This window comes from Novosphingobium sp., from assembly GCF_037133355.1.
Taxonomy (GTDB): Bacteria; Pseudomonadota; Alphaproteobacteria; order Sphingomonadales; family Sphingomonadaceae; genus Novosphingobium.
In genome coordinates this window covers 276,903-332,369 of sequence record NZ_JBAXOI010000001.1, presented here as the reverse complement: position 1 = coordinate 332,369, position 55,467 = coordinate 276,903, and the positions used below count along the sequence as shown (strand labels likewise).

Below are 55,467 nucleotides of genomic sequence, written 5' to 3'. Positions count from 1 at the left end.
GCGGGCAGTCCGGGCCGACTGCCTAAAGAACGAAATCGCTGGCGGTCAGCGTATGGATGCCCAGCAGCTTGATACAGAAGTCGGCCACCGCGTCACCGTTGGTCGAGCCGTAGATGTACGTATTGCCGCCCGAGACGTCATAGCGCAGCTCGCGCCCGGTTTCGATATGAAAGCGATTGTGATTGATAAACACGAAGGCCTGGTCGCCAGGCTTGTTGTAGGCCGTGGCCGTGCTCACCGCATCGACCAGGCTGAGATCGATCTTGTCCCCGGGCGTGAAGTCGACAATCACGTCGGCACCGGTCGAGGTCTTGCTGGAAAAGTCGCCGTCGTCGAACACGAAGCGGTCGTTGCCGGTCCCGCCGGTCATCGTATCCAGCCCTTTGCCGCCGATCAGCTGGTCGATACCCGCGCCGCCGTCGAGGGTGTCGTTACCGTCCAGCCCGGTGAGGATATTGTTGGCGCCGTTGCCGGTCAGCGAGTTGGCCAGCGCGTTTCCGGTGCCGTTGAGCGCGGCCGATCCGGTAAGCAGCAGGTTCTCGACAAAGGCCCCCAGCGTGAAGCTCACACTTGCCTTGACGAGATCAATCCCCTCGCCGGTCAGTTCGATCACCTTGTCCCCGGTCGAATCGACAATGTAGGTGTCATCGCCCGCACCGCCATACATGGTGTCATTGCCGGCCCCGCCGTCGAGCGTGTCGTTGCCGCCGAGCCCCTTCAGGATATCGATCCCGGTCAGACCGCTGATGATGTCAGCCAGTGCGGTGCCGGTCAGTGTATCGCCATTGGTGGTGCCATTGAGGACTGCCATGATCCGCCTCCCTGCAAGATCAGGATGCCTTGCGCCGTCTACATTAACCGGGGTGCAACAGATATCCTTACGCCGCCCTAACCTCTACTACCTGCGACAGGGAGACGCGGCTTCGCGGCGGGCCGATGCCGACCCTCAGCAGCGATCTGGTACGGACGGCGGGACTCGAACCCGCACGAGCTGAGCTCAAGGGATTTTAAGTCCCCTGCGTCTACCATTCCGCCACGTCCGCATGACTGGGCTGCCTCAGGGCGGCACCTGAGTGCCGCGATGGCATATCGGCGGGCGCACGGCAACGGCCGGGACAAGCCCGGCGATGGAGCGAAGACCGTGCCGGACGTGCCTACTCGGCGTTCAGCCGCAGGCGCATGTCCTTGCCGGGCTTGAAGTAGGGCACGCGCTTGCCCGGTACTTCGACCGAGTCCCCGGTACGCGGGTTGCGACCCTTGCGGGCCTCGCGTTCACGCGTGGAAAACGCGCCGAAGCCGCGAAGTTCCACCCGGCCGCCTTCAGCGAGACGCTTGGCGATCTCGTCGAAAAAGACGTCGACCACGCGCTCGATTTCTTCGCTGCGCATGCCCGGGCTCTGTTTGGCAAGCACCTGCAACAATTCGGATCGGATCATCCGTTCAACCCCCCCTAACTTTCCGGCCGGGGGCCGCGGATGCCCTTTGGGCTTGCTCCGCAGCGCCGACCTGCTCCATCCGGTAGAGTCCCCGGGACACTGGAGCGAAGGTAGTTTGCCAGAGCAATTTCCCGGGGGCAACCTATCAATCGTTGTATGGCAAGGCATTAGAGCCTTTCTGGCGGGATCAGACCGCTTCACCCTCGCCCAGCAGGCGCATCGGGTCGAGATGGAGCCGCCGCATGCGCGCCCTGATCTCTGGCCATTCGTGCGCAAGGAAAGCCTCGCGTTCGCGCGCGCGCAGGGTCTCTGCCGCGCCGTGCGCGACGAACATGCCCACCCCGCGCTGGACCAGGACCAGCCCTTCGGCCTGGAATTGCTGGTAGGCCTTGGCCACGGTCAGCGGGTTGGCCGCCTCCGCTGCGGCGTAGGCCCTGACCGAGGGCAGCATCGCGCCTTCCGCGAAAGTGCCGTCGAGAATAGCCGCCGCGATCTGATCGCGCAGCTTGAGGTAGACGGGGCGGCCCGCGGATGCCGGGATGGAGGTCATGGGTGATGCAGTGCCATAATACAGCGGGTCACGCAATCAGGCGCAACAAAGTTTCGCGATGCGTCGTTGGTGCACAATCCTCCAACACGCACGGCGCACGGTGCGCACGAAACCACTCTTACCTCTGATTCCCTTGGTGAAACTTCGACAAGAACCTTTCCAAGGCGTCGTAAGACGCTAATCATGGCGCAAAATCGGGTGCATAAGTCCAGGGGAGCACATACCAGCCATGACTGATCCGCTTGGGGCCGCCGCCGACGCCCTGCCGCAGCACGCCGCCCGCGATGCCAGCTGGTTCGGCCATCCGGCGCAGCTGGCCCGGCTCTTCACCACCGAAGCGATGGAGCGGTTCGGTTATTATGGCATGCGGGCGCTGCTCACGCTCTATCTCGCGCAGCACTTCCTGTTCAGCGACACCACGACAACCGGCCTCTACGGCGGCTTTACAGCGCTGGTCTATCTCACTCCGCTGGTCGGCGGGCTCATGGCGGACCGGTTCCTCGGTTCGAAGCGATCGGTCAAGTTTGGCGCCATCCTGATGAGCCTGGGCTACGTCGTGCTCTGCTTTTCTAGCACCGGCGGCGCGGCAAAGCCCTTCGCGAACATCGAGGGTCAGCGCTACGAAGTAACCCTCAGCGGCAGCGGCGAGGCGCGCAAGCAATACATCACCGATCAGGGCGCCACGCTGCGGATCAAGGGCAACGAGGACAAATCGGTCTCGCTGGTGCGCGAGGACGGCAGCGAGGCACGCCACATCGCGCCAGGCGGCTTCGAGCCTGGCGGCGAGCGCAACCCGCTCTACACCTTCCTGCTCATCGTCGGCCTGGCCTTCGTCACCGTGGGTAACGGCTTCTTCAAGCCCAATATCTCGACCATCGTCGGCGAACTCTATGAGCAGGGTGACCGGCGGCGCGATGCGGGTTTCACGATTTTCTACATGGGCATCAACCTCGGCTCGCTGTTCTCACAGATTCTCTGCCCGCTGCTCGCGGTGGGCATGGGCTCCTGGGGGGGGCTCGGCTGGTGGGCAGGCTTCGCACTCGCCGCAGCCGGTATGGCGGTCTCGTGGCTGCTGTTCCAGTTTGACGGCGGCAAGCTCGACGGCTTTGGCGAACGCCCGGCCGGGGCAAACCCCTCGCGCGATCTTCTCGTCTATGCCGGCGCAATCGCCGCAATCCCGCTTGCCTATCTGCTCTTTGCGAATCTGATGGGCTATGTGAAGCCGCCAGCAGGCAGCGGTCTTCTCGGCTACATCGCCAGCCTGCCGATCATGGGCAAGATCATGTTCGGCACCTTCATCGTGGCCGTGCCCGGGATCCTGGCCTGGTCGTTCTTCAATGGCGACAAGCGCGAGTTCGAGATGATGGTGGCTGCCATGGTGCTGATCACCTTCAACACGGTGTTCTGGTCGCTGTTCGAGCAGGCCGGCTCGTCGCTCACCCTGTTCGCCGACCGCAACACCGACATGAGCGTGTTCGGCCTGTTCTCGATCACCGCCGGGCAGACCCAGTTCTTCAACGCGCTGTTCATCGTCGCGCTCGCGCCCTTGTTCTCAATGCTGTGGGGAGCGCTTGCCAGGCGCGGGCTGGAGCCGGGCATTCCGGTGAAGTTCGGTATTGCGCTGGTCGGCGTGGGGCTGGGCTTTCTGTTCCTGGTCTGGGGCGCCCAGTTTGCCGACGCGAATTACAAGGTCGGCCTGTGGTGGCTCGCCGGGCTCTACCTGATCCATTCAATGTCCGAGCTGTGCATTTCGCCCGTCGGCCTCTCGATGGTCACCAAGCTTTCGATCGGGCGGATTGTCGGGCTGATGATGGGCACCTGGTTCCTCTCCATCGCCTTTGCGCAGTACGTTGCGGGTATCATCGCCGGCAACGCCAGCGTGGAGACGGTGGGAGGCGAAGTGACCAATCTGCGAGTCAGCCTCGAAACATACACCAGCACGTTCACGACGATCAGTCTGTGGGCGATAGGGATCGGTGTGGTCCTGCTGCTGCTCTCGGTGCCGATGAAGCGGTTGATGCACGGCGTTAAGTAACGCGCGGGGCATTTATATCCAAAATGGAGTGAAATGCGCAGCGGAGGCTTGTGCTCCGGGCCTTTCGCCGCTCGTGCAGGGCGGTTCGGCGCGTATCACCTTGTGAAATGCCGATAATCATCGACGGCAGCCAGCATTGCTTGGTAACCCCTCTGTTAAGGTTACGTCGTTAACAAAGCATCCGGGTGGCGGTGCATCACCGGATGCCTACGAGCAGTGTCGATCGCTTTGGCAGCATAAAGCCGGAGCGATGCTGTGGGGGAAGGACCGTAACAATGGATGCTGCCACTTTCTGGCTTGCACTCAGCATGGCCGCGTTTCTGGGAACGCATTTGCTGCTCTCGCATCCGCTTCGCGCAGGGCTCGTCCGCCGATTCGGCGATGGCGGGTTTCTGGGCGTCTATTCGCTCGTCGCCCTCATCACGTTCAGCTGGATGGTGATCGCGTTTGGCCGGGCATCGCCGAGTCCGCAATTGTGGGATGGCCAGGCACCCCTGCCATGGGCGCTGGCCTCGCTGCTCACGCTCGTCGCCACAGCGCTGTTTCTCGGTTCGTTCGCTGGCAACCCGGCGCTGGCCGGAATCGATATCTCAGGCCTCTCGACGCGTCTGCCGCACGGTCCGTTCAAGGTCACCCGCCACCCGATGATGTCGTCCTTCACCCTCTGGGGCGCGGCGCATATTCTCGCTGCCCCCAGTGTGCGGACGATCATCCTCGCCGGGGGCATCATGGCGCTGGCGGTCTTCGGATCGATGGGCCAGGATGCCAAGAAGCTGGCGCTTCATGGCCAGGACTGGCGGGTATGGATGAAACGCACCTCGTTCCTGCCGAACCCGGCCGCGTTCGGGCATCTCGGGTTCTACTGGATCGGCGCGCTGCCGGTATGGCTGCTGCTCACCTGGCTGCACCTCAAGTTCGCGCTGGTACCCGCTGGGCTCTGGATCTGGATCGAGCACCTCTGAACGAGGAGCGCGCAGGGCCTGGGGTCAGGCCCGCGCTTCCTGCACGCCCGCGCTGTTGTGGCGCAGCGCTTTCAGCACAGTATCGACGATCTGCGGAGCATTGAGCCCGGCGGTATCATACTGCTTGTCGGGCCCATCATGGTCCTGAAACACGTCGGGCAAGCGCATGGTACGGATGCGCAGCCCAGCGTCGGTCAGTCCCTCGTCGCTCGCCAAGGTCAGGACATGCGCGCCAAGCCCGCCGATCGAGCCTTCCTCGATGGTCACCACCACGTCGTGCGAAGCCATGAGCCGGCGAATCAACGCCTCGTCGAGGGGCTTGGCAAAGCGCAGGTCAGCGACTGTGGTTGACAGCCCCTTGGCATCTAGCAGGTCGGCGGCCTTCAGCGCCTCGGCCAGCCGCGTGCCGAGCGACAGGAGTGCCACCTTGGTGCCTTCGCGCACCAAGCGGCCCTTGCCGATCTCCAGGCGCTCCGGAACGGCAGGCAGGGGCACACCCACGCCATTGCCGCGCGGATAGCGGAAGGCGATCGGTCCGCTGTCGTGGCAAGCGGCGGTGTGGACCATGTGGACCAGTTCGGCCTCGTCGGCCGCCGCCATCACCACCATATTGGGCAGCGTGGCGAGATAGGTCACGTCGAACGAACCGGCATGGGTCGCGCCATCCGCGCCAACCAGCCCGGCGCGGTCGATTGCAAAGCGCACCGGCAGGTTCTGGATGGCGACATCGTGCACCACCTGATCGTAAGCGCGCTGCAGGAAGGTTGAATAGATCGCGCAGAACGGGCGCATGCCCTGCGCGGCAAGGCCGGCGGCGAAGGTGACGGCATGCTGCTCTGCAATGCCGACATCGAACAGGCGATCCGGATAGGCCTTGGCAAACTTGTCGAGCCCGGTGCCCGAAGGCATCGCCGCGGTGATCGCGCAAACCGTGCTGTCGCGCGCGGCCTCGGCCAGCAGCGCCTGGGCGAAGACGCCGGTATAGCTCGGCGGACCGGCGGCGCTCTTGGCCTGCTCGCCGGTGATCACATCGAACTTCTGCACACCGTGGTACTTGTCCGCCGCGTTCTCGGCCGGCGCATAGCCCTTGCCCTTTTGCGTGACGACATGGACAAGGCACGGCCCTTCGGCGGCATCGCGCACGTTTTCCAGCACCGGGATCAGCTGGTCGAGGCTGTGGCCGTCGATCGGGCCGACGTAATAGAAGCCCAGCTCCTCGAACAGGGTGCCGCCCATCGCCATGCCGCGGGCGAACTCGTCGGTCTTGCGCGCGGCCTTGTGCAGCGGCTCAGGCAGGCGACGCGAGATCGCCTTGAACATTTCGCGCAGCTCAAGGAACGGGCGCGAGGACACGAGCCGCGCGAGATAGGCCGAAAGTCCGCCAACCGGCGGCGCGATCGACATGTCGTTGTCGTTGAGGATCACGACGAGTCGGTTGCCGGCCTCGGCCGCATTGTTCATCGCCTCATAGGCCATGCCCGCGCTCATCGCGCCGTCGCCGATCACCGCAATGGCCTTGCCCGGCTGGCCCTTCAGCTTGTTGGCCACGGCAAAGCCGATCGCGGCGGAAATCGAAGTCGAGGAATGCGCCGTTCCGAACGGATCGTATTCGCTCTCGCTGCGCTTGGTGAAGCCTGAAAGCCCGCCGCCCTGGCGCAAGCTGCTCATGCGGCTGCGCCGACCAGTGAGGATCTTGTGCGGATAGGCCTGGTGGCCCACGTCCCAGATCAGCCTGTCGCGCGGCGTATCGAACACATAGTGCACAGCCGTGGTAAGCTCGACCACGCCGAGCCCGGAGCCCAGATGTCCGCCGGTCTGGCCGACGGTGGCGATCATCTCGTCGCGCAGCTCGTCAGCGAGCTGGCGCAGCTGGGAGGGTTGAAGCTTGCGAAGGTCGTCAGGCGTATCGACCGTATCGAGCAGCGGCGTAACCGGTTTGGACATCCCCCCGCCTTACACCCTTGAAACGGCGCTGTCGAACCCGTCTTGGCAGGAAAATCGCGATGCGACGCCAGCCCGGCATCGATCCTCAGGCGCTGACGGCCCCTTCGGCCCCGCAGGCGCCGCAGCGGCCCCTGATTTCCACAACCGGGCGCACCGCAGCAAAGCCCGCACGGTGCGCGGCATCACGCAGCGCGCCGGTCAGGGCGTCGTCGTCGAGGTGGGTCGCCTCGCCGCAGGCATCGCAGATCAGGAAGATGCAATCATGGTGGCAGCCGGGATGGCTGTTCGCCACGTAGGCATTGGCGCTTTCCACCCTGCGCGCGAGGTTCGTGCGCACAAACAGGTCGAGAATGCGGTAAACACTGTTCGCCGCGACGCGCTTGCCCCGGCGTGAGCCCACGCTTTCCGCGATGTCATAGGCCGACGCCGGCTTTTCATGCGCCGCCAGCGCCTCGAACACGTCGCTGCGCATGTCGGTCCATTGCTCGCCGGCCGCCTGCAGCGCGCCGCGCGCCGCGTCGACCAGCATGTCGCCCGCAAAATCGTGATGCTTGTGATGCCCCGCCATGATTCGCGAAATACGCCGTCACGCGCCCAAGTGCAATTCGGCGGCGGGCACCGGCCTTATCCCCGGGTGAAGTCCGGCTTCCACAGCCCCGGAAACACCCGCTTGAGCGCTGCCACCTTGGGCGCGTCCCACCGGCGGATATAGCCGTGGTCGGGGTTCTTCAGCGCGAAGTCCTGATGATAGTCCTCCGCCGCGAAGAACCCGCGATTGGGCTCTACCGCAGTGACGATCGGCTGCTTCCACAAGTTGAGCTTCTTGAGCTGCGCGAGATAGCCGGTGGTCACCCGGGTCTGCTCGGCGCTCTGCGGCACAATCGCATTGCGGTACTGGGTGCCGTTGTCGGGATTCTGCCGGTTCAGCTGGGTGGGATCGCTCGCGACGCCGAAAAACACCTGGAGCAGCTGGTCATAGCGCACCACAGCGGGGTCGTAGGTGATGCGCACCGCTTCGGCATGGCCGGTCGTTCCGGAGCTCACGGTCTCGTAGTGCGCGTCGGCGCGCTTGCCGCCCTCGAAGCCTGAAACCACACTGGAGACGCCTTGTACGTGGCTGAACACGGCTTCCAGGCCCCAGAAGCAGCCGCCGGCGAACACCGCGGTCTTGAGGCCCTTGGTCTCGTTTGCCTTTATCGCGGCCTCGGGCGCGGAGACCACTGCTTCGGCCTGAGCGGGCTGGAGGCACCCGCCGAGCAGCCCGGCAGCCAGTGCGGCAAGGACGATGCGGGTCCGGATCATCAAAGCGTCACAGCGTTGGCGACAGGCGCGCGGGCCTGTGCCGGCTGAACACCGAACGTCAGCATCATCACCCCCGTGCCGAGCGCAAAGCCGAGCACCAGCGAGCGAACAAAATCCTTGCCGAAAAGCGTCATCTCAAATCTTCCAGTCTTGCCTGCGCCGAGCCGCGCCGCCTTTCGGCACCGGCTCTGCCGCCCGATCCGTAGCCCCGGTTTGGTCCGGGGCACACGGGATCACCGCAGAGCCATTCGCTTGTTCCGGCCAGATGGTTACGTTGCGCCGAAAAACAAGGTGCGCGCGATTGCGGAAACACACGTTCCGCCCCGCGCGAGCGCCGGTTCGATTGACCTTCAGCGCCGCCCGCGCGAAGAAGGCCGCGCCATCAGGGAGAGGAGAAACCCATGCTGCGTTCCACGCCGGGCTGCATCGCCCTTGCCGCCCTTGCGATCGCGGCCGCGCCGCTCGCCGCGCGCGACAAGTCGGCCCTGCCGAAGGAACTGCCGCCGGTGTTCGAGGCGGTGGTCAACTGCCGCGCACTCACTTCCGACAGCGAACGACTCGCCTGCTACGACCGCAGCGTCGCCGCGCTCGCCGCAGCCCGCGACAAGGAGGACATCGTCGTCGCCGACCGCACCACGATCCGCGAGACAAAGAAGGGCTTGTTCGGCTTCACGCTGCCCAAGCTCAGGTTGTTCGGCGGGGCGGAAGGCAAGGAGGAGGAGATCAAGGAGATCGAGAGCACGATTTCAGCCGTGCGCGATTCCGCCGATGGCCTTGCCGTGTTCACGCTGGCCGACGGCGCGCGATGGAAGCAGACCGACGGCGGCGCCACTTTCGCACGCCCCGGCCTTTCGATCCACATCAAGCGCGGAGCGCTCGGCAGCTACCTCGCCTCGGTCGACAAGGGGGCCTTCGTCCGGGTGGTGCGGCTCTCGCAGTAACCCTGCCGGGTCGATTCGGCCCAGTTCAGTTCGAAGTGACGGTCGCCTTGCTGGTCATGGCCTCGTAGGTATCGCGCGCGTTCTGGTTGCCCTGACGCTCCATCGAGGCCCACTGCGAAGTGGTGTGGCAGATGAAGGTCTTGCGCACCAGCGATCCGGTTTCCTCGGTGCGCCGGCATCGGATGTAATCGGGATCGTTCGCTGACCGGCCCTTGTTGAAGGCGCGGATCTCGGACTGCGACATCGCCGTGGGGTCCTTGTCGAGCGCGGGAAGGTCGGTGGCGGGCAAGACCGGCGCGGCAGCTGCGGCAGCAAGGGCAAACAGGAATGACGCGGGCATGCGCGGTTGGTCCCCATGGAAATTGAGTATCAGGTGAAACTAGCGTGTCGCACCAATCCCCGCAAGGCGCGTCCCTTCAACCGAGTGCTGCGTCGGTCGCCTTGAAATAGGCGGTGATCGCGCGGCATTCCGCCTCGCTCAGATGCGGGTTCCACGCATCGATGATCAAGACCGCGCGCCGGGCATCGCTGTCGTTCCATGCCTCGTGCTCGATCGTGTCGTCAAAGGCGAAGGCCTTGCCCTCCATCCATTCGCGCGTTTCGCCGCCAACGCGAAATCCGCAGCCGGGCGGGACATCAAGCGCAAGGTGGACGATCGCGCGGGTATTGGTGACCCCGGTATGCGCCGGAATGCGGCTATGCGGGCGCAGCATCGAGAAGAACGCGTTGGGCGCGCGGCCCGGAATGCGCGCCAGTGGCAGGCTTTCGAGCACCCTGGCGGTCTCCGGGCAGCGGTCGATCACCGCGGCATTGGGCACGCCGTATTCCCAGAGGAAGCAGGCCGACCAGTCGAGCGAGCCGTCAAGCGGAGTCCATTTGTTGTCCGGGCTCCCGGGTTCCATCCGCACATAGGGCCGGATCGCCTCGCCCGGCTCTGCAAGCAGGGCTTCGAGCTCGCCGCGAATCACGCCTGCGGCGGCTTCCAGCGTTACAAACCAGGGGAAATGCCGCGAATCGAAGAATTCATCGGAGGGCAGGAAGGGATAGTGCAGCCCGGCGCACTCGTTCACGTAGAGACGCCGCTCGCCCAGCGCGATCCCGGTGAATGCTCCAATGCGGCGCCGCTCGGTCTCGTCCAGCGTATCCCCCGCCCCGGCAACGGCCGCACGCGTCGCGGCCGCCAGCCGTGCACGCAGGCCGGCGCAAAAGGTCTCTCCGGCCGCAAGCTCAGCGAGCACCGCATCGGGGAGCCCGGGAAACTGCTGCGCGAGTTGGCGGACCCCATTCCACGCGATCAGCGCCTTGGTCTCCTCGCCCTCACGCTGGAGCAATTGGGCCATGCGTAGCTGCGCGGTAAAGTCGAGCCGGTCGAGATCGAGCGCGCGCTCCAGAGCCTCCCGTTCGCCCGCTGCATCGCCACCCATCCGGCAGGCAAGCGCCAGGTTGATCCACAGCGAGAGCGCACCCGGGTCGGCATTCGCCGCCTCACGCGCGGCGAGGATCGCGGCGGGCGCGTCGCCGACCCGGAGCGCAGCCATGGCGCGCGCATTGGCGGCCTGCGCTCTGGCCCGGTCAACCGAGGGGGATAGCGGCGGTTGTGTCATGGCGCGCAATGTCTACAGCCCCGCGCGGGATCGGCAAGCGGCGTTGCAGCTTCTGGGAGCCCGTCCTAAAGCTGGCATGATGGCGCCCCCGCACTTCGATCCTGCAAATGCCGAATGGCTCGCGCACCGCCTTGTTGAAGGCACCGATACGGTCCGCTTTGCCCACGTCCCGCGCGGGGTGCATGGCGCGATGGCTTTCCTCACCGACGACGGTTTCACCGCGCACTTCGGCCAGATGCCGCCGCAAGTCGATTTGCCCGCCGCGCAGCTTCTTGGCCAGTTCGGCAAGCGTCCGCTTGGCCTGCTGTTCCACTCGGCTTTCTGCGGCTCCACCTTGCTGACGCGCGCCTTGGCCGAGCCGGGCTTGGCCATGGGGCTGTCGGAGCCTGTGATCCTCAACGATGTCGTCGGCATGCGCAGCCGCGGCGCGCCGCCTGCTGCGGTCGCCCGCGCCGCCGACCTCGCGCTGCGCTTGCTCGCGCGGCCGTTCGCGCCGGGCGAAGGCGTGGTCGTCAAACCCTCCAACCTTCTGAATCCGCTTGCCGAATTACTCCTCGCTCTTGCCCCCGATGCGCGGGCGCTTTTCCTCTATGCTCCGCTCGAGACTTTCCTGGTCTCGGTGGTGCGCAAGGGCCTACCCTGCCGCCTGTGGGTGCGCGAATTGATGGCGGATTACCTTCAGGCAGGCGTGATCGCGCCGCTTGGCCTCGGGCCGGAGGAGATATTCCGGCAAAGCGACCTGCAAGTAGCCGCCGTCGGTTGGCTGGCGCAGCACCGCCTGTTTGCCGCTCTCGCGCAAAGGCTCGGCCCCGCCCGGCTGCGCACGCTCACCTCAGAGCAGCTGACGGGTGACCCGGCGCGCGCCATAGCCGCAGCTGCGGCTCATTACGGCCTTGCGCTTGGCCCCTCCGCCGTCAACCGCATCACCGCCGGCCCTTCCTTCACCCGCCATTCCAAATCAGGCACGGCCTTTACGCCGGAACAGCGCCGCGCCGAATATGCTGCGGCGCGCGGCGCGCATGACGAGGAAATCGGGATGGTCATAGCCTGGGCGGCGCAAGTGGCGGGGCAGGCTGGCATTGCGATGGATGCGCCGAATCCCCTGCTTCAGCCGGCGTAGCCAAGCTCTTCAATCCACGGCTGCAGGATCGGCATGACCGGTTCAAGATACGCGGCGTAGGGCTCCCACTGCCGCGTGCCATCAAACAGCCCGCGCCGCACCTGCCGTGCGCTGGCGGTCGAAACACCGCGCGCGCGCGCCGTGCGGTCGAACCGGCGCAGGTCCTCATGCCAATCCAGCCCCGCGAAAGCGCAAATGCCGCGCGTGGTTGTGTCAAAGTCCTGCACCATGCGGTGATAGGGCACCTCGTGCACGGCCAGCGGCAGCTTCGCCAGCGCCGCATCGGTCAGCCGCATCAACGCATCGTAATGCCGCGCCGCGCCTTCGAGCGTAGTGAAGTCCATGGCCGCATTGCTCAGTGCGAAGCTGGTGCGAAAGCAGCTCCACACCACATCGCGCGGATCACGCCGCACCAGCAGCACGCGCGCCTCCGGGAACAGCCGGGCGATCAGCGGAAGGCGGATGGCCTTCAGCGGGTCCATGTCGACCAGCGTCGCACCCGCGGGATCGCGGCCGAGTGCCTGCCCGACGCGCTGCCAATAGGCCGAGCGATAGGGCGCCAGGGCTGCATCCTCCAGCCTGGCAAAGCGTGAAAGGCCCCCGGGCTCGGCCAGAAACGCCAGCTCGGTCTCGCGCAGGGTTGGCATTTCCTCGATGGCAGCGGTGCCGGGCAGCGAGGCGAGGACGTTTTCGAGCAAGGTGTTGCCACTGCGCGGATAGCCGAGCACGAAGAGATGCTGCGGTGATCCCGGCTGCGGCGAGGCCGGGGGCCAGCTGCGGACGTCCATTTCCGCAAGACCGGCTGTAACCTCGTCGATGAATGCGCTGTGCGGTGGCCTCCCGGCAAACGTGGCGGCATGGACCGCGGCAAAGTCGGCCTTGGCGCGGACGTAGGCAGCGTGGGCTGCGGCAGGATCGCGCAGCCGGTTGCAGGCGTCGCCGAGCACATGCAGCAGCTCCATTCGCTCGGGTGTCGATGTATCCATGCGAGTTAGTGCCGGCTCGACCAGGTCGCGCGCCGCCTGGGCCTCCCCCGCTTCAAGCTCGATTGTCGCCAGCGCGGCAAGCGCAGCGGTCTGCCCGGGATCGGCTGCGAGCGCGGCACGGGCATGGCGGCGGCCAGCTTCGGCTTCTCCATCCCGCGCAGCCAGCGCCGCCAGTCCGGCATGCGCCGCCGCATTGGCGGGCGCGCGCTTCAGCACTTCGCCATAGCAGAGCTTTGCCTCGTCCATGACTCCGCCTGCAGCCATGACGTAAGCACGCTCAAGCCAAGCCTCGGCATAGCCCGGTGCGGCGGCGATCGCGGCATCGCATCGCAATGCGGCATCGCGCAGGCGGCCGGCGGCGCGGTGCAGCCCGGCAAGGCCCACCATTGCCTCGACCTCGCGCGGGTTCATCTGCAGCGCCCGCTCGAACAGCGCCGCTGCTCCGCCATGATCGCCAGACACCGCACGGTACCAGCCCAGCGTAGTGCAGTCCGCCGCGGTGCCACGGCCCGCACCAAGCGCAGCCGCAGCCGCGTGGGCGGCAGTTTCAAGGTCCTGTACCATGGCCGCCAGCCATCGGGTCCACCGAAGCCTCCGTCAAGACTTCGGTCAGGCGCACAAAAAAGGGGCGAGCATTGCTGCCCGCCCCTGGTTTGGTGTTTCGATCCGGTGGGATCAGAACTTGACGCGAGCACCGATCGCGAAACGGCGGCCCAGCGCGTCGTACGACGACGGATAGGTGTTGCCGCTGACGTAGCTGGTCGAACCGATCGTGTTGCCGACGATCGGCGGCTTCGTGTTGAACAGGTTCTGCACCGTGAGGGTGAGGGTGAACTGCTCGATGTTGAAGCGGGTCGTGATGTCCAGATAGTCGAACGCGGCGATCTTGCCGAAGTCCACGGTCTTGCCGCTGAGCGCACCGCTGTCGGCCGGGATCACACCGGCAAAAGCCTTGCCGCTGCTGGGGATGTCGAGGGGCTCCTGCTTGGCGCTCGACTGGTGGCGCCACAGGAAGGACAAGTCCACGTTCTTGAGGCTGAACGTGTTCTGCACCGACCAGGTGTGACGCGGCTGGATCGAGCCGGTGAACGAGCAGTTCACCGAGTAGTAGCCAACGCATTCACGATCGACCGACGTCGGGGTCGCCTTGAACTTCGAGTGGAACGTGAAGTTCGCAACCGCGTTGATCGACCACTTCACCGCACCAATCGGGCGCTGATAGTTGAGGATCACGTCGATACCGTCGGTGAACAGCTTGCCCTGGTTGGTGAGACCGCCGAACAGGCCCTTCGTCGTCGCCGGGCTGCCGTCGAGGCCACCCGTCGAGGGATCGCGGCGAATGATCGTGCACGCCGGGTCAGTGGCGCTGGCGGCGGAGATGTTGCCGAAGCAGGCGGCCACAAGGTCGCCCGGAAGCGGCGTGCCGATCTGATCGGTGACCTTGATGTTGTAGTAGTCAACCGAGGCCGAGAAGCCCGACAGGAACGGCAGCCTCTGGATCACAGCGCCGACCGTGTAGGTCGTGGCCTTTTCCGGGTTGAGATTGATGTTGCCGCCCGTGGTGATGTTGGCCTGCGCTGCGGTCGGATCGAGGATCTGGCCGATCGAGTTGGCGGGCGCACCCTGTGCAAGGCAGATTGCCTTGAGGTTGGCGTTGGTCAGCGGCGCCGCACCGGCGCAGGGGTCCTTCGCCAGGTTGGTCAGGCCCACGGTGTTGGGCGTGAACAGCTCGGCGATGTTGGGCGCACGCACGGCGCGCGAGTAGTTGCCGCGCAGCTTGACCTGATCAGCAGGCTCCCAGCTGCCGCCGAACTTGTAGGTCCAGGCCTCGGTGGTCTTGCCGCCGCGGACGCTGTACTTCGAGTAGCGCACGCCGCCTTCGACGGTCAGGCTCTTGAAGAAGGGCTTGTCCGAAATCAGCGGCGCGACGAGTTCGCCGTAGCCTTCCCAAACGCTGTAGGCGCCGTCGATGTCGGGGGCTGCGCCGCCCGCACCGCCAAGCTCGCCCGGGGTCTTCGACAGGGTGTCGGAGACCTGGGCAGCCTTGTACTTGCGATATTCCGAACCGAGCGCGAAGCCGATCGGCTCGCTCGCGGTCGGAACGGTCAGGCCGAAGTCACCTGAGAGCAGGCCGCGAACCTGCAGCAGCGAGGTGTTGTTCGCTGTGGTCGACGGCGACAGGGTGTAGGCCGCCTGCTGGGGCGTGATCGAACCGGCGGGGCCGAACAGGTTGATCGGCACGCAGCCGTCGTTGCCGCTGAGGCACGAGTTCTTGTCGGTCGCGAGCAGCGCATCCTGCACGCGCGACTTGAGCACATAGCCGGTGATCGTCTGCAGACGGTCGCTCTCGCCGTAGCTGGCGCGCACGTCCCAGTTCACCGTCTTCGTCAGCGCGCCGCGGAAGCCGAGCGAATAGTCGAAGATGTTGGTGGTGTACTGCGAGTTTCGGGTGCCGGTCTCGACGAAGCGGCGGCGCACCACGGTGTTGAAGGTGCGGTAGTTGGGATCGGTCGGATCGGTGGCGGCACGGGCCGCGACGCATTCCGCATCGGTCAGGCCGTTGGCGGCGCAGAACTGGCCGGCAGCGCCAGCGGGCAGGTAGGGGTTGCTGAAGGGGATCGTCATGCGCTCGGCGAAGAGACCCGAGGGCGCGATGATCGTCTTGACGGTGTTCTTCGAGTAGAGGCCGCGGGTGTAGACTTCAACAGCGTCCGAAAGCTGGTAGTTCGCCTGGGCGAAGATGTTGAAGCGCTGGAACGGCGTCTGGAAGATGTTGTACGGGTTGAAGTTGAAGGCGTTGAAACCACCCGTGGTCTTCAGGAAACCGGTCTCGGGAACGATCTGGCGGTTGCCGCCGTTGATCGAAAAGCGGGACGGAGCCGTGGTGCCCGAACCGCCGGCGGTGCCGGAGAAGCTGTCGAGCTGGATGTTCGAGAAGTCGCGCGCGCCCTGATAGACGGGGTTCGACTTCTGGTAGCCGAGGCTCAGCACAGCATTGCCGCGGCCGTCGTCGAAGTTGACGCCGGTGGTCACGTCGGCGCGGAAGTAGTTGCCGTCACCCTGCTCGGTGATCTGGTTCGACACGGCGAGATCGACGCCCGCGAAATCCTTCTTGGTGATGAAGTTCACCACGCCGGTGATGGCGTCCGCACCATAGGTGGTCACGGCCGCGCCGGTCAGCGCATCGACGCTGCTGATGAGCGCGAGCGGGATGTTGTTGAGGTCGACGCGGCCCTGAAGGTCGGCAGGGACGATGCGCTGGCCGTCGAGCAGCACGATGTTGCGGTTCGAGCCGAGACCGCGAAGGTCGACGTAGGACGAACCGCCGTTGCCGTTGTTCACGGCTGAGCCGATGTTCGGCACGATGCCGGGCACCTGGCGCAGAACTTCTTCAGCGGTGTTCGACTGCTTGAGAGCGATCTGGTCGGCCGTGGTCACGTTGACCGGCGTGGCCTGAACCAGGTTCGGATTGCGGATCAGGCTGCCGGTAACGATGATCGCCTGCGGCTCGGCTTCGGCAGCAGCGTCGGCCTGCGGAGCGGCCTGCTGCGCGAAGGCGGGAGCCGAAACGAGTGCAAGTGCGACCGCAAGCGGAGCGGCACCGGCCTTGAGCGCGGTGAGGTTGATGGTCTTCACGTGTCCAGTCCCTTCAATGGGCGGCCTCTATCCCGGAGGCCGCCGGAAGAAGTCCCTCTGACCTCAATGCATCCTGCCCGGTCTTCGCCAGGCGCAACAGATGGCATTCGGCCTTCGAGGGACGATGGGCCTCATTGGTAGAATTCGCGCCGCTGTTGGAAGGACGTTCTGCGCTCGGGCGACAAAACGTCGCTATCATGTTGCGGTGTTGCAACACACTGTCGGCGCCGCGCAACGGGTCTGGAAGGCGGGTGAACCCGCAGCCAAGCCCATAAATTACATCCGAATTGGTTCTCGAACAATTTTTTGCGAAGGTAGGGTGCATTCCCGGCAAGAAACGTGCGCGCGCCCGAAAAATCAGCGTTCGGCAATCACAAAGAGCCGCGGATCGAGGCGGCGGCCGCGCCAGGTAAGCGCCCAATGAAGATGCGGGCCGGTGGCGCGGCCTGTCATCCCGACGTGTCCAAGCACCTGTCCCTGAACCACGCTGTCACCTTCATGCACCACCAGATCGGAGCAATGGAGAAACGCGGACGTCAGCCCCATGCCATGGTCGACGATCAGCAGATGCCCCTCGAGCGTGAAGGGTTCACCGGTTGCGGCAAGGGTGACGACGCCGTCGGCAGGTGCGCGGATCTCGGCCCCTGCGGGTGCGGCGAGATCGATCCCGGCGTGATAGGCGCCGGGCTCGCCGCGATAGATGCGCTGCGCGCCGAATTCACCGGAGATTCGCCCCGTGGCCGGCCAGACCATCGTCTGGCGCCACCCGGCGGTCTGACTGTCTCTGGTCCGGGCCGCACCGATCCGCGCGAGCTCGCCCGCGCGCCGTTCGCGAAACGCCGCATCGGGGAGCTTGCCCGGGCGCTTTGCCACATCGATCGATTCGATGCGCCAGCTGCGCGGCGCGATGGCCAGCGGCAGCGAAAGGCCAAGGCCGTCCGCGCCGGTCGTCGCCAGACTGAGGCTTGCCGGTGCGTCCCGGTCGAACGCGGCGAAGAAAGCGCCATCTGCGGCCAGCGCCAGCGCGGTGCCGCCGAGCGTAACCGCGCGGGTGCCCGCCGGGGCCTTGCCGCGCAGCCAGCCGCCCTGGGTGAGCTTGGCCTGATATTGCACGCCTGCGATCGCGCCGGCCACCGGCGCAGGTTCGGCTGGCAGTTCAGTTTTCGGGGCTTGAGCCGGGGTCGCAGCGGCGGGTGCGGGCGGCGGAGTGGCCGCCGGGCCCTGGCTTGCGCCGCACGCGCCCAGCACCGCGATCGCCGAGAACGCACCGCGCAGCACGGCGCCTGTGGGCGTCATCCCCGGTCGGGCGCGCCCGGGGTGCGTCATCCCTGTCCGAGCAGACGGCGCGTCGCGATTTCGGCGCTGGCGTAGGCTTCCTGCCGCTCGACGCTCCAGTAGCGCAGCAGGTCGAGCCCGATGCGGGCGCCGCTGACCGCGCACAGGACATGATCGCCCGCGCCGATCTGGCGGAAATGGCTGGGCAGGTAATGAAGGCGCGCGAGGCGGTTGGCGGGGTTCATAAGCATGAGAGCAATCTAATACCTCGCGCGCCTCAAAGCAATTTGGGTTGCGCATCGCCCGGCGGGGCAACGCGGGGCTTCGTCGCAGGCCTGGCCGGCGAGGCGGGTGCGGGCGCAGCACCGGGCGCCACATCAAGCACGCCGTCCGCAAACTCAAGATGCAGCAGCCCATGCCCGGCAGCCACCACGCGCGAACGGACAAGTTGCCCGCTCGCATCGGTCACCAAAACATAGCCGCGCGCCAGCGGCGCTTTGGGATCGAGCGAGCGTCGCACACGGTCGAGCGCGCCGACCTGAGCCCGCGCCGCCTCGATTCGCTGCAGGACAAGCGACGGTCGCAGCCGCTGCGCGGCAAGGCGTTCGCTGCCCTGCTGCAGCCGCGCGCCAAGCACCGCCGGTCGCAGTCCAGCGGCGCGCTGCGCCAGCGCGGCGGCAGCCAGCCCGGTGCGATGCCCCAACGCGCGTCGCAGCCGGTCGCCGAGGTCGTCGAGCCGCTGTGCCTGACCCTCAAGCAAGGCCTGCGGCGCGGGCAGCCGCCGCGCGCGCTGCTCAAGCCGCTCGCGCGAAAGGCCCACGAGCCGCACCACGGCACGTTGCTGCCGGGCGTGAAGATCGGCCAGCCCAGCCACCAGCTCGCCGCGCACAGGCACCGCGATTTCGGCAGCGGCCGTGGGTGTCGGCGCGCGCACGTCGGCAGCGAAATCAGCGAGCGTGGTGTCGGTCTCGTGCCCCACCGCGCTGATCGTCGGGATGCTCGATGCGGCAATGGCGCGCACCACGTCCTCGTCGTTGAAGCACCACAGGTCCTCGATCGAACCCCCGCCGCGTGCCACGATGACAAGGTCGGGCCGTGGCACCGCGCCGGCTGGCTCCAGTGCCGAAAAGCCGCGCACCGCCGCCGCGATCTGCGCGGCTGCACCCGGCCCCTGCACCAGCACCGGCCAGACCACGACATGGGTCGGGAATCGGTCGCGCAAGCGGTGCAGGATATCGCGGATCACCGCGCCGGTGGGCGAGGTGACAACGCCGATCACGCGCGGCAGATAAGGAAGGGGCCGCTTGCGGGCGGGCGCGAACAGCCCTTCGGCCTCGAGCCGCGCCTTGGTCTTGGCGAGCAGTGCCAGCAGCGCGCCTTCGCCGGCGATTTCCATGCGCTCGATCACGATCTGGTAGTTCGAACGGCCGGGATAGGTGGTGAGTTTCCCGGTGGCGATCACCTCGACGCCGTCTTCGGGCACAAAGCCCAGCCGCTGCGCCCCGCCGCGCCACATCACCCCGTCGAGCCTTGCGTTTTCGTCCTTGAGGCTGAGGTAGAGGTGACCCGAAGCCGCACGTTTCACGCCCGAAAGTTCGCCACGCACGCGCACGAAGCCGAAACGGTCCTCCACCGTGCGCTTGAGCAGCGCGGAAATCTCGCTGATCGAAAGCGCGGGGGCGTTGTCCCCTGCGGTCTGGACCGCTAACAGCCCGTCACTCTGATCATCACGGTAAGGCGGCGTCTCTGGCATGAATATCCTGTTGCTCGGCTCGGGCGGGCGCGAACATGCGCTGGCGTGGAAGCTCGCGCAATCGCCGCTGTGCACGAGCTTGTGGGCTTCGCCCGGCAATCCGGGCATCGCCGAGGTGATCGCCGATCACAATAGCCGGCTTGGCGGCGAGGCCGCAGGCGCTTGTACCGCGCTCGTTGTTACCGATCATGCCGCTGTCGCCGCCTTCTGCGCGCAGCAGAGCATCGATCTTGTTGTGATCGGCCCCGAAGCCCCGCTGGTCGATGGCCTTGCCGATTCGCTGCGCGCGGCGGGCATAGCCGTGTTCGGGCCAAGCAAGGCGGCCGCGCAGCTTGAAGGGTCCAAGGGCTTCACCAAGGACCTTTGCACCCGCGCCGGCATTCCCACCGCCGGGTATGTCCGCTGCACCGGCGCGGCGCAGGCCCATGCCGCGCTGGCCGGCTTCTCGCTCCCCGTGGTTATCAAGGCCGATGGGCTAGCTGCGGGCAAGGGCGTGGTCATTGCGCAGACAGCCGAAGAAGCCGCCGCCACGATCGACGACATGTTCGGCGGCGCTTTCGGCGGCGCCGGGGCGGAAGTGGTGATCGAGGAGTTCCTCGAAGGCGACGAGGTGAGCCTGTTTGTGCTGACCGACGGCGCCACGCTCATGCCCTTCGGCTCGGCGCAGGATCACAAGCGGGTGGGCGATGGCAATACCGGGCCCAACACCGGCGGCATGGGCGCCTACAGCCCGACGCCCGTGCTCACACCGGAAGACGAGGCTGCGGCCCTCGAACGGATCATAGCTCCCACGGTCCGGGCCATGGCGGCGGAGGGCATGCCCTACACCGGCGTGCTCTTTGCCGGGCTCATGCTTACCGCCGATGGCCCCAAGCTGATCGAATACAACTGCCGCTTCGGCGATCCCGAATGCCAGGTCCTGATGGCCCGGCTGGACAGTGATCTTGTCGAAATCCTCCATGACTGCGCGCGCGGACGGCTGGCTGAAACACCGGCGCCGCGCTTTGCCGAAGGCAATGCGGTGACGGTGGTCGTCGCCGCGAAAGGCTATCCCGCCGATCCGGTGCGCGGCGGGCGGATCACCGGCATTGCCCAGGCTGAGGCGCACGGCGTGCGGGTGTTCCACGCCGGCACGGCGCGCACGGCGGAAGGCGATCTCGTCGCGCAAGGCGGCCGGGTGCTCAATGTGACTGCGTGCGAGCCGACCCTCGTCGCGGCCATCCACCGTGCTTATCGCGCGCTGTACGAGATCCGCTATGACGACGGCTTCTGGCGCAGCGATATCGGAGCGATGGGCGGGGCGCGGCTGATGTTAGCAGCGCGGTCGCGCGAACAGGCAAGTCGCCCCGGCTCGGCGACCGAGGTGTTCCGCCAGCGCGGCGCGCGGCGCCTGGTCATGTTCCACTGCGACCATTTCGAACCGTGGCGCAACAATCCGCGCACCATCGGCCCCGAAAATGCCGAACTGATCGCCCGCTTTGCCGACGTGACCGCCGCGCTGCCCCATGCGCAGCGGCTCACGTTGTTTTATCGCCCACACGTCAAGCCGATCGATGCGCCGCGCAAGGGCGGACGCTTTGTCGAGGGCGATCCGCTCGGCTTCGTGCCGCTGCGCCCGGTCGATCTTGATGTCACCACGCCTGCGATGCGCGCATTGGTCGACGCCGGGCACGAGATCCAGCTGCACATCCATCACGAACGGGTGACCCGCAACACGCGATATTCGCGCACCGCGCGCTGGGCCGACCATCTCGACAGCTGCGGGGACGAGGCCGATTCGGCGCGGTTCGAACTGCTGATCGCGCTTTCGCTGGAGGCGGCGCGCACCGAGACCGGTCTTGCCTTCGACAAGTGGCTCTATATCCACGGAAACTGGGCACTCGCCGCGTCCGACCCGCGGGTCTGCAATGTGCGCGACGAGCTGGCGATCCTGCACCGCCACGGCTGCACCGGTGACTTCACGTTCCTCGGCGAACCGCACGACGTGTTCTGCCTGCCTGGCTACAAAGCCCCTGCGCTCGTCCATCCGGTGCAGGGCAGCAAGGCCTATGACCTGCCCGAGGCCGACCCCATTCCGGCCTGGGGCGCGGGCGCGGCCCGTTCGGCAGAGCGCCTGTTCGTGTGGTCGGCCGCAGGCGGCCGCGATGCGCATTCGCTCGACTATACCAGCCTGCCCGTCAGGCTGCGCCGTGATGATCCGGCGGACTGGGCCGCCGAACTCGCCAGCAAGGCCGTCCACCTCGGCGATACCTTGTACCTTGGCACTTACGCCCATTCGATGAGCCCGGCCCACGGAACGCACGAGGACATGGTCTTCCCGCATGAGCAGCAAGCGGTGCGCACCATGCTCGAAACGGTGATCGAGGGCGCGGAGCGGGCCGGCCTTAGCGTGGCGATGCGCACAGCCAGCGAAGTGCGCGAGGAGATTATTGCGGGTGGATAAGACTGCAGTGGCCGCCTGCGAGGCCGAGATCCGCACCTTCCTTGCCGAACGTCTCGCCGCAATGGGGCCGGAGGAGGGAGGCCTTGCCAACTTCTACCTGCGCAAACTCGAAACAGGGCGCATCTTCAGCCGCTATGACCGCGAACTGCTGGTCCTGCTGCAAGGCGAGGGGCGCGTGGTCCACGCCGGCATAGGCATTGGCCAACTGAGCGCCGCGCTCGCGCTGCAGGGCAGCGAGGTGCTGGGCTTCGAAGGCGATCCGCGCCGCCATGCCGCTGCCGAAGCACTGCGCCTGCGTGTAGCGCCCGAAGCGCGCTACACGATCTGTCCGGCGCGTTTCCCTGAGGGCCTCGATCCCGCGTACGAGCCTGCAGGTGCGACGCTGCTCTTCACCAATGTCGCTGCCACCTGGCCCGAAGAGACGTACGACGCGATGATCGCGCTGATGCACCGGTTCAGCCGCACCATCCTCGATCTTGCCCGCTTCGGCGACGCGCGGCAGGACCCTGACGATCAGGCAGAACTCGCCGGACGGATCGCGGGCACCGGGCTCGTGCTCACTCCGCTGAACTTCGTCGCCGAGAAGACCGCCTTCATGGAAGTGCGCCGCGCGGGCTGAGTTTCAGCCCAGCCGTGCGGTCATGAGCTCGGCAAGGTCCGCTTCCGGCCGCGCACCGTAGTGCGAGATGACCTCGGCCGCGCAGATCGCGCCGAGGCGCAGACAATCGGCAAGGCTCTTGCCCCGGACATGCCCGAAGAGGAACCCGGCGGCGAAAAGATCGCCCGCACCGGTGGTGTCCACCACGCGCTCGACCGGCTCGGCCGGCACGGAAACATGCTCGCCATGCGCCACGGCATGCGCGCCATTCTCGCTGCGGGTCACGACCAGCACCGGCACCTTGGGTGCCAGCTGCGCGATACCGGCGTGGAAGTCTTCCTCGCCGGTCAGCGCCGCCAGCTCGTGCTCGTTGGCAAAGAGGATGTCGATCTCGCCCGCCTCGATCAGCGCGCGGAAATCATCGCCGTGGCGCGCGATGACAAAGCCGTCCGACAGCGTGAAGGCGACTTGCCGGCCCGCATCCCGAGCGGCCGAGATCGCGCGGCGCATCGCTTGGCGCGGTTCTTCGGGATCCCACAAGTAACCCTCGAGATAGAGCACCGCAGCCGAGGCGATCACGCTCTCGTCGAGCGCGGTGGCGGGCAGGAACTGCGAGGCGCCGAGGTAGGTGTTCATCGTGCGCTGGCCATCTGGCGTGACGAAGATCAGGCAGCGCGCGGTGGCCGGGTCCTCACCGCGTGCGGGAGTGGCAAAAGCGATCCCGCCCGCACGGATATCGTGCGCGAAGACCTCGCCAAGCTGGTCGTCGGCCACCTGGCCGATGAACGCGCACTTGGCGCCCAGCGCCGCAAGGCCTGCCAAAGTGTTCGCCGCCGAGCCGCCCGAAATTTCCCGCGCCGGGCCCATCGCCTCGTAGAGCTCGTGCGCGCGTGCAGTGTCGATCAAGGTCATTCCGCCCTTGGCGAGACCCAGCCGCGCCACGTCCTCCTCGGAGGCCGGGGCCATCACATCGACGATGGCGTTGCCGATGGCGATGACGTCAAGGCTGGCAGGCGTAGGGCTCATGTCGAAACTCCAGACAGGCAAGGGATTGCCGCGAGGCCGTAGCGGGCGCGGTGTCCCGGTGCAATGCTGCGCTGCGGCGAAAAGGCCCGGCGTTGACAGCCGGGGGCGCAGCGGCAATGTGCCGGTGCGATGAACGGACGCTTCCTCCTCGCCCTGCCCGGGCTGCTCGCGCTCGCGGCCTGCGCCAGCGGGCCGGAACCCGCGCGGCCGCTTCCGGCACCGCCTCCGCCGAAGCTCGTCCGCCCCGCGCCGCCCGCCGCGATCCAGACACAGCGCCCCAAACCGCACCTTCAGGTCTTGCCCGGGCTTGAAGGCGTGATCGGCGCCGATGCCGATGCACTCACCCGCCAGTTCGGCCCGCCCCGGCTTGATGTGCGCGATGGCGATGTGCGCAAGCTGCAATGGAGCGGCGCACCCTGCGTGCTAGACGCTTATCTCTATCCAACCGAAGGCGGCGGCCGCCCTGCCGCGACTTATGTCGATGCGCGGCGGGGCGACGGGCGCGACGTGGACAGGGCAGCCTGCGTCGCGGCGCTGCGGCAGACCCCGCCGCGCCGCTAGACCGCCTTATTCCTCCACCGCGAAGCTGATTTCGGCGTGGTCGCGCAGCCGCTCGACCAGCGCTTCGCCAAGCAACGCGCCCGGCGTCGCGACAGCGCCCGGAGCCTCGCAGGACAGCAGCGCGATCCCCGTTTCCGCAAGCATCCGGCTGGTCGAGCCATAGCCCGGATCGTAGCGTCCCTTGACGCCATAGCGGATGGTGCGGCCATCGGGCAACTCACCCACGAAGAGCACGTCGTAATACCCGTTGAGGCGCTCATCCGCGCTCGGCCCCTCACCGGGCGCGGGATCGTTTGGCCCGCCGATCATCGGCGTTCGGGCGATATGCTCGGCAATCGCCTGGCCCTGCTCACCCGGCCCGGTCAGCATCATCTCGTCATAGACAAAGTCGGCGCCATAGGGATGGCCGCGCAGGAGGTTGGTGCGGTGGACGTTCTTGGTGTTGATCACCGCCATGATGAACGGCGCCGCCCAGCTCCCGGTCGCCTCGTCGAGGAACGGCTTGTCGCCTGCCGGCTGCTCCGGACCCTCGAAGTCGGGGGTAAGGCCGAAGGGGCTCGTCATGATCGGGATCAGCGCCGGATTAGCGCCGAGGGCCTTGAGCGTCGCGCCAAGGCTCGCTGCCGTGCCGCCCGAAAAACCGCCCTGCATCGCGCGCACGCGGCACTTCACCCGGGGCACCGGCGCCCCGAAACGCGCCTTGGCTTCCAGCTGCAGCATGAAGACGCCCAGATCGAAGGGAATCGAATCGAAGCCCGAGGAGAACGCGACCCGCGCACCGGTTGCCTGCGCCTGCTCATGCAGGGCATCGACCATCTGGCGCATCCAGACTGGCTCGCCGCAAAGGTCGGCATAGTCCGTTCCCGCCGCGACGCAGGCACGCAGCACCGGCTCGCCATAGAGCTGATAGGGCCCCACCGTCGTGACCACGACGCGGGTCTGCTCCGCCATCGCGGCAAGGCTGGCGGGATCGTTCGAATCAGCAACGACCAGCGGTGTATCGGCCGGCGCACCGATCAAGTCGCGCACTTCGGCGAGCTTTTCCGCGCTGCGCCCGGCCATGGCCCATCGCGGGCCATCGGTGCCGTAGTGGTGCGCGAGGTACTCGGCCACAAGCCGCCCGGTGTAGCCGGTCGCGCCATAGACGATGATGTCGAAGGGCCGTTCGGCCTTGTTCGTTGCCATTGCTCTCTCCCGTTGTTCTTGTGTTTTCAAAGTGATTATCAGAGCCGAGGAAGTGTCACCCCGCGCTGGCCCATGTATTTGCCTGCGCGGTCGGCATAGCTCACCTCACAGGGCTCGTTCCCTTGCAGGAACAGGAACTGGCACGCCCCCTCGTTGGCATAGATTTTGGCGGGGAGGGGGGTGGTGTTGGAAAACTCCAGCGTAACATGGCCTTCCCAGCCGGGCTCGAGCGGGGTGACGTTCACAATGATGCCGCAGCGTGCGTAGGTCGACTTGCCCAGACAGATGACGAGCACATCACGCGGCACGCGGAAATATTCCACCGTGCGGGCCAGCGCGAAGGAATTGGGCGGGATCACGCAGACGTCGGTCTTGCGGTCGACGAACGAGTTGGAATCGAAATTCTTCGGATCCACCACCGACGAATCGATGTTGGTGAAGATCTTGAACTCGTCGGCCACCCGCGCGTCGTAGCCGTAGGAAGAGAGGCCATAGGAAATGCAGCCCTCGCGGCGCTGGCTCTCCACGAACGGCTCGATCATGCCGTGCTCGATGGCCTGCGTGCGGATCCACTTGTCGGATTGAATGGCCAAATCGGCACTCCGGTTGGGTTGAATCGGAAGGAAAGCGTTCAGGCCAGATTGGCCGGTCCGAACGCGTGGGGCAAGAGGGCCGAGAGCGGCATCCGCAGCAAGCTGCCCCGCGCGACCGTGATCACCTCGGGATCGGTAACGCCAAGCGCCGCCAGTTCATGAAGCATCTGCCGGCAACGCCCGCAGGGCATGACCGGTTCCGGGCCAGGTGCCACCTCGCCGTCAGCGTCCGGCTTGCCGCCGACCACCGCCAGCGCGATCAGTCCGCTGCGCCGGCCCTCGTTCATGGCCTTGGCGACGGCATTGGCCTCGGCACAAAGCGAGAGGCCGTAGCTCGCGTTCTCGACATTGGCCGCGCTGACTACCGCGCCATCGGCAAAGAGCAGCGCCGCGCCGACGTGAAACCCCGAGTAGGGCGCATAGGCAAGGGTCGAGGACGTCAGCGCCGCCTGTACGAGCCGCACGATATCAATGTCGTCCAGCCCACTCATTGATGCACCGCCACCCAGCGCACCGGTCCCGCGAGGCCGTCGATGCGCAGCCGCGTCGTAGCAGTCCACATCACCCAGGGCCTCCCGGCATAGGCGGGCTCGAAGAAGTCTTGCGCCAGCCAGAGATTGCGGCCGACTCGCGCCGCGAGGTGGTACCGGCTTTCAAAGCTGCGGGCGATCATCAGGATTGCCGGCCGTTCGGTGTGCTTCTCGATCTGGTTGAGGAACGTGGTCAGCTCGCTCTGCATCGCCGCCTCGCCCGGCGGTTCCGGGCAGGAGCGCGAATCGATATCGAGCGCCACGGCAGGCGGTAGCAAGGTGCGGTCGCGCGGCACCACGGTGACGAAATTGGCAGCCTGCTCATCGGCCGGTGCACACAGGTCATAGACATGCACCGCGCCCGCCTGCAGCCCCTGCGCCCGGGCCGCTTCAAGCGCCGCCGTGAAAGCCGCATCACGCCGTCCGGCGCCCTCGCTCGCCGTCAGATAAACAAAATCGGCCCCGTGCGCCTTGAGCATGGGCCATTCGACCGGGCCGTCCTGCGCTGCCAGCCACGCGCCCTGCACCGGGAAGCTTGCGCGATCGGGCTCCCAGCGCCGAGCCTCCAGCCAGCCAAAGCCTGCTGCGAGCGCAAGCAGCAGCACGCCCGCGATCAGCCACACGCGCCGGCGCGCAGGTTTTCGCGGATTGTTCAAGCTGGGTCGCCTCGGTAACCGTTCATCCCCTGATATGCAGCACGCAGATCAGGGTGAACAGCCGCCGCGCGGTGGCAAAATCAGTTTCGATCTTGCCCTCCAGCCGCTCGAGCAGCAGTTCCGCCGCTTCGTTGTGAACGCCGCGCCGGGCCATGTCGATCGTCTCGATCTCCTGGGCGGTCGCCCGGCGGATCGCCTGATAATACGAATCGCAGATCGCGAAGTAATCGCGGATCGGGCGGCGGAACCGGCCGAGCCCCAGCACGATCGTCTCGAGCGGACTGCCGTCGTCTGCCGAAATCGCCAGCGCCAGTCGCCCGTCATCCACCGAAAGCCGCAAGCGATAGGGGCCTTCATAGCCGGCCGTCGCCGCGCGCACCGGGCGGAACGTGTTCTCCTCGATCAGATCGAAGATCGCGATGCGGCGTTCCTGCTCGATATCGGCATTGCGCCACACGATCGTCGCTTCGTCGAGCTCGATATGCGAAATGCGCGGGTCGGCCATGACGGCCAGTGTCTTGCAGACGGTTTCGGCGGCGGCAAGCCATTTGCGCGGGGTATCGCTGATCGCTCCCCGCTATCCACAGGCACCGTTGCATGTGCGCCGCTTGCCGCGCGGGCTGCGCTCCGTCACAAGCAAGCTATGTCCGCAGTCCAGCCCATCCCTTTGCGCGAACCCGAGCAGCCCGGCTCATCAGGCGCAGCCCTCCCGGCCAACGTGGAGGCCGAAGCCGCGTTCCTCGGCGCGGTGCTGATCGACAACCGCATCCTTGAGGAACTGACCACCCCGCTCAGGCCCGAACATTTCTTCGCGCCCGTCCACGGCCGGGTGTTCGAGCGGGTACTCGCGCTGATCGACCGCAAGGCCGTGGTCACGCCGGTCACGCTCAAGCCCTATTTCGAGGCTGACGAGGGACTCAGGGAACTCGGCGGCACCGCTTATCTCGCGCGCCTTACTGCCGACGGACAAGGCCTGCTCGCGCCACGCGAGCTTGCCGAGCAGATCTACGATCTGGCCCTGCTTCGTGAACTCATCACCGTCGGGCGCAATCTCGTCACCGGCGCGATGGATACGAGCGAGGCCGTCGCGCCGCTCAAGCAGATCGAGCAAGCCGAAGCCGCGCTCTATGCCGTGGCCGAAGGTGCGCAGACCGGAAGCGAGGCACAGAGCTTCGGCAGCGCGACGCGCGTTTCGCTCGAGATGATCGAAAAGGCCCTGCTTTCGGGCGGCCATATCTCGGGCAAGACCACCGGGCTCACCTCGCTCAACGAGAAGATCGGCGGGCTCCACGACAGCGACCTCATCATCCTCGCCGGCCGCCCGGGCATGGGCAAGACCTCGCTCGCCACCAATATCGCCTTCAACGCCGCCGACCGGCTGCGGCGCGATCTGGCGGACGGAATTACCGCAAAGGACTCGGTCGGCGCCGGAGTCGCCTTCTTCAGCCTCGAAATGAGCGCGGACCAGCTCGCCACGCGTATCCTCGCTGAACAATCGGGCATCAGTTCCGAGGCCCTGCGCATGGGCCGCATCAGCCGCGAGGATTTCCAGCAGCTCTCCTTCGCCAGCCAGCGCCTCGCCGAACTGCCGCTCTATATCGACGATACGCCCGCGCTTTCCATCGGCGCGCTTCGCACCCGCGCACGGCGCCTCAAGCGGCGGCACGATATCGGCCTCATCGTGGTCGACTATCTCCAGCTGCTGCAGGGTTCGGGCCGCGCCAGTGACAACCGCGTCAACGAGATTTCGGAGATCAGCCGCGGCCTCAAGACGCTTGCCAAGGAACTTGCCGTCCCGGTCATCGCGCTATCGCAGCTCAGCCGCGCGGTCGAGCAGCGCGACGACAAGCGCCCGATGCTGTCTGACCTGCGCGAATCGGGCTCGATCGAACAGGACGCGGACATGGTCTGGTTCGTGTTCCGCGAGGATTATTACGTCATGGCGCGCGAGCCCAAGGTCCCTCAGGGCTCCGACGACGCCAAGGTGCAGGAAGCCCACGCCGCCTGGCAGGCGGAAATGGAGCGCGTGTTTGGTCTCGCCGAGCTGATCGTCGCCAAGCAACGCCACGGCTCGACCGGTAAGGTCCGGATGAAGTTCGAGGCCCGGATCACCCGCTTCAGCGACCTCGCCCCCGATCACATGGCTTACGACTACGGCGACGAGTGAGCAGGCTGGGGATTCGCGAACACCGCATTTTCTTGACTTTCGGGCCGCCCCGCCCTAGCTCGCCGCTCTTCCCTCCATTCCTGTTTTACACGGAGTGCCCCATGGCGCGCGTTACCGTCGAAGATTGCGTCGACAAGATCCCCAACCGCTTCGATCTCGTGCTGCTCGCTGCAGAGCGCGCGCGCGCCATCTCGGGCGGCTCGGAACTGACCGTCGATCGCGACCGCGACAAGAACCCCGTCGTTGCGCTGCGCGAGATCGCGGAAGGCACTGTGCGCCCGGTCGTGCTCAAGGAAAACCTCATCCAGTCGCTGCAGCGCGTGCTGCCCGACGACGACGATCAGGTCGACGAGATCGGCTCGCTCTCGCAGTCGGCCGAAGCGCTGCGCATCACTGCCGCGGCTCCGGTGCGCAACACCTCGCTCGGTGCCGACTACGACGGCTGAGGGCTGACGCCTGACTCCCCGCTCATCCTGAGCTTGTCGAAGGAGTGAGTGGGGCCGGGGGTGTGCCTGTTGCCGAAGCCCTCTCTGGATAACACCCCAAAGGCCGCTTGCACTGCGAGCGGCCCCTCGGCACATTCGCAGGCATGGCCAGCCACCTCCTCGCGCGTGGAAGCGGCGACCGACAGGATCGGTCGGTCAAGGCCGTGCTCGGCCCGACCAACACGGGCAAGACCCACCTCGCGATCGAACGGCTCTGCGCCCATTCATCCGGCGCGATCGGCTTTCCGCTGCGCCTCCTCGCGCGCGAGGTTTATGACCGCGTCTGCAAGATCAAGGGCGAGAGCAACGTCGCGCTGATCACGGGCGAGGAACGCATCGAGCCGCCCAATGCGCGCTGGCATCTCTGCACGGTGGAGGCGATGCCCAGCAGGCCCGATCTCGCCTTCGTCGCGCTCGACGAGGCTCAGCTCGCCGCCGATCCGGAGCGCGGCCACGTCTTCACCGACCGCCTGCTCCACACCCGCGGCCGCGAGGAGACCATGCTGCTCGGCTCCGCCACGATCGAGCCGATGGTCCGCGCGCTGGTGCCCGGCGTCGAGGTCGTCAGCCGCCCGCGCTTCTCCAAATTGAGCCACGTCGGCGCGAAGAAGCTCAGCCGCATCCCGCCCCGCAGCGCCATCGTCGCCTTCTCCGCCGAGCAGGTCTACGCCATGGCCGAAATGCTGCGCCGCTTCCGGGGCGGCGCGGCGGTCGTCATGGGCGCGCTCAGCCCGCAGACACGCAATGCCCAGGTCGCGATGTACCAGGCTGGTGAGGTCGATTACCTCGTCGCCACCGACGCCATCGGCATGGGCCTCAACCTCGACGTCAGCCACGTCGCCTTCGCTGGCCTCTCCAAGTATGACGGCCACCGCCAACGCCGCCTGACCACAGCGGAAATGGCCCAGATCGCTGGACGCGCCGGCCGGCACCACAAGGACGGCACTTTCGGCACACTTGCGGGCATGGGGGGCCACGATCCCGAATTCGCGGACGAGGAAGTCTACGCGATCGAGGAGCACCGCTTCCCGCCGCTCACCCGCCTGTTCTGGCGTGAGTCGGAACCCCGGTTCGACAGCCTAGCCACGCTGATCGAGGATCTCGAATCCCCGCCCCCAAGGGCCGAACTTGCCAGCGCCCCGCCCGCCATTGACCTCGCCGTGCTCAAACGACTTGCCGACGAACCCGATGTCGCGGGCACCGTGCGCGGCCGCGCCTTGGTACAGCGCTTCTGGCAGGTCTGCTCGCTTCCCGATTTCCGCCAGCAGGGCCCGGAAACCCACTCGCGCTTCGTTGCCCGCCTGTGGCAGGACTTGCGCCACGGCTACCTTGGCGCCGACTATGTCGCGCAGGCCATTGCCCAGCAGGACAATCCTTCGGGCGATATCGATACCTTGCAAGGTCGCATCGCCGCCGTGCGCAGCTGGGCCTATATTACCCAGCGCCCCGACTGGGTCCTGGCGCGCGAGGAAATGGCGGCCCGCGCCCGAGCCGTCGAAACCAGGCTTTCCGATGCGCTGCACAGTCGCCTTACCGAACGTTTCGTCAACCGCCGCACCACCGTGCTGATGCGCAAGGCGGGGGCCGATGCCGGCCTGCTCCCGGTGCGGGTGAGCGAGGCCGGTGCGGTGCTGGTCGATGATGAGCCCATCGGCCACCTCGAAGGCTTCCGCTTCGTCGTCGATCCCCTCGCCCGCGCGGCTGACCGCAAGCTGCTCCTGGCCGCGGCTGAACGGCACCTGCCCGCACTTCTCGCTGCGCGCGCCGATGCTCTGGCCGCCGCCGCAGCCGAACCTGCCGGCCTTGCGCTCGATGGCGCCGCGCTCTTGTGGGAAAGGCTTCCCATCGCGCGGCTGGAGCCGGGCAAAACCCTGCTTGAGCCCCGTCTGCGGCTCGATCCCGCACTCGGCCTGCTGCCGACACGCCAGCGCGCTGCGGTGATCGGGGCGGTCGAGGGCTGGCTAGGCCGGCGCATCATGACCGACCTCGGCCCGCTATGCCGCCTTGCCCAAGCCGCACGCGCTGCCGAATCCGGCCCCGATCTTCGCGCCCTCCTGCTGCGGCTCGTCGCCAGCGGAGGGGTTCTGGCGCGCGAGGATGCCGGGCTCGACCGCCTTGATTCGCGCCAGCGCGACGCGTTGCGGCGGCTGGGTGTGCGGGTCGGCGCGCTTGATCTTTTTGTGCCGGCGGCGCTTCGGCCGTTACCGCTCGCGCTGTGGTGCCAACTGGCCGCCCTGCGCGGCCAAGCACTTGCCGCGCCCCCAGAGAGCATGCCGCCAGTCGTTGCGGCCAAGGCGCCGCCCGCTGGCTATCGCCGTGCCGCTGCGCAGGCAATCCGCGTCGATCTTGCCGAAAAGCTGCTTCAGACAGCGCACCGCCGTCGCATTGCCGCCGCCGGAAGGCGCTATGTGCTCGATCCTGCGCTCGCCCGGTCAATGGGCCTCGCGACCGCAGGCTATGCCGCTTTGCTGCGTGCCGCAGGCTTTCGCGTTCACATGGCACGCAGCCTCGCCGAAGCGGCGCATGGCCCGCCCGCGCCCCCGATGTGGGACTGGCGCCCTCCGCGCGGCGCTCCTGCCAAGGTCGAGCCGGCTTCCCCTCTATCGCCCACCGGCGCTTTTGCCGCGCTGGCAGAGCTCATCCGCTGATGGCCTCGGGTCAGAACCTGGCTGCGGAATCGCTGCGGATCGACAAACTGCTCTGGTTTCTGCGTTTCGCCGGCTCGCGCAGCCTGGCGCAGGACTGGGTGGCGGAGGGGCACATTCGCCTCAACGGGCGCCGGATCGAGCGTGCCAGCACGGTAGTGCGCTGCGGTGATGTGCTGGTCCTGCCGCTGCGTTCGGGGGTCCGGGTCATCACCCTTGCCAGCCTTCCGAGGCGGCGCGGTCCTCCCGAAGAAGCTAGGGGTTGTTATGAGGTGCTTGACGCAACAGGGGGCGCCACTCTAGCACGTCCGGAAACCGAACCTGAGGGGTTGCCACTGCCATGACCTATGTCGTTACCGAAGCCTGCATTCGCTGCAAGTTCATGGATTGCGTCGAGGTTTGCCCGGTGGACTGCTTCTACGAGGGCGAGAACATGCTGGTGATCAACCCCAGCGAATGCATCGACTGCGGCGTGTGCGAGCCCGAATGCCCGGCCGAGGCGATTCTGCCCGATACCGAGAGCGGCCTCGAGCAGTGGCTTGAGCTCAACACCAAGTTCTCGGCCGAGTGGCCCAACATCACCACCAAGAAGGACGCGCCGGCTGACGCCGACGACCACAAGGGCGAAGAGGGCAAGTACGACAAGTACTTCTCGGCCGAACCCGGCGAAGGCGACTGATCCTACCGGGGCGGTCCGCCGCCCGCCGAAATCAGGCGTCGACGCCATTTTGGCGTGGCATTTCGGCCCTTGCCTCTGGCATTTTTGTGACAGAGCTGCTATATAGCTGTGCAAGCGCCCGGCGGGACAATCCGCCAGGCGCCAACAACACGCAAAAGCAGGACAGACGGCAAACGGATCGCAGTGCTTTTAGACCGCGTTTGAAAAGACGGTCGTTTGCCGGACCTCTCCCCCAAAGGGCCCGGAATGCTGTCCGGGGGCGCGTCCGCCCCGCTATGCTCTCGTCCCTGCTGCGCCGAAAGGATAAGCAATGGCAACCAAGGCACTTGCCTTCGATGTTGGGGATTACGTGGTCTATCCCAAGCACGGCGTCGGCCGTGTGGTGGAACTGCAGAACGAGGAAATCGCGGGCATGAAGCTGCAGCTCTATGTGCTGCGCTTCGAGAAGGAACGCATGACCCTGCGCGTGCCCGTCAACAAGGTCGAGGCGATCGGCATGCGCAAGCTTTCGTCTGACAAGACGCTGCGTGAGGCGCTCGATACCCTTAAGGGCAAGCCCAAGGTGAAGCGCACGATGTGGTCGCGCCGTGCGCAGGAATACGAAGCCAAGATCAATTCGGGCGATCTCGTCTCGATTGCCGAAGTGACGCGCGACTTGTTCCGCGCCGACGACCAGCCCGAGCAGAGCTATTCCGAGCGCCAGATCTTCGAGGCCGCATCATCGCGCCTCGCCCGCGAACTGGCGGCGATGGAAAAGACCGACGAGCCCGCCGCTCTCAAGAAGATTCTTGCGATCCTCAACGAGCACGCGCCCAAGTACTACGAAACGGCCTGAGGCCACCTGCGCCTGAAGTGAGGCGCTTGAAAGAGGGGCTGTCGGAGCGATCCGGCGGCCCTTTTTTTCGTCCCCCCGTGCCTCCTGCACGCTGGCGGCCACAACCCCATCCGGCAAACAACCGATCTGGGTCGGCGAGTGACTTGGCCTTGAAGTCCAAGGTGCGTTATATACGCAATACACTAGGCCCAAGGCCGAGCCCAAGGAGTGACCCATGATCAAGGATATCGCCCGGACACTGGCCGGTATTGCCGCTGCTGCCCTCGCCCTCTCCCTCTCCGCCTGCGAAGGCGCTTCGGTCGAGATGGAAGGCATGAAGGGCATGCCGCTGGCCCAACTCGATCTGACCGCCAAGGCGCCCGAGGAAATCACCTTGCTTGGTCCCGATACGGTCCGGGTGGTCGAGGGTGACAGGCTTGCGATCAAGGTCGAGGGCAATCAGGATGCCAAGGACCGCCTGCGTTTCGTACTCAAGGACGGCAAGCTCGCCATCGGACGCGAGGGCTGGAAGATCGGGGGGAACGACGATCTCGCGACGATCGAGGTGACGGTGCCGGCGGCCAAGCGCCTTGTCATGGCCGGGTCGGGCACGATGCACGCCGATGTGCTGCGCGGGCCGGACGCCAGCGTCAGCATTGCCGGCTCGGGCGATATCGAAGTGCCCGCTATCGATGCGCAGGAACTCAAGGTCGAAGTGATCGGCTCCGGCGATCTCAAGGCGGCGGGCAAGGCAAAATCGCTCAAGGTCTCGATTGCCGGCAGCGGCTCGGCCGATCTTGCCGGGCTCATGGTCGAGGATGCCAAGGTCGATGTCGCTGGTTCGGGCGATACCAACTTTGCCTCCGATGGCCAGGTTACGGCCAATATCGTCGGCTCGGGCACCGTTCGGGTAAAGGGCCGGGCGCAGTGCAAGGTGACCTCGATGGGTTCGGGTACGCTCGTCTGCGAACCGTAAGGACATAGCCGGTCATCGTCCGGCAACGTTCGAGCCGCTAGGCTCGGGGCCTTTCATGCGAAAGGTCCCGCGCTTGACCCGATCCCTGCAATTCCTCGCCCCGCTTGCCGCCTTGGCTCTTTCGGGGTGCCTCGCGAGCACCGCCGCCAGTCTGGTCACCGCCCCCGTGCGCGTCGGCGCGAAAGCCATCGACATGGCAACCACAAGCCAGTCCGAGGCCGACGAGAACCGCGGCCGCGCCATGCGCAAGCGCGACGAGCGAATCGCGAAGCTGCAGAGGCGCTACAACCGCCGGATCGAGGCCTGCAACCGCGGCGAGACTGCCGCTTGCTCCGAAGCAAGCGAGATCAGCGGGGAAGTCTCGGCTTTGCGGGCGCAGCGCTAGGCCGCCGCACGCCGCAGCCGATCGTTGATGGCTGCGCCGACCCCTTCTTCCGGGATCGGCGCCACGGCAATGCGCGGCTGCGGCGCCGCTGCCGCCACATGCAGGCAGGCATAGAGCCGCGCCGCCGCCTCGGTAAGGTCGCCAGCGACGGACATCGAGACCGCGCCTTCCACGCCGCCAAAACCGATCAGAAACTCGTCCCCTTCCGCCGCCATCGCCCCCAACCGAATCGGCTTGCCCGGCGCATAGTGGCTGGCCAACTGCCCCGGCGCCTCGATTCCGCGTCGCTCCCGCGCGGCCGGCTCGCCAAGCACCGCCGCAATCTCGGCCTCAGTCACCGGCCCCGGCCGCAGGACCTGCCATCCGCCACCGGGGCGCACCGCAACGATGGTCGATTCCAGACCGCGCTCGGTGATGCCGCCATCAAGGATCAGATCAGCCCGCCCGCCAAGCGAAGTGACCACATGCGCCGCGCTCGTCGGGCTGACACCGCCGCTGCGGTTGGCCGAAGGTGCGGCAAGCGGCAGGCCAGCCGCCTCCAGCACCGCCCGCATCACCGGATGCGCCGGCACCCGCAGCGCCACAGTCGGCAGCCCCGCGCTCACTGCCGCAGCCAGCAGCGCATCCGCGCGGCGGGGGAGTACCATGGTCAGCGGCCCGGGCCAGAATGCTGCCGCCAGCGCCCGCGCGCGCTCGTCGAACAGGGCCAGCGCCTCTGCCGCAGCGAGGCCGGGCACATGCACGATCAGCGGATTGAAATCAGGCCGGCCCTTTGCGCGGAAGATCGCGGCGACGGCCTCTGCCTGGTCCGCGCGCGCCGCCAGCCCGTAGACCGTCTCGGTCGGCACCGCGACGGTTCCGCCCGCCGCCAGCACGCGCGCGGCTTGCGCCACGCCGGCAGCGTCGGCCGTCAGCACATTGGGGGGCGTTTGCGTGCTCATGCCTTGCCGCTATAGCCCTCGACAGAGGCTGCCAAGGAAAACAGCGCATGAGCTTTATCGCCCCCACCGAAGACCAAGTTCTCGCGATGCGTATCTGCGCCGGAATCGACGAGCTCGCCGAGCACGAACGCTACGGCGCGGCCACGCCCGACGTGGTCGAGGCGATTGCCGAAGGCATCGGCGCCTTCGCTTCCGGCGAATGGGCCCCGCTCAACCGAATCGGCGATACCGAAGGCGCGCATTGCCGTGACGGCGTGGTGTCCTCCCCCGCCGGCTATGCCGAAGCCTACCAGGCCTTCGTCGAACAGGGCTGGGGCTCGATTGCGGGTCCCGCCGAGTATGGCGGTCAGGGCCTGCCCTTCACGCTCGCGACCTGCGTGCTCGAAACGCTGGGCGCGGCCAACATGGGCTTCACACTGCTGCCCATGCTCACAGTCGGTGCGATCGAAGCGCTCGACCACCATGGCAGCGAAGCGCAGAAGGCCATGTATCTGCCCAATCTGATTTCGGGCGCATGGTCGGGCACGATGAACCTCACCGAGCCGCAGGCCGGCTCCGACGTCGGCGCGCTGCGCAGCACCGCCATGCCGATTGAGGAAGGCCCTCACGCCGGCAAATACCGCATCGCGGGCACCAAGATCTACATCACCTGGGGCGAGCATGAACTCGCGGAGAACGTCATCCACCTGGTTCTGGCGCGCACGCCCGGTGCACCGGCGGGATCGCGCGGCATCTCGCTGTTCATCGTCCCCAAGTACCACGTGAACGCCGATGGTTCGCTAGGGGGCCGCAACGATTTGCGTGCCGTCTCCATCGAGCACAAGCTTGGGATCAACGTCTCGCCAACTTGCGTCATGAGCTATGGCGATAATGGCGAGTGCATCGGCGAACTTGTCGGCCACGAGAACGAAGGCCTCAAGGCCATGTTCACGATGATGAACTCGGCACGCATCAATGTCGGCAGCCAGGGCGTCCAGATCGCCGAACGCGCGCTTCAGCAGGCCCGCGCCTATGCCCGCGATCGCGTCCAGTCCGCCCGCGCCGGTTCGCCTGACAAGAGCCCCGTCGCGATCATCGAACACCCCGACGTGCGGCGCATGATCCTGCGCATGCGCGCCCTCACCGAGGGCTCGCGCGCGCTGCTCTACTACACAGCCGGCCAAGTGGATCGCGGCCTGTTGGGCGACAAAGCCGCGCAGCAGCGCGCCGAACTCCTTGTCCCGCTGCTAAAGGCCTGGGGCACCGATGTCGGCTGCGAGGTCGCCAGCCTTGGCATCCAGATCCACGGCGGCATGGGCTTCGTCGAGGAGACCGGCGCGGCGCAGCACTACCGCGACGCGCGCATCGCCCCGATCTATGAAGGCACCAACGGCATTCAGGCCGCCGATCTCGTCACCCGCAAGCTCGGCATGGAAGGTGGCGGCGTGTTGCAGGCGCTGATGGCCGATATCTCCGCCGAGATGCAGGACGTCCCCGAAGTCGCCTCGCTCGCCAAGGACGCTGCCGCCATCGGGACGTGGATGGCCAGCGGCGATGCCAGCCTCGATGACAAGCTGGCGGGTAGCGTGCCGTTCCTCACCATGTGCGCGGTCGCGGTTGCCGGGTGGCAGCTTGCCAGGCAGGCCCGTGCATCGGGCGCGGTCGAGAAGACCGCCGTGACCAAAGTGTTCAATCGCACCCTGGTACCGGAAGCGCGCGGCCTTGGGGCAGCTGCCATGGCCGGTGCGGCGCTGTACTACGAGCTGGAAACCGAGGCACTCGCTGGATGACCGCCGCCGAGCCCCTGCTCGAACGTATCGCCGCGGCGCTCGAGCGCCTTGCCCCGCCGCCGCCTGCCGATGCCGATTGGTTGGCTCACCCGGCCTACGTCTGGACCGGCAGCGGTGCGCGTGCCGTCAATCCGCTCGAAGCGCCGCCACTTGCGCTGATCCGCGGTGTCGATGCGCAAAAGGCGGCGGTTGCCGAAAACGTCGCCCGCCTCGCGCGCGGCGCCGCAGCGCACGACATGCTGCTGTGGGGCGCGCGCGGCATGGGCAAGTCGGCGCTCGTCCGCGCCGCCGTGCGCGCTGCGCAGGAGGCTCATCCCGGCAGCATCGCACTTGTCCAGGCTGCGCCCGACGAAAGCCTCGCCGCACTGCTCGCCGCACTTCGCCAGAGGGACCGGCGCTATCTTATCCTTCTCGACGACCTCGGTTTCGATGCCGGCGATGCGGGAGCCGCGCGCCGCTTGCGCTCATGGTTGGAGGGCGGTGTCGAAGCCCGGCCCGCCAATGTTCGCCTCGCCGTAACCTCGAACCGCCGCGCAATAGTCGAGCGGCATATGGCCGAGCAGGACGACCCGATCAATCCGCGCGACGTCGTCGACGACCGCCTCGCCCTGGCCGACCGCTTCGGCCTCTCGCTTGGCTTCCATGCCTGCTCGCAGGACGATTACCTCACGATCATCGCGGGATATGCCGCGCATCACGGGCTCGCCTTCGAGGCGGACGACGCGCTCGCCTGGTCCAAGCAGCGCGGCAGCCGCTCGGGACGCGTCGCCTGGCAATTCGTCAACGAACTGGCCGGACGCGCAGGCAAGACGCTTTAGGGCTGCTGTTTCAGCAGATCCGAATCCTCGCTCGGCCTTATGGTGAACTTGGCATCGGCCTTGGGCGGGGGCGGCATCGGCGTTGCTGCAATTGGCGCGATCGCCGCTGCAGGCTTGGCGCCCGGCGCCACCACGCGCCAGATCACGCCGCCGGTATCGTCGCTCACCAGAAGGGCGCCGTTCTTGGCAAAGGCCACCCAGGTCGGTCGGCCGTGCGCGGTGTTGTCCTTGGTGAGGAACCCGGTCAGCACCGGCACAGGCGGCTTCGCCAGTGCATTGCCGTTGTTGTCAAAGGCCACGAAAACCACGTCATAACCCGAAAGCGGCTTGCGGTTCCACGAACCGTGCCGCGCCACGAAGGCCCCGCTGGCAAACCGCTCGCCCATCAGATTGCCGCCGCGCGCAAACGCGAGGCCGAGCGGCGCAACATGAGCGCCAAGGCCGTACTCGGGCTTGCGCACATAGAAGAACATGTCCTGTGGTATGGGCTCCTCCACCCGCCAGTCGATGTTCTTCTTCCAATAGACCCACGGCCAGCCATACTGGGCCCCCAAGGGCACGTTGGTCAGATAGTCGGGCACGAGGTCGGAGCCCAGCATGTCGCGCTCGTTGACCGTGGTCCACAGCTCACCGCTGCGAGGGTTCCAGTCGAGCCCGTTGGGGTTGCGCAGCCCTTCGGCAAAAGCCCGCGAGGAATGCTTGGTGAAATCATACTCGTAGATCGCCGCGCGCCCACGTTCCTTGTCCAGCCCCTGCTCGCCGATGTTTGAGGCCGAACCGACCGTTACGTAGAGCAGCGTGCCATCCGCGCTCAGCAAGAGGTTGCGCGCCCAGTGGTTGCCGCCGCCAGGCAGGTCCATCAGCTTTTCCGGCTTGCCGTCCAGCGTGGTCTGACCCGGCGTGAACGGCCAGGACACCACCGCATCGTGGTTCGCCACATAAAGCCGCCCCTCGCGCAGCACCATGCCAAATGGTGAATTGAGCCCCGGATTGCTCATCACGAAGCGCTGGTCGGCGGTGCCGTCACCGTTGCTGTCGCGCAGCACCACGATCTTGTTGGGAGAAGCCTCGCCCGCGCCGACAGACGACATGAGCCAGCCCATCACGAACCCGGCGATCCCGCCCGGCCCGCGTGCTGGCGGGCCATTGGTCTCGGCCGCGAGCACATCGCCGTTGGGCAGCACGAAGAGGCTGCGCGGATGGTCGAGTTTGTCGGCAAAGCGCGTCACCACAAGGCCCTCGGCCGCCGTCGGCGCCGCGCCGTCGGCCCAGCCGACCGGTTTTGCGATCCCGATGGTCGGAAACCACTGGGGCGATGCCTCGGCAAGCTGCGGCTTGGGGCCGGTGGTCTTGTCAAGGTCGAACTGCGCGGTATCGCCGCGCGTCATCCAGAACGCAAAGAGCCCGAGGGCCACGAGAAAGACGAGGAGCCCGATCAGGGCCTTGCGCATTATGGTCATGCGCCTGAGTCTAGGAGCGGCGCCCATTTCCCGCAATGGTCCAATCCGGGCATCTGGCAGTCGCGCCACGCGACTTTGCGGCTGGGTCCTGTTATGCGCTCGGCCATGTACGACTTTGCGCCCAGCACCGACCAGCCCAAGCCCGCGCTCTATCGCGATCTCGCCGAAGCCGCGCTCGCGATCACGCACGACGAGCCCGATGCCGTGGCCAACATGGCCAATTGCGCCGCGCTGCTTGCCCAGTTCCTGCCCGATCTCAATTGGGCAGGGTTCTACCGTATGGTGGATGGCGGGCTCGTACTCGGTCCTTTCGCGGGCAAGCCGGCCTGCATCCGCATTGCGCTCGGACAGGGCGTCTGCGGCGCCGCCGCCGCGACCGGCGAGACCCAGTTGGTGCCCGATGTCCACGCCTTTCCCGGTCACATCGCCTGTGATGCCGCCAGCCGCTCCGAACTCGTCGTGCCGGTGATGCGTGATGGCGCGGTGATCGCCGTGATCGACCTCGACAGCCCGTTGGTCGCCCGCTTTGATGCCGAGGACGCCGCCGGGCTCGAGGCATTGGCCGCCGCATTGGCCGGGCGGATCTAGCTCCCGACTCACCCTGCCCCGTTTCGGCACAGCCGTTCCAGCATGCTTTGTTCTTGGCGTGGCGAGATGCTAATCAGCGGGTTGACCCCGACTATCGGCCGGAGCATCCCGCACCGTTTGTCGAGAAGGGGCCCGTTCACGCTGACAGGGGATCAAGATGGCCAGAGTAATCCGTGCCGTGTTGGCTGCCGCCATGGCCACCGGTATCGCCGCGCCCGCTCTGGCGCAGAACCAGGTTCCTGTGCAGGTCAGCGGGCAATCAGGTTATGTCAGCGGCTATCAGGGCGTGCCGATGTATTACGCCCCGCCGGTCTGGCAGAGCTATCAGGCGCCGGTCTACAATGCCCCGGTTCAGTCCGCCCCTGTCTATAACGGCGCACCCCCACCTCAGGCACCGCAAGCCGATCCTCATTATCTCCAGATGGTCGAGAAGTGTCAGGGCGTCACGCGCCGAAACAGCGGCACAACCGGAGCAGTGATCGGCGGGGTCGTTGGCGGCGTCGTTGGCAACCGTGTCGCTTCGGGCAATCGCGTGATCGGCACCGTGGCTGGTGCGGCAGTCGGCGCGGTTGCCGGTGGCGCCATCGGCAAGTCGGTCGATCGCAGCCGTGAACGCGAGTGCGAGGAATTCTTCAGCAGTTATTCAGCGCCCCCGCAGCCCGGCTACGGCTATACTTACGGCTATGCGCCGCCTGCCTACCCCGGCGGCTATGCCTACGGTTATCCGGCATATGGCTATCCCAGCTATGGCTACGCGCCCGTCAACGGACCGGCCATGGGCTATGTGATGGTACCGCAGGGCGCGCCGCAAACGGTGCCGCAAGCCGTACCGCAGGCGCAGGGCACTTGCACTGAAACACGCACGGTGACGTACGAATACGTGCCGGTAGTGCGGCACTATCGCGGGGCGCCGCCGCGGCGTCCGGTGATCCGCGACAAGCGGGTCCTGGTGCCTTCGGGAAGCTGAGCCGCGCCGCGCAAGCGCGGACCTCAGGGCGCTCCATCCTTGCTTGGCATGAGATCAAGCACCATGCCGACTTCATGCAGCGTGCCCGAAGGCATGGTCATATAGACTCGCCCGGCGAAATCGACCTGAAGACTGCCTGTGCCAGCCTCGAAGGTCCAGGCAAAGGCGCTCGACAGCGAGACCGCTTTCTTGCCGACAGGCCGGCGCTGCCCATCGAACGATTCGATCCGCCCGCCGCGCGTGATGTAAAAGTCGTTCGGGTCGTCGTAGAGAATGATCCGCGCCACCATGGCAAGGTCGGACGCGCCATCAGGCACGGTCTCGACGTAACGTTTCTGGGCCATCGGCCGCATCGAGCGGTTGTGCTGGGCCTGCGTCATTTCGGCCGCGACCATGGCTTGTGCGTTCTGCCAGCCATGTACAATGGCAGCGATGCGGTCCTTGCGCGAAGGATGGGTGGGCGTAGCCTGTTCCGGCAGAATTCTCGCTCCGGCAGAAGTCGTTTCAGCCAGCGTTGCCCCGAGCCGGGCCAGCACGAAGCCTGAGAACTCGTCCGCTTCCAGCTCATCGCGCCAGGGGTTTGTCGATTGGCGCAAGGTGTGGCCGGCAAGGTGGTGCCCAACCTCATGGGCGAGGATGCTCATCGCTCCCCAATCCTGACAAATACGATCCGCCACCTGGGCCATGAAGCGGGGATCGAACAAGATCACACGCTGACCGTTGATGATTTCCGCTGCAGCGGGTGTCGAAGCATTTACGACCATCTCGAAATTCATCTCGAGCCCGCTGACCCGGAGGATTCGATCTACCTGCGTGCGGGCCTCGGCAATATCGGCCTCGTAACCTGGCCCGGGTTCGCCCATGTAGGCGAGCGCGCCCCGCACCTTGCGGTCCTTCTCGGTATCCCAATACCCGCGCAGCCGCGCCTCGGACCATTCCCGGCCAACTTCGCACTGTCCGGGTTCCTTGCCAGATCTCGCCCCGTTCGCCGCCACTGTGGTTGGCTGGGCGCAAACTCCGCTTGTAAGCGCAAGAGAAAATGCCAGCCCTACTGCTGGTCCGCAGGACACTCTTGGCATGGTGGCGGTTCTCCTTGCCACGCCAGCCATGATCGGCTGCGTGTGCTTGTTATCTTTTTGGCCGGGGAGCTCGCGTCTGGTTGTCTTGGTGTTGCCCGAGACATGGAATGGGATAGCAAGTGCCCAAGCGGGCTATGTGATACTCCCTAGTAGATCGTCCTACCCACAATTAAAGAGTCCGAATCGGACATCATCGCCCGCTCGCAGGCAAACAACGCTGCCAAACTGGCAGCAATTTGCGTGATGGCTTTGCGTGCAGGCCGCGCGCTAAAAGCCACAGGCGATCAGCCGGCTATCGTGAAGGTATAACTGTAGCGCTCGCGCGGAGCGCCACGGACCCCGCTGATGGTCACGTCATAGCGCCTGCCGGTTTGCAGCCCCGACACCCGCCACGATAGGCAGTTGGCAACGCCATAATCCTCGTTGTCGTAAACGATGGCGCTGACAGCCAGCGGGCTTCCGCCGTCGCTGATGCTGACTTGTGCGCGGGAGAAGTCGACAGCGGCGGCATCGCCTGTGCCTCGCCTGCCCGTTACAACCGTAAACGACATGCGTGCGGCCGGGGAGAACTGGTTACTGGGATAGACGCCCTGCGGCCAGGCGATGAATTCGGGCCAGTATGCCGGGGATGGATCGTCGCCGGAGAAATCGAACACTTTCATGGCCGCAGAATCGATTGAGCTGCCGTCCGGGAGGACCTGGGCCACGCGGCCCAGGGCGGTACGGGTAAGGTAGGGATCGAGGATCCAGCGGCGATGCCCCAATTCATCACCATCGCCTTCGATCATCCATTGCGCCACGAGCTCGGCATCATCGGCAGGCGTTGAAATGCCGGATGCCGTGTTGAGAAGCAGATTTGAACTGCCGGCAGCGCGCGCGCCTGATGCGGTCCAACAGCGCCAGGAGGACGGCGGCGCGTGGCTGAGCGACAGGTTAGCGGCCATGATCAGCGCTGCGGCCGCTTCCTCTTGATCCCAGGCCGCGTCATAGACCACAGGCGCAAGGCCATGGCGGGCCCGCTCCGCGTTCACGGCTTTGACAAAGCTTGCCCGGGCGTCGTTGCTCAGCGTCCCCGGCTGACACCGCGCAACATCAGGCTCGGCACTATAGAGGCCAGGCGACGCCATCCGGTGATCGGCCCTGGCAGGTTCTGAGAAAACCGGGGCAGGGTCCGGGGCGAAATCCGGGGCGGAGGCGGAATCGTCCCCCGGCAGTTCGAACTCCTCCACCTCGTCGTCCGATTCGGTGATCGTCTCCACAACTTGCCCGTGCGCCGGGCTCGCCAAGGCCAGCATCAGCGCGAGAAACGCAGCCACCATCTGGCTTGCAGGTGTGAGCAAGGCCACGGATCAGCGCGCAGCAGGCGGTGTCATTGCGGTAACCACACCAACTTCCCGCAGCAGGCCGCTGGGCAGGCGTGTGTAGACCTTACCCGAGAAATCGACCTCATACTGGACATTCTGGGCGCGAAAGGTCCAGGCGAAGCTGGTGGTGGTAGCGGCGGCCTTTTCGCCGATGGGGTGGCTCTGGCCGTCGTACCCAACTATCCTGGCTCCATCGTCGACATAGTAGTCCAGCTTGTCGCCATAGAGGATCATGCGCGAGACGAAACTGCTGCGATCGCCCGGCGCACGCAGGGGATGGGCGACGAAATTCGGTTGTGGCTGCGGGGTGATCTTGTGATCGATCCGCGAAACGGCAAGCTCGGTCAGTTCCTGCGCATGGGCATTCTGCCAGCCGTAAGTAATGGCTTTCAGCCGGTCTGCGCGCCCGGGATGGGTCGGTGTCGCAGCTTCGGGGAGAATGGTGGCGGCGGCGCTTGTGGCATCGACCAGACTGGCACCGAGACGAGCCAGCACGAAGCCCGAGAACTCGTCCGCCTCCAGTTCATCCTTCCACGGCGTTGTCGAAGCGCGGAGTGTATGGCCTCCCAGATGGTGGCCGACTTCATGCGCGATCACGCTCATCGCTCCCCAATCTGGGCAGGCAGCGTTGGCAACCCGGGCCATGAAACGTGGATCGAAGAATATGATTCGCTGTCCGTTAACGACTTGGGCGGAAGCGGGGGTAGATGCGGTCGCAATCAGCACGAAGTTCATCTCAAGCCCGCTGACGCGTACGATGCGCTCAACCTGGGCACGGGCGAGGGCAAGGTCGTTCGCCGAACCTTTCTGATCGCTGTCGTCATAGTGCAACGGAAGCGAAGCCGCCGGGCCCTTGAGCGCGGTCTCGTTCAGCCGGAAGGCGTCACGGAGCATCGCGTCGGATACAAGGGGCACTGCTCGGCACATGCCGCGGTCGGCCGCTCTGGCCGTGATGGGATTAAAAGCGTAAGTCAGTGTTAACAAAAATATGATCCATCGGGATATTTTTGTTAGTGATTCCCGATTTAAATTGTTAACGAAATGTATTGTTCTACCATTTTTGTTCATGTTGAAGTCCCTGATTGGGAACCTAATCAATATTTAGTCCGATATGGATACAGTATTTTCGATAATGCGTAAGTATTTTTGCAGATTTGAGGTAATTATTCTCCAGCGGGCTGATGGAGCGCACCGCGCAGCCCCTTTCCCCGTGCGCGCGGGCATGGCACCGCCTGGCGGCTCTGGTCTGCGCGTCGGCCCACACCACAGGAAAAGGGCCCCGCCGGTTTCCCGGCGAGGCCCTTCTGCAGAAAGCTCGGGTTCTGGGTGGGGCAGCCTTAGAGCTTGCGGCCGATCAGTTCCTTCATGATCTCGTTGGTGCCGCCGAAAATGCGCGTCACGCGTGCTCCGCGCCAGGCGCGGGCAATGGCGTATTCGTTCATGTAGCCGGCGCCGCCGTGGAGCTGGAGGCACTTGTCCATGACTTCCCACTGCAGCTCTGTGTGCCACAGCTTGGCGGCAGCACCTTCCTCGGCGGTCAATTCGCGCTTGAGGTGGCGGGCCAGAGCCCAATCGAGGTGCGCCCAGCCCACCTGCAGCTTCGACTTGAGATCGGCGAGCGTGAAGCGGGTGTTCTGGAAGTCGAGGATCGGCTTGCCGAACGCCTTGCGCTCGCGGGTGAAAGCGACCGTGTCGTCAAACGCCTTCTGTGCCGAAGACTGCGCGCTGACGGCAATCGAGAGGCGCTCCTGCGGCAGTTCGCTCATCAGGTAGATGAAGCCCTTGCCTTCCTCGCCAAGGCAATTGGTGATCGGCACGCGCACGTCCTCGAAGAACAGCTCCGAGGTATCGGCTTCGTCCTGCCCGATCTTGTCGAGATTGCGGCCACGCTTGAAACCTTCGCGGTCCGCCTCGACCAGCACGATCGAAACGCCCTTCCACGCGGGCTGGACCTCAGTGTCGGTTTTGCAGCACACCAGGATAAGGTCGGCGTTCTGGCCATTGGTGATGTAGGTCTTCGACCCGTTGATCACGTAGTGGTTGCCGTCCTTCTTGGCGCTGGTGCGCATGCCCTGAAGGTCGGAGCCGGTGCCGGGCTCGGTCATCGCGATGGCCGTCACCACTTCGCCCGAGACCATCTTGGGCAGCCACTTGCGCTTCTGTTCTTCCGAACCATACGAGACGAGGTAGTTCACCACGATGTCGGACTGGAGCGAGAAGCCGGTCGCAACGCGGCCGTAGTAGGCGCTTTCTTCGTCGACGATGGCGTTGTAGCCGAAGTCGAGGCCAAGGCCGCCGTATTCCTCTGGGACAGTCGGGCACAGCATACCGAGCTCACCCGCCTTGGGCCAGATCGACTTTGGCACGATGCCCGCTTCGGCCCATTCATTGGCGTGCGGCGCGATTTCGGTTTCGAGGTAGCGCCGCACGGTCTGGCGAAACGCCTCGTGGTCCGGGGTATAGGCGGAGCGGGGGATCAGATCGAGCGACATGGCAAGCTCTCCGGTTCAGGTCTTTGTTACCCTGAGGGATACGCAAACCCGCCCGGCCCGGTCAATCGAAATTAATCGACCGATTAACATGCCCTTCGGTGCAAGCTGTCAGATCGCCCCGCCGGTGAGCCGCTGGCAGATGAGATCGAGTTGATCGAGCGTCTTGTAGCGGATCGTCACCGAACCGGTGCGCGGATCGGCATCCGCCTGAATCAAGACCTTGAGCCCCAGAAACTCCTCAAGATGGGCCTGCACCGCCGTGATATCGGCCGAACTGGCCGGATCCCGCTCCGCCCGTGCACGGCGCGGCGCGGTATCGGGACGCATCGCGCGCTTCGCAAGCCGCTCGACGTCGCGCACCGAAAGCCCCTTGCCCACCGTCTCCCGTGCCAGCGGCGCCGGATCAGGCAAGACAGCGAGGGCCCGCGCATGGCCCATGGAAAGAGCGCCGCGCTCAACCATGTCGAGCACTTCGCCCGGCAGGACCAGCAGCCGCATGAGATTGGCGACATGGCTGCGCGATTTGTCGACGAAGGTCGCAATTTCCTGCTGGGTCAGCCCATCCTGCTCGGAGAGCCGCTGATAGGCCCGCGCTTCCTCGATCGGGTTGAGATCCTCGCGCTGCAGGTTCTCGATCAGGGCCAGCGCCGTGACTTCGCGGTCGTCGAGCTGGCGGACAATCGCCGGAATCTCGTGCAGCCGCGCCCGCTGCGCCGCGCGCCAGCGCCGCTCGCCCGCAACGAGCTGATAGCGCCCGCCGCCCATGGGCCGCACCACCACCGGCTGGATCACTCCGCGCGCGGCGATCGAGCGCGCCAGTTCCTCGAGCGCATCCTCGTCGAAGTGGCGCCGCGGCTGTTCGGGATGCGGTTCGATTGAGGCGACCGTGAGCATGGCAAGCCCGCTCTGCGGCCCATTGCCATCCGCCGGGGCAGATACCGAAATGCGCGAGACCGCTTCCTCTCGCCGCGTCTCACCCAGCAGTGCGCCCAGCCCCCGACCCAGCGCGGGGCGCTTCGCCACTACCGGCTTCACAGCCAGTGTATCGCTGCCATCCGCTTCGCCGCTCATGCCGCTTTCCTCCGCTCAGGCAGGCGGCCAATCAGCTCGCGCGCCAGCTTCATGTAGGCCTGCGATCCGGCGCAGGCATGGTCATAGATAAGGGCAGGCAGCCCATGGCTCGGCGCTTCGGAAAGCCGGACGTTGCGCGGAATGACCGAATCGAACACGAGCCCATGCAGGCACGAGCGCACGTCATCGGCCACCTGGTCGGTCAGCCGGTTGCGCCGGTCGTACATTGTCAGCACGATGCCGAGGATACCGAGCGCCGGATTGAACCTTTCCTGCACCCGCTCCACCGTCTGCAGGAGCTGGCTCAATCCCTCGAGAGCAAAGAACTCGCACTGCAGAGGCACTAGCAGCGAATCGGCCGCAGACAGTGCATTGAGCGTCAGCAGCCCCAGCGAGGGCGGGCAATCAATCAGGCAGATGTCGTGGCCGGCATCCTCCGCCAGCGCGGTACGCAACAGGCTCGTGCGGTCCGGCAGGCTGACAAGCTCGACTTCCGCACCCGAAAGGTCGACCGTTGCCGGGATTATGTCGAGCCCGGGAATCCGCGTCGGGATCATGCAGGTGGCCACGCTCGCCTGCTCGATCAGCAGATCATAGGAGGAATGCGCCCGCTCCGCCGCCGAAATCCCAATCCCGGTTGAGGCATTGCCTTGGGGATCGAGATCGATCAGCAAGACCTTCCACCCCGTGGCCGCCAGCGCCGTGGCAATGTTGATCGCGGTTGTGGTTTTGCCCACACCGCCCTTCTGGTTCGCGACGGCAATCGTGATCATCGGCTTGAACCCCGCTTGCGCTTGCTCGAAACGGCCTTGCTGCTTTCGCGCCCCAGCAGACGGCCGGTGATGATTCCGGCGGCGGGATCGGTCAACGACTGTTCCACGTGAAACAGGTGATTCCATTCCGCCGACAGCGTTTCCAGTTCATGCTGTGCCTTGGCCCCCTTCGGCAACAACCAAAGTGTCTCCGGTGTGGAAAAACGCGCCGCAATCGCCAGCAACCGGTCGAGCGGCGCAAACGCACGCGCCGAGATCACCTGCCATTGCCGCGCGGGCAGGTCTTCCACCCGCGAGAGCACGACTTCGACATTGCCCAGCCCCATCAATGCCGCAGCCCGCGCCAACCACTCCGTCCGCAGGCGCCGCGAATCGACCAGTGTGACCGTCCTCTCCGGCTCCAGTGCCGCGATCACCAAGCCCGGAAACCCCGCCCCGCTGCCCAAGTCCAGCCATGCGCCCACGGGCACTGTTTCACGTGAAACATGGAGAAGCTGCGCACTGTCGAGCACGTGCCGCCGCCACACCGCCTCAAGCGATGCCCGCGCAACAAGGTTCTGCCGTGCATTCTCCTCCACAAGCGCATCCACCAGAACGGCGAGGCGGCGCATCGCATCCCCATGTCGCGCCGCGATCCATGTCCGTGCGTCCACCTCACCAAGCATCACACCGCGACCCTCCGCCGGGCCTGCACAAGGAGACTGGCAAGCGCAGCCGGGGTGATCCCGGGAACTTGTCCCGCCGCAGCCAAGGTATCAGGCCGCGACCGCTCAAGTCGCTCGACCATCTCACGCGAAAGCCCCGGCACTTCGCCATAGGGAAAGTCATCCCCCAGAGGCACGCCATCACTCGCCCGCAATTGCCTGAGCTCCGCCTCTTGACGCGCGAGGTAAGGTGCGTAGGCCGCATCCTCGACCATTTCCTCCGCAAGATCAGCACCTGGCATGGCATCACCCAACCAAGACCCCAGCACGCCAAAGTCCACCTCGGGAAAGCGCAGCCACTCCGCCAGCGGCCGCCGCACGCCATCCCCCCGCACCTTGACGCCATGGGCATTGAGATCACTTGGCAGAACCTGCTGCACCAGCGCCGCCTCAACCCGCGCCCGGGCCGATTGCCTATCCTCGAACCAACGCGCACGATCATCACCCACGCAGCCGGCCGCCAATGCCAGCGGCGTAAGCCGCGTGGAAGCATTGTTCGCCCGCAATCGCAGCCGATACTCGGCACGTGCGGTCAGCATGCGATAGGGCTCCGAGACGCCATGCAATGTCAGGTCATCGACCATTACCGCCATATAGCTCGAGGCCCGATCAATCGCTGCCGGTTCACGCCCCAGCACCGCGGCTGCCGCGTGCATGCCAGCGAGCAGCCCTTGCGCCGCCGCCTCCTCATAACCGGTTGTGCCGTTGATTTGTCCCGCACAATAGAGCCCAGGGATTGCCCGCACCTCCAGGCTGCGGCGGAGTGTGCGGGGATCGATATGGTCATACTCAACCGCATAGCCCGGTACGAGAATCTCGACCGCCTCAAGTCCTTCCATCGAACGCATCATCGCCACCTGAACATCGGTGGGCAATGACGTCGAGACGCCATTGGGATAGATCGCATGGTCATCCAGGCCCTCAGGCTCGAGGAACACCTGGTGTCCATCACGGTCGCCAAAGCGGTGGATCTTGTCCTCGATCGAGGGACAATAGCGCGGGCCGTGCGCATCGATCGCCCCGCTGAACAGCGGTGAACGGTCAAGCCCGGCGCGAATGATCTCGTGTGTTCGCAGGTTCGTCCGAGCAATCGCGCAAAACACCTGCGGCAGAACGCGTGAGCCCGTCATGGCCGACATTGTCCAGGGCTCGGCATCGCTCGGCTGAACCGGTAGCCGCGCCCAGTCTATAGTCCGCCCGTCAAGGCGGGGGGGCGTCCCGGTTTTCAGCCGTGCCATCGGCAGGTCCGCCGCACGGAGTTGCTCGGCCAGCCTGTGCGCGACGCTCTCGCCAATGCGCCCGCCCTCCATGCGCTCCTCGCCGCGAAACAACCGCCCGCCGAGGAATGTGCCTGTGCAAAGCACAACCGCCTGCGCCGCCAGTTCGGTTCCATCCCCCAGCACAACGCCGGCCACCGCCGAGCCCGCCATGCTGAGCGCAGCAGCTTCACCCGGCACCACGGTCAACTCGTCCTGCGCTGCCACCATGCGCTGGATCGCCGCGCGAAACCGCTTGCGGTCAGCCTGCACACGAGGACCGTGCACAGCACTGCCTTTGCTGCGATTGAGCATGCGATAATGAATCGCCGCTTCGTCCGCCGCACGTGCGATCAGTCCATCGAAGGCATCGACCTCCCGAACCAGATGCCCCTTTCCCAAACCGCCAATCGCCGGGTTACAGGACATCGCGCCAATCATTGCAGGGTCAAAACTGACCAGGGCGGTGCGCGCGCCCATCCGCGCGGCGACCGCAGCCGCCTCGACGCCGGCGTGCCCGCCGCCGACCACGATGATGTCGAACTGGTGCATGGCGCCCCGATATGCGATTCGGCCCGCCGCGTCAAAGCAGGCGATGTTTCACGTGAAACATCACTTGCCGATGCAAAACCGGCCAAACAGCGCATCAAGCATATCCTCGGTTCCGGCACGCCCGACCAGCCGATCGAGCGCAACCCGCGCAAGGCGCAAGCTCTCCGCCGCGAGCAAGGCATCAGTCTGAAGCGCCGCCTCGCGCAAGGCCTCGGCCAAATCGCCCAGCAGCCCGTGCTGGCGCGCGTTCAACGCCACGTCACCGGGCGCAGGCAGCGCAGCACGCGCATGCTCGATAAGTCCCGCACGCAGGTCCTGCAGTCCCTCCCCTGTCAGTGCCGACACGCGATGGCGCGCACCGTGCTTCACCGGCGCATCGCCCCGGTCACATTGCGCGGCCACTTCCCACACCGCTCCCTCGCGCGGCCCGGTGCCCTCGGGGCCAAGCCATAGAACGAGGTCGGCGCGCTCGGCCTCCGCATAGGCGCGGGCAATGCCGATCCGCTCGATCTCGCCTGCCCCCTCACCGCGAAGTCCAGCCGTGTCGACAAAAGTGAACGGCACACCGCCCAACGCCACAGCGCGCACCAGCACATCCCGCGTGGTTCCGGGCTCGGATGCGGTGATTGCCGCCTCATCCTCAACCAAAGCATTGAACAGTGTTGATTTTCCGGCATTGGGGGGGCCTGCGAGCACCACCCGAAAGCCCTCACGCAACGGCTCCGCACGGGGACGGGCCAGCCAAGTCGCCAGTTCCTCCACCAACGCGTCGCTCGCAGCGGCAAAGCCATCTGGTAGCCCTCCAGCTCCTTCGTCGATATCATCGTCCCCGGCAAAATCGAGCGCGGCCTCCAGCGCGGCGGAGAGCGCCAATACCCGGGCGCGCCAGCCAGCCACATGCTGCGAAAGCGCGCCGCCGGCCATCGCCATCGCGGCACGCCGCTGCAGTTCGGTCTCGGCAGTGAGCACATCGGCTAGGCCCTCCGCTTCCGCCAGATCGATCCGGCCGTTGGCGAAAGCGCGGCGCGTGAACTCGCCAGGTTCGGCACGCCGCAAGCCCGGCAGCACCGCCAGCGCCGACTCAACCGCTGCGACGACCGCACGTCCGCCATGGAGATGCAATTCGGCACAGTCCTCACCCGTTGCGGTGCGAGGTCCGGGCAGCCACAGCGCCAAAGCCCGGTCAAGCAGCTCACCTTCGGTACCGCGCAATTCGGCGAGCACGGCACGGCGGGGCAATGGCAGCTTCCCCGCCATGGCTGCGAGCGCCGACCCCGCTTCGGGCCCACTCACACGGATTACCGCGATGCCGGCGGGCGGCGCGCCGGAACTGAGCGCAAAAATCGTATCGATCACACTGGTGGTTCGCTCAGGACTTGGGTTTCTCGCCAGCAGCGCCCGACTTGAATCCGGCCATCGCGGCGCCCGCGCCTTGCTCCACGAACTGCTGAAACAGCTTGAGCCCCATTTCGCCCATCGGTGTGATCTGCTTGGCAAAGCCCTGCAGCTGATCCACGCTGTTCATGCCTTGCATCGCCTTGGCGATGGCATCGACGTAAACGCCATTGGCGCGGGTCACATCGGGCAGGCCCAGGAAGCGCCGCGCCTCCTCGGGCGTGCATTCAACCTCGACATTGACTTTCATGGCGGCACCCTTCTCGCTGGTTGGCCTCAACACTGTCATGCACGCTTGGCAAAGTCCACGTCGGCGGCCAAACAACGCATCGACCAACAGCAACCGCAGAAGGACAAGCACCATGGGCGAGAAGACGACGATTCCTTCCCTCGACGGCGAGAACGAGATTCCCGTCTACATCGCCGTCCCCGATGATCAAACCGAAGCTGCCATCATCGTCATCCCGGAGATCTTCGGGGTGAATGCCGGCATCCGCCAGAAATGTGACGATTGGGCCGCGCTCGGCTATGTCGCACTCGCGCCCGACATCTTCTGGCACTTCGCCCCCGGGGCAGAACTCGATCCCGACGTGCCGGAAGAGTTCCAGCAGGCAATCGGATATTTCGGACAGTACAACCCCGACCTCGGCGTTCAGGACATCGAAGCGGCGATCCACTGGCTGCGCCACGAGCAGGCGGTGGACAATGTCGGCCTCGTCGGCTTCTGCCTTGGTGGACGCATGGCCTATATGGCCGCTGCGCGCACCGATATCGATGCCTCAGTCGGCTACTACGGCGTGATGATCGACCAGATGCTGGGCGAGGCGCACGCGATTGCGAACCCGCTGATGCTGCATATCCCGACTGCCGATCATTTCGTCGGACCGGAAGCACAAGCAGCGATCCACGCTGCGCTCGATTCGCATCCCAAGGTCGTGCTCCACGATTACGTTGGCCTCGATCACGGCTTCGCTGCAGACATGGGCTCGCGCCGCGACGAAGGAGGCGCCAGCCTCGCTGATGAGCGGACGCGCGATTTCTTCAAGGCGCACCTTACCTGAGGTAACCTCAGGCCGCGCCGTCGTAGCCCGCAATGCCTTCGAGCAACCGGGCTATCGCGGCGCGGTCCGCCTCGGGCACTTCCGGCCGCCAGATCTCGAACAGCAGGACCGTGCGGATCTCGGGCCCTGCATTGCGCGCTTCGTGCTCCATGGAATCATCGAAAATCAACGGCACGCCCGGTTCCCAGGTGCGCGTCTCGCTACCCACCCGCAAGGTGCACCGGGGTGCCGTCCTGATCGGCACATGGCAGATCAGCCGCGTGTTGAGCATGCCGAAATGCGGCGCGATGTGCGTCCCGGGCCTTAGCCGTGACCACAGGGCATTCGGCGCACGCCCCGGTATAATCGGCATCGGCGCATGCGCCAATGCCGCCATGGTCGCAGGGCAGCGCACAGCATTCTCCGCGACAGGCGCGCCATCTTTCCAGAAGTAGAACGCGCCCCACGAAGGATCGCCCAGCAGCGGATTGTTCGGCGCGGGCCGATCTGCCGAGGCTGTGACGTAGGGCGCAAAACTATCGCCCGCAATCGCGTCGAGCTCGGCCTGCATCGCGGGCAGCAGCGCCAGCATTTCGAGAAGCCATGGGAAGTCGGCCGGATCGTAGAAGCGCCGCTGCGGCAGGCCAGGGTAATAGAACAGTGATGGCTGCTGCAGATCGATCTGCCGCGTCCCCCTGAGCAGCCCAAGGGCCTCTTCCATGGTCGGTGAAAGCCCATCACCCACAACCTGATCGAGATGCCGGCGAAAGGCCTCATCAGCCTCGCTCATGAAAGCCTGCGCCGCCGCGGCCACACCTTCCATCCCGCGTGGCAGCCCGCTGACTGCTGCCTGCGCCAGCGCTGTCGCGTAAAAGCTCACCGCTGCCCGGTCATCCCCCGCCCGCTGCCACAATTGCCCTTTGGCGAGCAGCGCGCCCACGTCGCGCGGCGCGAGGGCCAGTTGCCGGTCTAGGGCAGCCTCTGCTGCGCCGTGGTTACCCAGCGCCAGCTCCGCCTGTGCCAAGGCAGGCCAGGGCATGCGCCCGGCCACCATGACCTCTGCCGCTGCCCGCAGCGCCCGAGCCGCCCGCGCCGCGTCGCGCGCCCTGAGCGCGGCCAGCCCTTCGGCAACCAGGGTATCGGGCGAAGCGGTTGTCATCGCTGCACGGTTAGCGCAAACCTGCGCTGGATCAATGCCGCGCCGCCCGCAGGGGCGCAACAAGGCAGCGCAATACAAAGGAGAGAGACCCATGCACACCGGCCTCGCCGCCTGGCACCGCTACATGCAGACCGGCGACACAGCCCTGCTTGCAGAACTGATTGCGCCCGATGCGGTGTTTCATTCGCCTGTGGTGCACACCCCGCAGGAGGGGCAAGGAAAGGTGCTCATGTACCTCACCGCCGCCGGTCAGGTCTTTGCGGATACCGGCTTTACCTATGTCCGCGAACTGGTGGACGGCCCCGAAGTCCTGCTTGAATTCACTGCGACGGTCGATGGCATTCACGTCAACGGTATCGACCTGATCCGCTTCGACCTAGAAGGAAAGATCATTGATTTCAAGGTCATGGTGCGGCCGCTCAAGGCCATGAACAAGCTGTGGGAAATGATGGCGGCCACGCTCGAAAAGCGCTGACCGCCCTCAATCCTTACTGGTTCATCGTGGCGAAGAAGTCCTCGTTGGTCTTCGAGTTCTTCATCTTGTCGAGCAGGAATTCCATCGCGTCGATCGTGCCCATCTGCATGAGGATGCGACGCAGCACCCACATCTTGCTGAGCTGATCGGTCGGAACCAACAGCTCTTCCTTGCGCGTGCCGCTCTTGCCCACGTCGAGCGCAGGGAAGATGCGCTTGTCGGCAACCTTGCGGTCGAGCACGATTTCCGAGTTGCCGGTGCCCTTGAACTCTTCGAA

At 66.0% G+C, this 55,467-nt stretch carries 54 protein-coding genes, 1 tRNA gene and 1 pseudogene (1 of these 56 cut by a window edge); 21 read left to right on the top strand and 35 right to left on the bottom strand.

Translation table 11 applies throughout. The features are described from left to right. Positions 1-22: 22 nt before the first annotated feature. The 4 genes from WCL10_RS01680 to WCL10_RS01665 form a co-directional block, all read right to left on the bottom strand. A complete protein-coding gene (locus WCL10_RS01680; RefSeq protein WP_336893870.1) occupies positions 23-811 on the bottom strand; it encodes a M10 family metallopeptidase C-terminal domain-containing protein in 789 nt (262 codons plus the stop codon). Between the two features lie 147 nt (positions 812-958). After that, positions 959-1,043 (bottom strand) — tRNA-Leu (locus WCL10_RS01675). 111 nt (positions 1,044-1,154) lie between these two features. Further along, positions 1,155-1,436 carry an integration host factor subunit beta gene (locus WCL10_RS01670; RefSeq protein ID WP_336893869.1) on the bottom strand — a complete coding sequence of 94 codons (282 nt, stop codon included), beginning with the start codon at positions 1,434-1,436 and terminating at the stop codon, positions 1,155-1,157. A 187-nt stretch (positions 1,437-1,623) separates the two neighbouring features. After that, a complete protein-coding gene (locus WCL10_RS01665; RefSeq protein ID WP_336893868.1) occupies positions 1,624-1,986 on the bottom strand; it encodes a GntR family transcriptional regulator in 363 nt (120 codons plus the stop codon). A gap of 229 nt (positions 1,987-2,215) precedes the next feature. Here WCL10_RS01665 and WCL10_RS01660 point away from each other — a divergent pair, with 229 nt between their 5' ends. Continuing rightward, positions 2,216-4,021: a peptide MFS transporter gene (locus WCL10_RS01660; protein ID WP_336893867.1), complete on the top strand. Its 1,806-nt coding sequence runs from the start codon at positions 2,216-2,218 to the stop codon at positions 4,019-4,021. 275 nt (positions 4,022-4,296) lie between these two features. Then, complete coding sequence (locus WCL10_RS01655; protein ID WP_336893866.1) at positions 4,297-4,983, top strand: NnrU family protein; 687 nt, start codon at positions 4,297-4,299, stop codon at positions 4,981-4,983. Between the two features lie 24 nt (positions 4,984-5,007). Here the strand turns inward: WCL10_RS01655 and dxs are convergent, their stop codons facing one another. The 4 genes from dxs to WCL10_RS01635 form a co-directional block, all read right to left on the bottom strand. Further along, a complete protein-coding gene (dxs, locus tag WCL10_RS01650; RefSeq protein WP_336893865.1) occupies positions 5,008-6,927 on the bottom strand; it encodes a 1-deoxy-D-xylulose-5-phosphate synthase in 1,920 nt (639 codons plus the stop codon). A gap of 85 nt (positions 6,928-7,012) precedes the next feature. Continuing rightward, the gene (locus WCL10_RS01645) at positions 7,013-7,495 is read right to left on the bottom strand and encodes a transcriptional repressor (RefSeq protein WP_336893864.1); all 483 of its coding nucleotides are present in this window, start codon (positions 7,493-7,495) and stop codon (positions 7,013-7,015) included. Positions 7,496-7,551: 56 nt separating this feature from the next. After that, positions 7,552-8,229, bottom strand: coding sequence for a peptide-methionine (S)-S-oxide reductase MsrA (gene msrA / locus WCL10_RS01640; protein ID WP_336893863.1), 678 nt, complete (start codon positions 8,227-8,229; stop codon positions 7,552-7,554). Further along, positions 8,229-8,363, bottom strand: a complete 135-nt coding sequence (locus WCL10_RS01635) for a hypothetical protein (RefSeq protein ID WP_336893862.1) — start codon at positions 8,361-8,363, stop codon at positions 8,229-8,231. The genes msrA and WCL10_RS01635 overlap by 1 nt, the downstream gene beginning before the upstream one ends. Positions 8,364-8,630: 267 nt before the next feature. Here WCL10_RS01635 and WCL10_RS01630 point away from each other — a divergent pair, with 267 nt between their 5' ends. Continuing rightward, positions 8,631-9,170, top strand: a complete 540-nt coding sequence (locus WCL10_RS01630) for a hypothetical protein (protein ID WP_336893861.1) — start codon at positions 8,631-8,633, stop codon at positions 9,168-9,170. A gap of 25 nt (positions 9,171-9,195) precedes the next feature. Here WCL10_RS01630 and WCL10_RS01625 read toward each other — a convergent pair whose 3' ends face one another. Together WCL10_RS01625 and WCL10_RS01620 are read right to left on the bottom strand one after the other, a co-directional pair. Then, on the bottom strand, positions 9,196-9,510 hold the full coding sequence (locus tag WCL10_RS01625) for a hypothetical protein (protein ID WP_336893860.1): 315 nt from the start codon (positions 9,508-9,510) through the stop codon (positions 9,196-9,198). A 76-nt stretch (positions 9,511-9,586) separates the two neighbouring features. Beyond that, entirely contained in the window at positions 9,587-10,774 is a 1,188-nt protein-coding gene (locus tag WCL10_RS01620; protein ID WP_336893859.1) for an aspartyl/asparaginyl beta-hydroxylase domain-containing protein, read from the bottom strand. 76 nt (positions 10,775-10,850) lie between these two features. Here WCL10_RS01620 and WCL10_RS01615 point away from each other — a divergent pair, with 76 nt between their 5' ends. Beyond that, complete coding sequence (locus WCL10_RS01615) at positions 10,851-11,894, top strand: hypothetical protein (protein ID WP_336893858.1); 1,044 nt, start codon at positions 10,851-10,853, stop codon at positions 11,892-11,894. On the opposite strand, the gene WCL10_RS01610 is transcribed toward WCL10_RS01615, so the two are convergent. From WCL10_RS01610 to xseA, 5 genes are all read right to left on the bottom strand, one after another. After that, positions 11,882-13,444: a sulfotransferase gene (locus WCL10_RS01610; protein ID WP_336893857.1), complete on the bottom strand. Its 1,563-nt coding sequence runs from the start codon at positions 13,442-13,444 to the stop codon at positions 11,882-11,884. The two genes, WCL10_RS01615 and WCL10_RS01610, sit on opposite strands and share 13 nt — an antisense overlap. Before the next feature lie 111 nt (positions 13,445-13,555). Continuing rightward, positions 13,556-16,516, bottom strand: a complete 2,961-nt coding sequence (locus WCL10_RS01605) for a TonB-dependent receptor (protein ID WP_336893856.1) — start codon at positions 16,514-16,516, stop codon at positions 13,556-13,558. 357 nt (positions 16,517-16,873) lie between these two features. Next, positions 16,874-17,812, bottom strand: coding sequence for a M23 family metallopeptidase (locus WCL10_RS01600; RefSeq protein ID WP_336893855.1), 939 nt, complete (start codon positions 17,810-17,812; stop codon positions 16,874-16,876). Positions 17,813-17,838: 26 nt separating this feature from the next. Then, positions 17,839-18,042 carry a DUF2093 domain-containing protein gene (locus WCL10_RS01595; protein ID WP_336893854.1) on the bottom strand — a complete coding sequence of 68 codons (204 nt, stop codon included), beginning with the start codon at positions 18,040-18,042 and terminating at the stop codon, positions 17,839-17,841. Between the two features lie 26 nt (positions 18,043-18,068). Then, positions 18,069-19,544 carry an exodeoxyribonuclease VII large subunit gene (gene xseA, locus WCL10_RS01590; protein ID WP_336893853.1) on the bottom strand — a complete coding sequence of 492 codons (1,476 nt, stop codon included), beginning with the start codon at positions 19,542-19,544 and terminating at the stop codon, positions 18,069-18,071. Between xseA and purD the strand changes: the two are divergent. Next, a pseudogene (gene purD / locus WCL10_RS01585) lies at positions 19,543-20,832 on the top strand (phosphoribosylamine--glycine ligase); the annotation flags it as partial. The gene xseA and the pseudogene purD overlap by 2 nt on opposite strands. Before the next feature lie 1,147 nt (positions 20,833-21,979). Further along, entirely contained in the window at positions 21,980-22,606 is a 627-nt protein-coding gene (locus WCL10_RS01580; RefSeq protein ID WP_336893852.1) for a hypothetical protein, read from the top strand. A 3-nt stretch (positions 22,607-22,609) separates the two neighbouring features. Here WCL10_RS01580 and WCL10_RS01575 read toward each other — a convergent pair whose 3' ends face one another. Continuing rightward, positions 22,610-23,611, bottom strand: a complete 1,002-nt coding sequence (locus WCL10_RS01575) for an adenosine kinase (protein ID WP_336893851.1) — start codon at positions 23,609-23,611, stop codon at positions 22,610-22,612. 129 nt (positions 23,612-23,740) lie between these two features. On the opposite strand from WCL10_RS01575, the gene WCL10_RS01570 reads away from it, so the two are divergent. After that, positions 23,741-24,172: a hypothetical protein gene (locus WCL10_RS01570; RefSeq protein WP_336893850.1), complete on the top strand. Its 432-nt coding sequence runs from the start codon at positions 23,741-23,743 to the stop codon at positions 24,170-24,172. A gap of 6 nt (positions 24,173-24,178) precedes the next feature. Here WCL10_RS01570 and WCL10_RS01565 read toward each other — a convergent pair whose 3' ends face one another. Genes WCL10_RS01565 through WCL10_RS01545 form a run of 5 tightly spaced genes read right to left on the bottom strand, consistent with a single transcriptional unit; the run spans position 24,179 to position 27,641 of the window. Then, positions 24,179-25,357 (bottom strand): saccharopine dehydrogenase NADP-binding domain-containing protein, encoded by a 1,179-nt coding sequence (locus WCL10_RS01565; protein WP_336893849.1) that lies wholly within the window; start codon positions 25,355-25,357, stop codon positions 24,179-24,181. Between the two features lie 38 nt (positions 25,358-25,395). Then, complete coding sequence (dcd, locus tag WCL10_RS01560) at positions 25,396-25,950, bottom strand: dCTP deaminase (RefSeq protein ID WP_336893848.1); 555 nt, start codon at positions 25,948-25,950, stop codon at positions 25,396-25,398. Positions 25,951-25,988: 38 nt separating this feature from the next. Then, positions 25,989-26,441 (bottom strand): cytidine deaminase, encoded by a 453-nt coding sequence (locus tag WCL10_RS01555; RefSeq protein ID WP_336893847.1) that lies wholly within the window; start codon positions 26,439-26,441, stop codon positions 25,989-25,991. Continuing rightward, positions 26,438-27,103 carry a glycoside hydrolase family 25 protein gene (locus WCL10_RS01550; RefSeq protein WP_336893846.1) on the bottom strand — a complete coding sequence of 222 codons (666 nt, stop codon included), beginning with the start codon at positions 27,101-27,103 and terminating at the stop codon, positions 26,438-26,440. Before WCL10_RS01550 ends, WCL10_RS01555 begins: the two co-directional genes overlap by 4 nt. 55 nt (positions 27,104-27,158) lie before the next feature. After that, positions 27,159-27,641 carry a UPF0262 family protein gene (locus tag WCL10_RS01545; protein WP_336893845.1) on the bottom strand — a complete coding sequence of 161 codons (483 nt, stop codon included), beginning with the start codon at positions 27,639-27,641 and terminating at the stop codon, positions 27,159-27,161. Positions 27,642-27,779: 138 nt separating this feature from the next. On the opposite strand from WCL10_RS01545, the gene WCL10_RS01540 reads away from it, so the two are divergent. From WCL10_RS01540 to WCL10_RS01505, 8 genes are all read left to right on the top strand, one after another. After that, complete coding sequence (locus tag WCL10_RS01540; protein WP_336893844.1) at positions 27,780-29,303, top strand: replicative DNA helicase; 1,524 nt, start codon at positions 27,780-27,782, stop codon at positions 29,301-29,303. A 101-nt stretch (positions 29,304-29,404) separates the two neighbouring features. Beyond that, on the top strand, positions 29,405-29,749 hold the full coding sequence (gene rpoZ, locus WCL10_RS01535) for a DNA-directed RNA polymerase subunit omega (protein WP_336893843.1): 345 nt from the start codon (positions 29,405-29,407) through the stop codon (positions 29,747-29,749). Between the two features lie 143 nt (positions 29,750-29,892). Further along, positions 29,893-32,436: a helicase-related protein gene (locus WCL10_RS01530; RefSeq protein ID WP_336893842.1), complete on the top strand. Its 2,544-nt coding sequence runs from the start codon at positions 29,893-29,895 to the stop codon at positions 32,434-32,436. Beyond that, positions 32,436-32,777, top strand: coding sequence for a S4 domain-containing protein (locus WCL10_RS01525; RefSeq protein WP_336893841.1), 342 nt, complete (start codon positions 32,436-32,438; stop codon positions 32,775-32,777). Before WCL10_RS01530 ends, WCL10_RS01525 begins: the two co-directional genes overlap by 1 nt. Next, positions 32,774-33,112 carry a ferredoxin FdxA gene (gene fdxA, locus WCL10_RS01520; RefSeq protein ID WP_336893840.1) on the top strand — a complete coding sequence of 113 codons (339 nt, stop codon included), beginning with the start codon at positions 32,774-32,776 and terminating at the stop codon, positions 33,110-33,112. The genes WCL10_RS01525 and fdxA overlap by 4 nt, the downstream gene beginning before the upstream one ends. A 310-nt stretch (positions 33,113-33,422) precedes the next feature. Next, positions 33,423-33,947, top strand: a complete 525-nt coding sequence (locus WCL10_RS01515; RefSeq protein WP_067906430.1) for a CarD family transcriptional regulator — start codon at positions 33,423-33,425, stop codon at positions 33,945-33,947. A gap of 214 nt (positions 33,948-34,161) precedes the next feature. Beyond that, on the top strand, positions 34,162-34,902 hold the full coding sequence (locus WCL10_RS01510; RefSeq protein WP_336893839.1) for a head GIN domain-containing protein: 741 nt from the start codon (positions 34,162-34,164) through the stop codon (positions 34,900-34,902). Between the two features lie 73 nt (positions 34,903-34,975). Further along, the gene (locus WCL10_RS01505) at positions 34,976-35,287 is read left to right on the top strand and encodes a hypothetical protein (RefSeq protein ID WP_336893838.1); all 312 of its coding nucleotides are present in this window, start codon (positions 34,976-34,978) and stop codon (positions 35,285-35,287) included. Here WCL10_RS01505 and WCL10_RS01500 read toward each other — a convergent pair. Then, positions 35,284-36,228, bottom strand: coding sequence for an L-threonylcarbamoyladenylate synthase (locus WCL10_RS01500; RefSeq protein ID WP_336893837.1), 945 nt, complete (start codon positions 36,226-36,228; stop codon positions 35,284-35,286). The two genes, WCL10_RS01505 and WCL10_RS01500, sit on opposite strands and share 4 nt — an antisense overlap. 47 nt (positions 36,229-36,275) lie before the next feature. Here WCL10_RS01500 and WCL10_RS01495 point away from each other — a divergent pair, with 47 nt between their 5' ends. Together WCL10_RS01495 and WCL10_RS01490 are read left to right on the top strand one after the other, a co-directional pair. After that, the gene (locus WCL10_RS01495; RefSeq protein WP_336893836.1) at positions 36,276-37,997 is read left to right on the top strand and encodes an acyl-CoA dehydrogenase; all 1,722 of its coding nucleotides are present in this window, start codon (positions 36,276-36,278) and stop codon (positions 37,995-37,997) included. Then, positions 37,994-38,815 (top strand): DUF815 domain-containing protein, encoded by an 822-nt coding sequence (locus WCL10_RS01490; protein ID WP_336893835.1) that lies wholly within the window; start codon positions 37,994-37,996, stop codon positions 38,813-38,815. Before WCL10_RS01495 ends, WCL10_RS01490 begins: the two co-directional genes overlap by 4 nt. On the opposite strand, the gene WCL10_RS01485 is transcribed toward WCL10_RS01490, so the two are convergent. Beyond that, complete coding sequence (locus WCL10_RS01485) at positions 38,812-40,266, bottom strand: PQQ-dependent sugar dehydrogenase (protein WP_336893985.1); 1,455 nt, start codon at positions 40,264-40,266, stop codon at positions 38,812-38,814. The two genes, WCL10_RS01490 and WCL10_RS01485, sit on opposite strands and share 4 nt — an antisense overlap. Before the next feature lie 114 nt (positions 40,267-40,380). Between WCL10_RS01485 and WCL10_RS01480 the strand changes: the two genes are divergently transcribed. Together WCL10_RS01480 and WCL10_RS01475 are read left to right on the top strand one after the other, a co-directional pair. After that, positions 40,381-40,863: a GAF domain-containing protein gene (locus tag WCL10_RS01480; protein WP_336893834.1), complete on the top strand. Its 483-nt coding sequence runs from the start codon at positions 40,381-40,383 to the stop codon at positions 40,861-40,863. Between the two features lie 157 nt (positions 40,864-41,020). Beyond that, positions 41,021-41,830 (top strand): glycine zipper 2TM domain-containing protein, encoded by an 810-nt coding sequence (locus tag WCL10_RS01475; protein ID WP_336893833.1) that lies wholly within the window; start codon positions 41,021-41,023, stop codon positions 41,828-41,830. 23 nt (positions 41,831-41,853) lie between these two features. On the opposite strand, the gene WCL10_RS01470 is transcribed toward WCL10_RS01475, so the two are convergent. The 10 genes from WCL10_RS01470 to WCL10_RS01425 form a co-directional block, all read right to left on the bottom strand. Continuing rightward, a complete protein-coding gene (locus WCL10_RS01470) occupies positions 41,854-42,825 on the bottom strand; it encodes a hypothetical protein (protein ID WP_336893832.1) in 972 nt (323 codons plus the stop codon). A 368-nt stretch (positions 42,826-43,193) separates the two neighbouring features. Beyond that, positions 43,194-44,249 (bottom strand): CAP domain-containing protein, encoded by a 1,056-nt coding sequence (locus tag WCL10_RS01465; protein WP_336893831.1) that lies wholly within the window; start codon positions 44,247-44,249, stop codon positions 43,194-43,196. A 9-nt stretch (positions 44,250-44,258) separates the two neighbouring features. After that, positions 44,259-45,167, bottom strand: coding sequence for a hypothetical protein (locus WCL10_RS01460; RefSeq protein ID WP_336893830.1), 909 nt, complete (start codon positions 45,165-45,167; stop codon positions 44,259-44,261). 443 nt (positions 45,168-45,610) lie between these two features. Further along, positions 45,611-46,765, bottom strand: a complete 1,155-nt coding sequence (locus WCL10_RS01455) for an acyl-CoA dehydrogenase family protein (protein ID WP_336893829.1) — start codon at positions 46,763-46,765, stop codon at positions 45,611-45,613. 108 nt (positions 46,766-46,873) lie between these two features. Further along, positions 46,874-47,836: a ParB/RepB/Spo0J family partition protein gene (locus WCL10_RS01450; protein WP_336893828.1), complete on the bottom strand. Its 963-nt coding sequence runs from the start codon at positions 47,834-47,836 to the stop codon at positions 46,874-46,876. Further along, positions 47,833-48,609 carry a ParA family protein gene (locus WCL10_RS01445; protein WP_336893827.1) on the bottom strand — a complete coding sequence of 259 codons (777 nt, stop codon included), beginning with the start codon at positions 48,607-48,609 and terminating at the stop codon, positions 47,833-47,835. Before WCL10_RS01445 ends, WCL10_RS01450 begins: the two co-directional genes overlap by 4 nt. After that, a complete protein-coding gene (gene rsmG, locus WCL10_RS01440; protein ID WP_336893826.1) occupies positions 48,606-49,220 on the bottom strand; it encodes a 16S rRNA (guanine(527)-N(7))-methyltransferase RsmG in 615 nt (204 codons plus the stop codon). The genes WCL10_RS01445 and rsmG overlap by 4 nt, the downstream gene beginning before the upstream one ends. Before the next feature lie 53 nt (positions 49,221-49,273). Further along, positions 49,274-51,121 carry a tRNA uridine-5-carboxymethylaminomethyl(34) synthesis enzyme MnmG gene (gene mnmG, locus WCL10_RS01435; RefSeq protein ID WP_336893825.1) on the bottom strand — a complete coding sequence of 616 codons (1,848 nt, stop codon included), beginning with the start codon at positions 51,119-51,121 and terminating at the stop codon, positions 49,274-49,276. Positions 51,122-51,181: 60 nt separating this feature from the next. After that, the gene (gene mnmE / locus WCL10_RS01430; RefSeq protein WP_336893824.1) at positions 51,182-52,477 is read right to left on the bottom strand and encodes a tRNA uridine-5-carboxymethylaminomethyl(34) synthesis GTPase MnmE; all 1,296 of its coding nucleotides are present in this window, start codon (positions 52,475-52,477) and stop codon (positions 51,182-51,184) included. A gap of 13 nt (positions 52,478-52,490) precedes the next feature. Then, a complete protein-coding gene (locus tag WCL10_RS01425; RefSeq protein ID WP_336893984.1) occupies positions 52,491-52,766 on the bottom strand; it encodes a DUF6489 family protein in 276 nt (91 codons plus the stop codon). Between the two features lie 112 nt (positions 52,767-52,878). On the opposite strand from WCL10_RS01425, the gene WCL10_RS01420 reads away from it, so the two are divergent. After that, positions 52,879-53,577: a dienelactone hydrolase family protein gene (locus WCL10_RS01420; RefSeq protein WP_336893823.1), complete on the top strand. Its 699-nt coding sequence runs from the start codon at positions 52,879-52,881 to the stop codon at positions 53,575-53,577. A gap of 7 nt (positions 53,578-53,584) precedes the next feature. Here the strand turns inward: WCL10_RS01420 and WCL10_RS01415 are convergent, their stop codons facing one another. After that, positions 53,585-54,715, bottom strand: a complete 1,131-nt coding sequence (locus WCL10_RS01415; RefSeq protein ID WP_336893822.1) for an aspartyl/asparaginyl beta-hydroxylase domain-containing protein — start codon at positions 54,713-54,715, stop codon at positions 53,585-53,587. 91 nt (positions 54,716-54,806) lie between these two features. Here WCL10_RS01415 and WCL10_RS01410 point away from each other — a divergent pair, with 91 nt between their 5' ends. Then, on the top strand, positions 54,807-55,190 hold the full coding sequence (locus WCL10_RS01410) for a nuclear transport factor 2 family protein (RefSeq protein ID WP_336893821.1): 384 nt from the start codon (positions 54,807-54,809) through the stop codon (positions 55,188-55,190). Positions 55,191-55,203: 13 nt separating this feature from the next. On the opposite strand, the gene rho is transcribed toward WCL10_RS01410, so the two are convergent. Beyond that, a protein-coding gene (gene rho / locus WCL10_RS01405) for a transcription termination factor Rho (RefSeq protein ID WP_336893983.1) crosses the window boundary here: on the bottom strand, positions 55,204-55,467 show its end. Its footprint extends 993 nt past the window's final position; the window shows 264 of its 1,257 coding nt (coding positions 994-1,257); the start codon falls outside the window, past its right edge — the gene reads right to left on this strand; it ends in the stop codon at positions 55,204-55,206.

Bases quoted from the DNA above. Each gene is read 5' to 3' on its own strand.
- fdxA (WP_336893840.1), top strand. From the start codon at position 32,774: ATGACCTATGTCGTTACCGAAGCCTGCATTCGCTGCAAGTTCATGGAT.
- WCL10_RS01480 (WP_336893834.1), top strand. From the start codon at position 40,381: ATGTACGACTTTGCGCCCAGCACCGACCAGCCCAAGCCCGCGCTCTAT.
- rsmG (WP_336893826.1), bottom strand. From the start codon at position 49,220: ATGCGCCGCCTCGCCGTTCTGGTGGATGCGCTTGTGGAGGAGAATGCA.
- WCL10_RS01620 (WP_336893859.1), bottom strand. From the start codon at position 10,774: ATGACACAACCGCCGCTATCCCCCTCGGTTGACCGGGCCAGAGCGCAG.
- msrA (WP_336893863.1), bottom strand. From the start codon at position 8,229: ATGATCCGGACCCGCATCGTCCTTGCCGCACTGGCTGCCGGGCTGCTC.
- WCL10_RS01420 (WP_336893823.1), top strand. From the start codon at position 52,879: ATGGGCGAGAAGACGACGATTCCTTCCCTCGACGGCGAGAACGAGATT.
- WCL10_RS01485 (WP_336893985.1), bottom strand. From the start codon at position 40,266: ATGCGCAAGGCCCTGATCGGGCTCCTCGTCTTTCTCGTGGCCCTCGGG.
- WCL10_RS01540 (WP_336893844.1), top strand. From the start codon at position 27,780: ATGTCCGCAGTCCAGCCCATCCCTTTGCGCGAACCCGAGCAGCCCGGC.
- WCL10_RS01450 (WP_336893828.1), bottom strand. From the start codon at position 47,836: ATGAGCGGCGAAGCGGATGGCAGCGATACACTGGCTGTGAAGCCGGTA.
- WCL10_RS01645 (WP_336893864.1), bottom strand. From the start codon at position 7,495: ATGGCGGGGCATCACAAGCATCACGATTTTGCGGGCGACATGCTGGTC.
- WCL10_RS01625 (WP_336893860.1), bottom strand. From the start codon at position 9,510: ATGCCCGCGTCATTCCTGTTTGCCCTTGCTGCCGCAGCTGCCGCGCCG.
- WCL10_RS01425 (WP_336893984.1), bottom strand. From the start codon at position 52,766: ATGAAAGTCAATGTCGAGGTTGAATGCACGCCCGAGGAGGCGCGGCGC.
- WCL10_RS01545 (WP_336893845.1), bottom strand. From the start codon at position 27,641: ATGGCCGACCCGCGCATTTCGCATATCGAGCTCGACGAAGCGACGATC.
- WCL10_RS01615 (WP_336893858.1), top strand. From the start codon at position 10,851: ATGATGGCGCCCCCGCACTTCGATCCTGCAAATGCCGAATGGCTCGCG.
- mnmG (WP_336893825.1), bottom strand. From the start codon at position 51,121: ATGCACCAGTTCGACATCATCGTGGTCGGCGGCGGGCACGCCGGCGTC.
- WCL10_RS01660 (WP_336893867.1), top strand. From the start codon at position 2,216: ATGACTGATCCGCTTGGGGCCGCCGCCGACGCCCTGCCGCAGCACGCC.
- WCL10_RS01525 (WP_336893841.1), top strand. From the start codon at position 32,436: ATGGCCTCGGGTCAGAACCTGGCTGCGGAATCGCTGCGGATCGACAAA.
- rpoZ (WP_336893843.1), top strand. From the start codon at position 29,405: ATGGCGCGCGTTACCGTCGAAGATTGCGTCGACAAGATCCCCAACCGC.
- WCL10_RS01455 (WP_336893829.1), bottom strand. From the start codon at position 46,765: ATGTCGCTCGATCTGATCCCCCGCTCCGCCTATACCCCGGACCACGAG.
- WCL10_RS01655 (WP_336893866.1), top strand. From the start codon at position 4,297: ATGGATGCTGCCACTTTCTGGCTTGCACTCAGCATGGCCGCGTTTCTG.
- WCL10_RS01670 (WP_336893869.1), bottom strand. From the start codon at position 1,436: ATGATCCGATCCGAATTGTTGCAGGTGCTTGCCAAACAGAGCCCGGGC.
- xseA (WP_336893853.1), bottom strand. From the start codon at position 19,544: ATGCCAGAGACGCCGCCTTACCGTGATGATCAGAGTGACGGGCTGTTA.
- WCL10_RS01475 (WP_336893833.1), top strand. From the start codon at position 41,021: ATGGCCAGAGTAATCCGTGCCGTGTTGGCTGCCGCCATGGCCACCGGT.
- WCL10_RS01460 (WP_336893830.1), bottom strand. From the start codon at position 45,167: ATGCTCCGTGACGCCTTCCGGCTGAACGAGACCGCGCTCAAGGGCCCG.
- WCL10_RS01610 (WP_336893857.1), bottom strand. From the start codon at position 13,444: ATGGTACAGGACCTTGAAACTGCCGCCCACGCGGCTGCGGCTGCGCTT.
- WCL10_RS01490 (WP_336893835.1), top strand. From the start codon at position 37,994: ATGACCGCCGCCGAGCCCCTGCTCGAACGTATCGCCGCGGCGCTCGAG.
- WCL10_RS01495 (WP_336893836.1), top strand. From the start codon at position 36,276: ATGAGCTTTATCGCCCCCACCGAAGACCAAGTTCTCGCGATGCGTATC.
- WCL10_RS01555 (WP_336893847.1), bottom strand. From the start codon at position 26,441: ATGAGTGGGCTGGACGACATTGATATCGTGCGGCTCGTACAGGCGGCG.
- WCL10_RS01595 (WP_336893854.1), bottom strand. From the start codon at position 18,042: ATGCTTATGAACCCCGCCAACCGCCTCGCGCGCCTTCATTACCTGCCC.
- WCL10_RS01565 (WP_336893849.1), bottom strand. From the start codon at position 25,357: ATGGCAACGAACAAGGCCGAACGGCCCTTCGACATCATCGTCTATGGC.
- WCL10_RS01415 (WP_336893822.1), bottom strand. From the start codon at position 54,715: ATGACAACCGCTTCGCCCGATACCCTGGTTGCCGAAGGGCTGGCCGCG.
- WCL10_RS01635 (WP_336893862.1), bottom strand. From the start codon at position 8,363: ATGACGCTTTTCGGCAAGGATTTTGTTCGCTCGCTGGTGCTCGGCTTT.
- WCL10_RS01680 (WP_336893870.1), bottom strand. From the start codon at position 811: ATGGCAGTCCTCAATGGCACCACCAATGGCGATACACTGACCGGCACC.
- WCL10_RS01600 (WP_336893855.1), bottom strand. From the start codon at position 17,812: ATGACGCCCACAGGCGCCGTGCTGCGCGGTGCGTTCTCGGCGATCGCG.
- WCL10_RS01665 (WP_336893868.1), bottom strand. From the start codon at position 1,986: ATGACCTCCATCCCGGCATCCGCGGGCCGCCCCGTCTACCTCAAGCTG.
- dxs (WP_336893865.1), bottom strand. From the start codon at position 6,927: ATGTCCAAACCGGTTACGCCGCTGCTCGATACGGTCGATACGCCTGAC.
- WCL10_RS01410 (WP_336893821.1), top strand. From the start codon at position 54,807: ATGCACACCGGCCTCGCCGCCTGGCACCGCTACATGCAGACCGGCGAC.
- WCL10_RS01530 (WP_336893842.1), top strand. From the start codon at position 29,893: ATGGCCAGCCACCTCCTCGCGCGTGGAAGCGGCGACCGACAGGATCGG.
- WCL10_RS01515 (WP_067906430.1), top strand. From the start codon at position 33,423: ATGGCAACCAAGGCACTTGCCTTCGATGTTGGGGATTACGTGGTCTAT.
- WCL10_RS01500 (WP_336893837.1), bottom strand. From the start codon at position 36,228: ATGAGCACGCAAACGCCCCCCAATGTGCTGACGGCCGACGCTGCCGGC.
- WCL10_RS01570 (WP_336893850.1), top strand. From the start codon at position 23,741: ATGAACGGACGCTTCCTCCTCGCCCTGCCCGGGCTGCTCGCGCTCGCG.
- WCL10_RS01510 (WP_336893839.1), top strand. From the start codon at position 34,162: ATGATCAAGGATATCGCCCGGACACTGGCCGGTATTGCCGCTGCTGCC.
- WCL10_RS01445 (WP_336893827.1), bottom strand. From the start codon at position 48,609: ATGATCACGATTGCCGTCGCGAACCAGAAGGGCGGTGTGGGCAAAACC.
- WCL10_RS01575 (WP_336893851.1), bottom strand. From the start codon at position 23,611: ATGAGCCCTACGCCTGCCAGCCTTGACGTCATCGCCATCGGCAACGCC.
- WCL10_RS01630 (WP_336893861.1), top strand. From the start codon at position 8,631: ATGCTGCGTTCCACGCCGGGCTGCATCGCCCTTGCCGCCCTTGCGATC.